Here is a 57,671-nt window from a genome sequence, read left to right on the forward strand (position 1 = left end):
CTCTCAGGGCGCGCCATTATATCTTCATACTTTGCCGGCGTGGCGGAATGGCAGACGCGCTCGACTCAAAATCGAGTGGGAAACCGTGGAGGTTCGAGTCCTCTCGCCGGTATATATAACGGGATGTAGCTCAGCTTGGTAGAGCACCTGGTTTGGGACCAGGGGGTCGCATGTTCAAATCGTGTCATCCCGATCTCAGAAAATACGGATTATCTATTTAATAGATAGTCCGTATTTTTATTTTTCTTTAAAAGTTGATTCTATTCTATGCAATCACAACCTCTTAGTTCATGACAACCTATAATAAGGTATAAATATAGATCTCATTCGGTTTACGTTCAAGCGCAAAGTATTGCTGGTGCCTTAGGTTAATTTTGCATAAACCCCAGTTCTTTCGGTCACAATAGGTTTAAAAAGTGATAGAAGGGGTTCAAGTGAACACGTTTAACTTCAAAAAACAATTCAAGAGACGCTGGCGCCGATGGAAAAGAACAGTGTGGATGTCTTCAGCGTTAGTTGCTGTAGCCATACTGGCATACAGTGGTTTGCCGATTTCTTCTGCAATTGAGCGTTTATTAACAACCAATTTCAGTGAGGCTGTATCCGTAATGGGACCTGCTGCGAGTGAACAAAGGTCTGAGCAAGAAATTCAGACTTTGATGGAACAACTCGGGTCTGATCCGGACCGTTTAACGAGTGTTGTATTGGAGACTCAATATATCTGTGGGGTAGAAACGGAACAATTGGGTAAGATGGCGGTTCCTCAATTGAAGATGCTGCTCGTTCAACACCCGGATTGGGATGCTGAGGTTGAATCGGCGGAAGTGTTACGCATTAAGCAACATGTGGATGATCTTTCTCCATTATGTAAAGAGCAGGCGTATATTAGCATAGATGCTGTGGGTAATCTTAATCTTTACGAAGGACGGCCTACAGAAGAGAAAGTCATCCGTACTTTTTTTCAAATGGACGTAGGTACGTTGGAGACATCATTGCCTGAAGGTGTGTTGGAACAGTTACAACAAGGTATCCGTGTCCAGGACAAAGATGAGTATGACAGCGTAATCTCAACGTTCAGCGATTATGCGGTAGATGAGGCCAATAAAGAAATCCGTAATGGCGGATAAAAGAACAGGCTGATCTGCATTGAATGTATCTGTTTATGTGGCCTAGAGGTGAGGTTACTGGTCGCAGGACATTTGCAGGTTATATAATATACGAAGTGAAACGAAGGACATCGAAAGATGTCCTTTTTGTCGTTCCATGACCGAAACACCTGAATATAGGAGATAAGGATTGTAGGTTACTCACGAACTCAGGCGAGTATATGAAAGGACAAAGTTTTTCCTGCCGTAGGGTCTATCTTTTGTTATAATGAAATGAACGATACATATGTTCGCTTTTGTAAGGGAGAGATGGATTTGCGTTTTTTGGGAATTGACCCGGGGATTGCGATTGTTGGTTTTGGTTTTGTGGATAAAATCGGCAGTAAGGTAACACCTGTACAATATGGCTGTATTCAGACAGAAGCTCATACCCCTGAAGAGGAACGGCTGCTTCATGTATATGAGGGCATGGTACAGCTGATTGATAAATATAAACCAGACGCGGTAGCGTTGGAGAAACTTTTTTTCAATCGTAACGTCACAACAGCGATGTCTGTAAGTCAGGCTAGAGGTGTCATGGTACTGGCTGCTGCCCAGAAGGGACTACCTATAGCTGAATATACCCCGATGCAGATTAAGCAGGCGATTGTGGGATACGGAAAAGCAGAGAAGCGGCAAGTGCAGGAGATGGTCAAAATGTTTTTGCGTTTACAGGTGATCCCGAAGCCGGATGACGTAGCAGATGCTTTGGCTGTGGCAGTGTGTCATGCACACTCATATACATTAAATTCCAAGTTGAATGAGGTATTGCGAAAATGATTGATTTCCTAAGAGGACAGTTCGTACATCTGGAGAATGAATATATTGTGCTTGATGTGCACGGCGTTGGTTATCGTGTATTCTGTCCAAACCCTTTTGCATTTGCGAAGCAAGAAGGCGAAATTATGGTGTATACTCATCACCATGTACGTGAAGATGCGATGTTGCTGTTTGGCTTTGCTACTCGTGAGGAACAGAAGTTATTTCGCAAGCTGATCGAGGTATCAGGTATTGGACCCAAAGTTGCTCTGGGTATACTCGCTGGCGGTACGCCCGACCATGTCGTGACTGCAATTTATCAAGAGAATCTGACGTTCCTGACCAAACTGCCGGGGATTGGTAAGAAAACAGCGCAGCGCATGATACTGGACCTTAAGGACAAATTGGATGGTTTCGGTGCTGCAACGTATGCAACAGGTTTGTTTGCCCCTCCTTCGGAAGAAGTGGGAAGCGGCTCTGCCTGGGATGAGGCTCGTGAAGGGCTTAAGGCGTTGGGTTATACCGACAGTGAACTGGATAAAGTTTGGCTCAAACTGAAGAAAGATGTTACTTCGGCGGATTCTGTTGATGTGTTGATGAAACGGGCACTGCAAATGCTGTTTACGGGATAATTAATTTTGCCTCTATAATAGAGCAGTAAGCCGCATAAAAAAGGTAGGGATGAACATGGATGACCGGATTATTTCCGCGAACCTGATGATGGAGGATCAAGCTGTGGAGCTTAGCCTTCGTCCCCGGTACTTGAATGAATATATCGGGCAGAACCAGGTCAAGGAGAATTTGAAAATATACATTGAGGCGGCCAAGATGCGTAATGAGGCACTCGATCATGTGTTGTTATATGGCCCGCCTGGACTTGGTAAAACAACACTTGCCAATATCATTGCCAATGAATTGGGTGTTAACTTACGCACAACATCGGGACCTGCGATTGAACGCCCAGGTGATCTGGCTGCCTTGCTTACCAACCTGCAAGAAGGGGATGTCCTGTTTATTGACGAGATTCATCGCCTTCATCGGACGGTAGAAGAAGTGATGTATCCCGCCATGGAAGACTTTGCGTTGGATATCATGATCGGAAAAGGCCCAAGTGCCCGCTCCGTACGTCTTGATCTGCCATCCTTTACGCTGATTGGAGCTACAACCCGTGCAGGTTTGCTGTCTGCTCCTCTCAGAGACCGGTTTGGTGTTATCAGTCGGCTGGAGTTCTACACGGTGGATGAGCTGGCCTACATCGTCTCACGCGCCTCAGAGATTCTGGGAGTGGAGATTGTAGGTAATGCCGCCGAAGAGATCGCATTACGCTCCCGTGGGACACCGAGGATTGCCAATCGATTGCTAAAAAGAGTACGTGACTTTGCCCAGGTACGGGGCGATGGTATCATCACACAGGCTCTGGCAGAAGAAGCACTGCAACGTCTTCAGATTGATCCACGTGGTCTGGACGAGATCGATCACAAGATGCTCAAATCAATGATTAACAGTTTCCGGGGAGGCCCGGTGGGTCTGGATACGATTGCCGCTACGATTGGCGAGGAGAGTCAGACCATTGAGGATGTATACGAGCCCTATCTATTGCAGATTGGCATGCTTCAGCGTACACCGAGAGGCAGAATTGTAACGGACCTGGCCTATCATCATCTGGGTTTGCCAGTTCCACCGAGAGACGCCAAATAATTGTGATAATATGTCAATGAGATTTATCTTAATATACAACTTTGGACAAACATGGAGAGGAGACTGATCGTGGGGAAAGCAACACAAACAAAGAAGTGGAGTCGGCGTTTGAAGGTTTTGGCCGCCGCTCTGTTAACGGTAGGGTGCCTGCAAGTGCCTGTATATGCTGCTGAAGGTGATGGGCAGATGATCCGGGTAGCCATGTTTGCGAACCTGGGAAGTACGTATAAATCCACTACACCACTGATTACGCTTGAGTCGAGTGGGAAATGGAATATCGGTTCGGAAAGCGGGGCGAGTATAACTCTTCCAGCTGGGCAAATCCGTTTTAGTGCGGATGGATTCCGCGTCAAAGTGTTGGAAACAGCAGATTTCAAAACGGCGGCAGCAGCTTCAAAGTTGTTGCAGGCTACGAGTGATAAACCATTGTTGTTTACAACCTCTCTGAATGGTAAATCAACCTACCAGCTCTACACCGGAAACTATGCAACAGAAGCGTTGGCTGGACAAGCGGTAGCACGTGTACAAAAAGTGGCTGCAGCCCAACTGGGTGGACAAAAACCAGCGGTTACGGGCAGCAAACGTCTTTCTGCAGGAGTATATAGTTCACTTCAAGAGGCAGAAGCTGCACAAGCATCCCTTTCATCGGCAGGAGTTACTTCCTATACGGTGCTTCAATTGGATGGAGGGAGTCAAGGCTATGCTGTATGGGTGGGTGAAGCCTCATCAGATGCTGATCTGTCTGCATTCAAGAAGAATGTGGAAGCCAGTGTTCCAGGAGTAAGTCTATCTCCCGTAAACAGTAATAGTGCTGCGCTTATCATACGTCAGGACGCGGGGTTAAGCACGGATACACTTAAAACAGCCCCTCATTACACCATTGCTGGAAGTGAAGCCAAAGCTTTTGTGCAAGGAGACGGTAGTGGAATCAAAGTGGTGGAACGTTCCGGGCGAACGTATCGCGGTGACATGGAAATTAGCATTGTAAGCGGCGATTTGGCTTTGGTTAATGTAGTCCCACTGGAGCAATATTTATACTCTGTTGTTGGTGCAGAAGTTTATTCATCCTGGCCAGCAGAAGCGCTGAAAGTACAAGCTGTCGCTGCACGCTCTTATGCGCTTCAACAGGGAGATCGTTTTAAAATTGCCAATGTTGTGGATACCACGCTGAGTCAGGCATACAACGGAATGGGTTCAGAGAATGATAAAGTCTCCAGTGCGGTTGATGCCACCTCTGGAGAAGTTATCAAGAGCGATGGTAAAATCGTAGAAGCTGTATTCTCTTCCAATGCGGGTGGACAGACTGCTCACCCATCCGAGGTATGGAACGGAGGCGTGGGAGTGTTCAGTAATGTGGATAGCCCTGGAGATACATCGGTCCAAGCTGGATTACAGACATGGTATCATGTGCTGTTGAGTACAGGAGTCAGCGGATATATCCGAGAGGATAATGTAAAAGAATTAACGACCAAAACAGATGCGGGTTTAGCCAAAGTGACGGTTACTGCCCAAAATACCAATGTACGCCCCGTTCCGTTAATTCAATCCAATGTTGATCCGGTAGCGAAAATGAATCCAGGCAACGAGGCTGTTGTTCTGGCCAAAGTGCCACAGTCCAACGATTATGCTTGGGTAAGAGGGCCATTCACTTCAGCCCAGTTGGTTAAAACCCTCCAGGGTAAAACGACTTCTGCTGTTCCATCTTCGATCTCAACGCTTGAAGTGACCAAGCGCGGGCCATCAGGAAGAGCACTTGAAGTAACAGCCAACGGCCAGCCCATGACGGTAAAATATGCAGATTCATACCGCTCGGCTTTAGGTGGATTACCGAGTACTTTATTTGATATTGCAGGGACCGGAAGTTATACTGTATTAGGCGCTGACGGCAAAACAGCAAGCAAAACCGGCTCACAGGGTGCTGCTGTACTATCTGCCTCGGGAACAGGAACTTCATCCAGTAATGCTCTTGTGGTTATGAGTGGTGACGGCCAAGCACGAGCTGTAACTCAGGGCCAAAGCTTCATGATCATAGGTCAGGGGAATGGGCACGGATTAGGCTTGTCCCAATGGGGTGCCAAAGGCATGGCAGATGAAGGGTATGATTACCAGGCAATATTGAAACACTATTATCAAAATGTGACTATTGTTAAGGAATGAATCTGATATGAATGTGAACTTATATGATTTTGAATTGCCGGAGAAATTGATTGCACAGACGCCACTGCTTGACCGCACGGCGTCCCGGCTGCTTACCTTAAATAAGGATAGCGGTGAAGTTAACCATCACACGTTCCCTGATATTATCGAATTCCTTCAGCCTGGAGATACACTGGTGCTGAATGATACACGTGTTCTTCCAGCGCGTTTGTTCGGAACCAAAGAGGACACGGGGGCAAAGGCGGAAGTGCTCCTGCTCAAAAACGTGGAGGGCGATCGATGGGAAGCCCTGGTTAAACCAGGCAAGAAGCTGAAAGCCGGCTCCGTTATCGTTTTTAGTGACGAGCTCAAGGCCGTCATTGATGAGGAAGGCGAAATGGGAGCGCGTTTGCTTACATTCTCCTATGATGGAATCTTTCAGGAGATTCTGGATCGTCTGGGTGAAATGCCTTTGCCTCCTTATATTAGAGAGACACTGGATGACCGGGAAAGGTATCAAACGGTATATGCAAAACACGAAGGATCAGCCGCTGCACCGACAGCAGGATTACATTTTACAGAGGAACTGTTGAATCGGATTCGGGATAAAGGAGTTAATGTAGCTTTCATCACGCTTCACGTGGGACTCGGAACATTTCGGCCGATGTCGGTAGACAATGTTGAAGAGCATGTCATGCATGAGGAATACTACTCTTTGTCTCAAGAGACAGCGGATCTGATTAATGAAACGAAAAAACGTGGCAACCGTATATTTGCAGTAGGAACGACAAGTTGTCGAACACTTGAAACGGTAGGCAGCAAGTTTGAAGACGGGCAGTTGCAAGAGAGCAGCGGCTGGACCAAGATCTTTATCTATCCGGGATATACGTTCAAAGTAATCGACGGGATGCTTACAAATTTTCATCTCCCCAAATCCACGTTGGTCATGCTGGTCAGTGCACTTGCGGGAAGAGAACAAATCATGCATGCATATGAGGAAGCAATTAAAGAACAATACCGTTTCTTCAGTTTTGGCGATGCCATGTTGATTTATTAAGATGTGAAGGTAATACGATTAATTTTTAGAGGATGATTAAAACCAATGGCAGCAATTACGTACGAACATATCAAAACCTGTAAACAATCCGGAGCTCGTTTGGGACGTGTACATACACCTCACGGTATTATTGAGACACCAACCTTCATGCCTGTGGGAACACAGGCGACAGTGAAGACAATGAGTCCCGAAGAACTGAAAGAGATGGATGCACAGATTATTCTGAGCAATACCTATCATCTGTTCCTGAGACCCGGACATGAAATTATTCGTCAAGCAGGCGGCCTGCACAAATTTATGAACTGGGATCGTCCGATTTTGACTGATAGCGGCGGGTTTCAAGTGTTTTCTCTTAGTGAGATGCGCAAAATTACGGAGGAAGGCGTTAACTTCCGCTCCCATCTAAACGGAGACAAAAAATTCCTTTCGCCTGAAGTGGCAATGGAAATCCAGAATGCACTGGGTTCTGATATTATGATGGCATTTGATGAGTGCCCGCCGTATCCGGCTGAGTATGAATATGTAAAAAAATCACTTGAAAGAACGAGCCGCTGGGCAGAACGTTGTCTGGAAAGTCATGCTCGTCCTAATGATCAAGGACTGTTTGCCATCGTACAGGGTGGCATGCACGAAGATCTTCGTCGCCAGAGCGCGGCAGATTTGACTTCCATGGATTTCCCGGGTTATGCTATTGGTGGACTGAGTGTTGGAGAACCGAAACATTTGATGTATGGGGTACTGGATTACACTGTTCCTTTGTTGCCATCCAATAAACCACGCTATTTAATGGGTGTAGGTTCACCCGATGCATTGATTGAGGGATCGATTCGTGGAGTGGACATGTTCGATTGTGTTCTGCCTACCCGAATTGCCCGTAACGGAACAACGATGACCAGCCAAGGACGTCTGGTAGTTCGTAATGCCAAGTTTGCAACCGATTTTGGGCCACTAGACCCTGAATGCGATTGCTATACTTGTCGTAACTATTCAAGAGCCTATTTGCGTCATTTAATCAAAGCGGATGAAACGTTTGGCTTACGTTTGACGACCATCCACAATCTTCATTTCTTGCAGAATCTGATGCGCAATGTGCGTAAAGCCATAATGGAAGATCGTTTGCTTGATTTCCGGGATGAATTTTTCGATCAATATGGTCTTCATGACAATGACAAAGGTTTCTGATCAGGTTTTTGCGGAACCGCAGTAACAAGCATTATTTGTAAGTATAGTCGATAAGGGGGAGTTTTACATGTTCCAGGCATTACCAGCTACAACCGCTAATGCTGGCGGTGGAATTGTATCTTTGATTGTACCTTTGGTACTCATGGTTGCAATTTTTTACTTCTTGATGATTCGTCCACAGAACAAAAAACAGAAGCAACGTAATTCCATGTTAAGTCAATTGAAAAAAGGCGATAAAATTGTGACAATCGGTGGTCTTCACGGAACAATTGCTGAGATCACAGATGATGTGGTTGTATTGCGTGTAAACGATGTTACTAAACTGACTTTCGATCGTAATGCGATTAGCAGTGCAGTTGCTCGTGAAACGGCTGAATAAATCATAGATGTTCAAAAAGCCTGTAAGGCTATGAGTACGTTTGCAGCGTATTCTTCATTATCAGAGAACTGGGTCTCCTTGGAGACCCGGTTCTCTTTTTCTTTTTCTCATATAAACGTTACATCTCAATCTACTTTCTATGATCTTCGGGTGTTGACTCCAAATATGCCGCCTAGTGCAGAAATCAGGAATGCACTTGCGAGTTGCAGGCTGTCTTTCCAATTGAATGAGGCATCCAGTGCCAGAAACCCGATCAGCAATACGATTAATCCGTATACGATTCCGGTAATACCTCCGTGGTACCAGCCTCGCTCACCTGACCTCTTGCCAGATACAAATCCACCAACCAGCAAAGACAAGCCATGAACAACGTACGTATACAGGGAAAGATCCTGTTCCCGCATTCCGGTCATCCAGAGAAAGAAGGATAGAATCAGTGCGCCTAACATCATCCACACAAAAGCATGACAGAGGCCCGAAAGAACCGGGTTAGACATTCGAAATGAAACCATTCGGCGAATCAACTGCATGAAGCAACCCCCTTGTACAAGTTTGAAATTAATACAGTGTATGGTCAAGCCTTCTGACTTATGAACTGAATTTTCCATTAAATGAATGGATTATATTTGCATGAGCATGTGAGCTTCAGGCCAAAATAGGGATTACGCTTCAGGTACCTGTATAAAATTCAGATCCGAAGGAGGACCCCTGTTGTGAATTTCTCAGATGTCGGAGCACATATCTTTCGAACCATGCTCATGTACTTTATTGTTTATGGCTCAATTCGGATAATGGGTAAACGTGAAATCGGGAAGCTATCCATGTTTGATCTGGTCGTATCCATCATGCTCGCGGAAATTGCGGCATTTGTTATAGAGGATATCAATAAGCCGTTATTCCATGGTATTGTACCGATGCTGACAGTACTGGTAGTACAGATTGCCATAGCTTTTCTCAGTCTCAAAAGCCGGAAGCTGCGGCTGATGATTGATGGCAAACCGACAGTGTTAATTTCCAAAGGTAAATTGCATCGAGATGAGATGCGCAAACAGCGTTACAATCTGGACGATTTGCTCCAGCAACTTCGCGAACAAAATATAGACAGCATTGGTGAAGTTGACTTCGCCATATTGGAGACAACAGGCAAGTTGACTGTTTTTTCAAAGGGTCAGAGTTCTTCGAGCGGCAACAGCGGCTCATCAGGACATAATTCCAAACAAAAAGCAAAGAAAAATAAAATAGATGGGTTTGAGAATATCAAATATGAAGGGCTGCCATTGCCATTGATCATGGATGGGAAAGTTCAGGATCAGAACCTTGAACTGATTCAGAAAACGAGATTTTGGCTTAAAAATCAGATTCAGCAAAAAGGTATTATGGACTTTAAAGACGTGTTTATCTGTTCCATCGATCATAACGAGAAAGTTTATGTAAGTTCCAAAGATGATAAAGATAACTGATGTCTAGGAACGGCGTTTAAACCAGGAACCAATAATGGGAGCACGGGAAAGATCGTGAAAATCAATCATTTTGGTCCAACCCATAACCATGAAATAAACGATTAGACCAACAAGGGGCGCTAGAAGCATTCTGATCCAAAACGGAAGCAAGGATGCAGTCTGTTCATAAATGACCAGAGTAGCGGCGCCCATGATAACCATACCAGTGCCTGTTTTGACCCAATCCATTACCTTGAAACGGAACTGTAACAGGTTGCGGACACTTCTTGCATGTAAAAGCGTAACGACCGTTGAATTCACACAAATGGCAATCACCGCACCAAATATACCGTATTCCGGACGGGAGGCGAGTACCAAAATCAATGTGATTTTGATGACAGCACCAATAAATGTATTGAGCAGTGCCTTTCCCGGACGATCCAATGCTTGAAGGGCGGCTTGAAGAGGAGCTTGAATGTAAATAAATAAAGCAAAAGGAGCCATCAGCTTAAGCATGCTTCCGATCGATGAATCATTATACAGGACAAGACACATCGGTTCGGCAAGCACATACATAAACACAGAAAATGGAGCACCTGTTACAAGTGCTAGCCGTAGCGCCTGATGCATCCGTTTATGAATGAGCGCACGGTCACCTTGAGCCGAGGCCTCAGACAATGAAGGGACAAGTGACGTGGCTAACGAGGACGTTAATGCTCCCGGTAAGAGAAGTAGCGGGATAATCATGCCCTGTAATGCTCCATACTGGGCCGTGGCGAGCCCTTTGGAGATACCTGCAATAGCTAGACTTTGAGCGGTTACAATTGTCTCAGCGAGATAGGAGAGGGAACCAACTAACCGTCCGGCAGTTACGGGTACGGAAATCGCGAGTAATCGACGCAGAAGTCCAGGCTCTGATCCGGTTGAGTTTTTTGAAATAGCAGATTTGGTTTCGATTGGAGATTCGAGTACAGGATGATGTTGATCGATATATTTCTTCTGTCTAGCATAGTTCCACAGTAATACAAGCATGCCGACGAATTCTCCGACGAGTGCTCCAAGCATGGCTCCTGCAGCAGCTTGAGCAATTCCTCGGGGTAAGAGGAGCCAGGAAAACCAGATCACACAGATAATACGAATGACCGTTTCTACGATTGATGAAACAGCCGTAGGCATCATGTTTTGTTTCCCCTGGAAATATCCTCTGTAGACTGCAGATACGGCGATGATGGCAATCATAGGGCTCATGCTGACAAACGTGTGATAGACCCTCTCATCGGTCAGCACATAACGGGTGACCCATGGAGCGAAGATAATGCACAAAAACATAAACACAACGCCAAGGGTCAGTGTGAAGCTTAGACTGATTTGAAGAATTCGCTGGGGTGAATAACGGTTGGCACCTGTATCCGCTTCGGCTACGAGCTTGGCTACAGCCAATGGAATACCGCCAGTGATTAATGTGACGAGTACGATGAAAAAGGGATAGCTCAGTTGATAGATGCCAACACCTTCTGCACCAATAACCCGTGGCAGCGCAATGCGCGGGATGAACCCGAGAATCCGATTAATAATGCCTGCGGCGAGCAGGATCATGGCTCCCTGGATAAATGTCTGTTTCTTCAAGACTACCCCTCTTTCCCGGTTGGAGTACAGATATTCATAAACGGGACAAAGCCGTCGTTCTTCATCCTATGCCAGTCCAATATCTTCTCATGACAACTTGGACACGATTAACAAAAAGATCCATCACCAGCAAGAAGGAATATGATCGGGTAAAGTCGAATGATGTAATATTGATGCCGCATAAAGGCTTGGATGTATGAAGGGAGGCTCCCCGTTGGAAGAAATGAATGATGTGGAGTTGGAAAAGTCTATAGAGATGCTCTGCCGTAGCAAAGCAGAGGAACTAAGGCTTGTCGGTTACGAATATGTCACCAGCAAAGATGTCTGGAATTGCATCAGTCATAAATATGAAAAGCAGGGCATTCCACCGCTTCACCAACTGGTGAACGACATATTGTCACTGAAAGCAACAAGCTTTATGAACTTTATGACCGTGTCTGCATACCGGGGGTCCTCTTTCTAGCGAAAGGGATCTTTTTTGTTGGAAATTGACTGCTTTTTACGGCATCGCTATAATGGGAATATTGAGAACGAAAGGGGATCTAGGAACGGCATGAAAAGAATCGTCAGTTTCATTTTGGTCGTGCTTGTGACCGCAGGAGTAATGTTGGGCACAAGTCCAGGGCTGCTCAAAAATATACGCTTGGGCCTTGATTTAAAAGGAGGCTACGAGATCTTATATGAAGCAGAGCCGCTGGAACAAGGACAACAAGTCACCAAAGCATCTTTGGTGCAAACAGCAAAAAGTCTGGAGAGCCGTGCCAATGCGCTCGGAACAAGCGAGCCGGAAGTAACAACTGAAGGAACGAACCGGATCCGTTTGAAGCTGGCAGGAGTGACCGACGAGGCTGAAGTCAGAGCCAAAATGAAAGAACCTGCTGTCATGACCTTCCGCAGTAAAGCTGAGAATGACAAAGAAGGCGAATACACCAAAATCGAGCTTCGGGGAAATGAGTTCGTGGAGAATGGTGCCAAAGTGGTATTTAACCAGTTGAACGCCCCAATGATCGATATTCAGGTTAAAGACAAAGCGAAGTTTGCTGAAATTACCAAACGTTTGATTGGACAACCTTTAGCCATTTATCTGGATGATCAACTGTTATCCGCTCCAACCGTGCAGCAGCAGCTGAGTGACGGCTCTGCACAAATCACGGGTAACTACTCACGTGAGGAAGCTAATCAGCTACGCGATACCATTAATTTGGGTGCGTTGCCGTTGAAACTGACAGAGAAGTACTCTCAAAGCGTAGGTGCAACACTTGGTAAGCTATCTCTGGACCAGACGATTAAAGCGGGATTAATTGGTTCCGTAATTATCCTGGTGTTCATGATTGGTCTGTACCGTATTCCGGGGATTATTGCGAGTTTCGCTCTGATTACACATACGTGGCTGGTACTTGCAATCTTCTATATGGGAGAATTCGTACTTACCCTTCCAGGGATCGCGGCATTTATCTTGGGTATAGGTATGGCCGTAGATGCCAACATCATCACGTACGAGCGGATCAAGGAAGAAATGCGCAGTGGCAAGTCGATATTGTCTTCGGTTAAAGCAGGAGGTAAACATTCCTTCCGTACAATTATTGACTCTAACATCACAACCATTATTGCTGCATCCGTTATGTTCTTCATGGGTACAGGTGCGGTTAAAGGTTTCGCCCTCGTACTGATTTTTGACATTGTGACCAGCATTATCACGAATATTTTCTTCTCCCGCTTCCTGTTGACCCTGCTTGTGCGGGCTAACGTATTGAAGAAGCCTAAGTACTTCGGAGTGAAGGAGAGTGAAATTCGTGCGCTTTAATTGGAATTTTGACTATGTGAAAGGCAGTAAATTTGCCTATGCCTTTTCCATCATATTAACAATCGCAGGTATCGTTAGCATCTTGGCACTGGGATTAAATTATGCGGTAGATTTCCGTTCGGGTTCTAATGTCGATATTACGGTCTCCAAAGCAATCACAACGGAGCAAATCAAGCCTATTGTTAGTGACCTTGGTGTTGACACAAAAGATGTTCATATTACACCTGGTGCAGATCGGGTTAACGTTCGTTTCTCAAACGTACTGGATGAAACTCAGGAAAGTAAGTTTAAGCAAGAGTTTACCAAGCTGGATTCGACCGCTTCTTATGAAGTCAACACGGTTGACCCAGAGATGGCTAAAGAGCTTGAACGTAATGCCATATATGCGGTTCTTATCGCAAGTATCGGGATTATGATCTATGTAGCCATCCGATTTGAATGGCGGTTTGGTTTGGCTGCTGTCATTGCGCTCTTCCATGATGCGTTTGTAGTGATTAGTGTGTTCTCGATCTTCCGACTGGAAGTGAATCTGACCTTCATTACGGCTGTACTCACCATTGTCGGATTCTCGATCAATGATACAATCGTTATCTTCGACCGGATTCGTGAGAATATGCGTTTTGCTAAAAAGACTTCGAAAGCCGATTTGCGTGAAGTAGTCAACCGCAGTTTGGCGCAAACGATGACACGTTCCCTGAATACAACATTCACCGTGTTTGTCGCTTCGCTCTGCTTGTTTATTTTTGGTGGAGAATCCATTCGCATGTTCTCACTTGCTATGGTCATCGGAACATTGTTCGGTGCATATTCTTCGATCTACATCGCCGCTCCATTATGGCTGGCGCTCAAAGGTAAACAAACAGAGAAACCTAAAGCAGCTGTTAAAGCGTCCAACTAAACATTGTATTGTCAAGCCGCGTCTGCCAGGCGCGGTTTTGCAACTTTTGGTAGAGTATTAAGGGGGGCATCGCCATGACCAGAGAACGTTTCCCTTCTGTTCACGCTGCCACGTGGAGCGGGATCGCCGGGAATTTGACACTTGCAGTAATCAAGGCTGGGTTCGGTTATATGGCAAACAGCAAATCGTTGCTTGCAGACGGCCTGCACTCTGCTTCAGAAGCTGCTTCTTCATTGTCCGGCCTCTTTCCCTCGAAGTCTGTAGAAACAAAAAGAAAGGCTCGTAGGGAGCGGTCAAAGGAACATTCACGTATCGCAAGACCTGGAATTTCGGTATTATTATCTGTGCTCATCCTTATGGGAGGATTGCAGATCGCTATCTCCGCTTTGGGGAGTCTGTCTGGAGATGTACCAGAATCGCTAGAGAAGTATACCCATGCACTTGTAGTAGCTTTTGCAGCACTGGCTGTGAAAGAAGCAATCTTTCAATATCAATACCGATATTTCCGTAAACGAAATCAATCGCAGGCTTTGGCTTATGCACAGCAACATCGTCGGGCGCTCTATTGTTCACTTATCGTCCTGGTCGGCATTGTAGGTTCCATGACAGGAGAAACGATGGGGTGGAGTATTCTTCGATATATGGATCCCGCTGCTGCATTGATCGCTTCCTGTTTTGTGCTTCACAAAGGCTACAGAATGATTGTGGATACCGTATATGGTTCACTTGTTCAGGAATTGGAACAGGAAGAAGCGCTTGACTTCAAAGAGACGGTGCAGCGTGTATATGGCATTATTACGATTGAACATTTGGTAGCACGTGAACAGGAACATGATGTTACGATTGAACTGGTCATTAGTGTGAACCCTAGAATTTCCGTGCTTGAGGCACAAGAGATTGCGAATCGGGCGAAGACACTTCTCTTAACTCGTTTCAGTCATGTGAAAGAAGTACAGATCCAGGCTGTACCTTATGATCCTGGATATCCTTATAAATCCAATCATGAACTGCCAGATCCTGAAGCGACATTAATTCAGTAATGAAGCTTGGTCCAGTAGATCAGGAAAGGAGCGTTATCATTGCTTTATTCGCAATACCGGTGGAACACACCGAATATCGATTTGGAGGCGGCTGCGGGACTCTCGCAGGCGCTTTCCGTTTCATCACTTGTTGGACGTTTGCTGGTCAGTCGGGGGGTTCATAATGAAACTGAGGCAGAACAATTTCTGCATCCTGATATGAATCAGATGCATGATCCATATCTGCTTCTAGGTATGAAAGAAGCTGTGCCTCGAATCCAGCAGGCCATTGAGCGTGAAGAACATATTTTAATTTATGGGGACTACGACGCGGACGGAGTGTCCAGTACATCGCTGATGATCCATCTGATGCGTTATCTCGGGGCTTCCTACGATATCTATATTCCTCATCGTTCCAATGAAGGGTACGGATTACACAATCATGCCTTGGATTGGGCTCATCAACAAGGAGTCACGCTGGTGATCACGGTAGATACCGGAATTAGTGCGGTAGAGCAGATTGCTTATGCTGCCACACTGGGAATGGAAGTCATTGTGACGGATCACCATGAACCACCTGAAGTTTTGCCTGAGGCGTATACGCTTATTAATCCGAAACTTCCGGACTGTCCTTATCCTTTTAAAGGATTAGCTGGTGCGGGGGTAGCGTTGAAGCTGGCTCAGGCATTGATCGGAGAAGTGCCTGGAGAATGGATGGAAATTGCTGCGATTGGTACGGTTGCCGATCTGATGCCTTTGGAAGGCGAGAACCGGGTTATCGTCAGTTATGGTGTTGAGTCGATGAGAGGTACACGTCTGCCTGGTGTAAGTGCTCTGCTTGAAATAAGTGGCGTGGATCCAAGTCAGGTCACTTCAATCAATATTGCCTTTGCCATGGCTCCGCGTATTAATGCAAGCGGACGTCTGGATCATGCGGGTCGAGCTGTATCGCTGCTTACAACCGAGGATCTGGATGAGGCACACACTCTTGCAGGCCAACTGGACTTGCTGAATCGTGAAAGGCAACAGGTTGTTGAGGGCATACTTTTGGAAGCGACAACCCAGTTGGAGCAGAAAATCCAGCTTAATTCCGGAGCAGTGCCGGATGTCATCGTTTTAGCGGGGGAAGGCTGGAATGTTGGAGTTGTAGGTATCGTAGCTTCCAAGTTACTTGAACGGTATTATCGGCCAACGCTTATCCTGGGCATTGACCCGGAGAGCGGCGCTTGTAAAGGCTCAGCACGCTCCATAGAGGGGCTGGACATCTATGAGGCATTAACTGCTTGCAAACACACGATGGACCATTATGGTGGTCATCCAGCTGCAGCAGGTATGAGCCTTCATCGTGATCAACTTAAAGAGCTGGAAGCCGGACTGAATGAGTTTGCGGCATCCGTACTGACGGAGGAGGACTTTGTGCCGCATCGTCTTGCAGATGACGAATGCAGAATCAGTGATGTGCCACTGCAGGTCATTCAAGAGATCGACAGACTCCAGCCGTTTGGCATGAGCAATCCTTCTCCACGTTTTGTATTTCGCGATGTGACTGTAAAAGAAACACGGACGATGGGACGGGAAAAACGTCATCTGAAACTGGTTTTGGAGCAGGATGGTCAGCAATTGGAAACAGTCGCTTTTGGCAAGGGAGCATTAGCTGAGTTTCTGCCGCCAGGCTCCATCATTGATGTTATGGGCGAGTTGTCCGTTAATGAGTGGAACGGGATGAGGAAACCACAATTGATGCTGCAGGACATTCAGGTCCCACATGCGCAAGTTTTTGATTTAAGAGGTAGTACGGAGCCCCTGAACGCGATGAAGCAGTTCTTGAGTTCGCTTGAAATACATTTACGATACAAGTCAGGCTCTATTGGTGCCATCGTTCGGAAAGAAACGAATGTTTCCGAGGGAAATTCATTGTATGAACCGTGCCTTTGGGTATATGATAGAAAGGTCGGTTTGTTTCCGTGCAATGCTGCCGCGCAGCATTATGGGCAGGAACAGGTCCGGACGTTATTTGTGTTTGATACGCCGGAAACCCCGGAACAACTTGATGCAATGCTGGCTTTATTCAGCGGAGCCGAGAATATCATCCTTCTGCACGGATCAGGCAACCGCCGAGATCGCCTTCAGATGCCCTCCAGAGAACTCTTCAAGCGTATTTATATGCTGGTGTCCAAATGGAGAGCTGAACCCGTGGAGGAACAAGAGATCACTCCTGTGCTCAGTCGTCAGTGTGGCTGCTCGCCGCGCATGATTACCATGATGTTGGATGTTTTTGAGGAGTTATCGTTCATTACTCGAGAAGCTGGAAAGATTGTGTTTGTGGATAACCCACCCAAGCGTGAGCTAACCGCTTCGCGTCATTATCAGGCGCTGGAGAGCATGGCCGAGACAGAGCAGGTGATGCTGGATGCATCGACCCCTCAGCTGACACAATGGATGATATCCCGGATGAAGGGCGTATCTTAGATAGAAGTTGTGCTATTTATTTTAGGAGGAGATTATTTTGGATTTTAAAGATTATATTCGTGTCATTCCTGACTTTCCACAACCGGGAATCAGCTTCAAAGACATTACGACATTGTTGAAGGATGGAGAAATGTACCGCAAGGCGATCAATGAGCTGAAAGTAATGGTTTCGGATCTCAAAATTGACGTTATTGCTGGACCTGAAGCACGTGGATTCGTTGTGGGCGCTCCTCTAGCGTACGCTCTGGGCGTCGGTTTTGCTCCGATCCGTAAAAGCGGAAAATTGCCTGGAGAGACGATCGAAGTCGGTTATGATCTTGAATATGGCAAAGATACGCTTGCTATGCATACAGATGCGATCGAAAAAGGACAAAATGTCCTGATTGCGGATGATCTGCTGGCGACAGGCGGAACTATTGCTACCTCCATTAACCTGATTGAACAATTGGGTGGCAAGATTGTAGGTGCAGCATTCCTTATTGAGCTGTCTGATCTGAATGGACGTGCAAAATTGCCGGGAATTGATGTATTTACATTAATGAACTACTAGAATTCCGGCATTCATTGCTGTTAAATCACGTGAACTGGATCTCCCGTTTCCCGGGAAATAATATACAGCATTAACTATTTGCAAAAAAAAGCCTGTTCCTCAACCCGTAAAGGTGAGAGAGCAGGCTTTTTGCATTGTACGATGTATAAAATGAAGAATGAATAAACATTGTTCGTTCAGACCAGTCAGAAGAAATCAATCCGGAGTTTTTTCCGTTAACGGCTGTTTCTCCGTTTGATCATTCGACCAACCCAGTACTTCAAATAATTTAAACAACAAGCTCAGCAAAATTCCGACGATGGTTGCCAGAGCCATTCCCTTCAGATGAACACCATAAAACGTGATCTCAGTACCACTGAGTCCGATGACCAGTACAAGGGTAGTTAACAAGAGATTGGTCGGTCTGGCAAAATCCACTTTCTGTTCGACCAGAATACGCAAACCGGATGCCGCAATCACTCCGAACAGAAGCAAAGATACACCACCCATAACTGGAACGGGAATGTTGGCTATAAGTGCAGAGAACGTACCCGAGAACGAAAGCACGATCGCGATAACGGCAGCACCACCAATAACATACGTGGAGTAAACCCGGGTCAGAGCCATAACCCCAATATTTTCACCATACGTTGTATTCGGTGTTGACCCAACGAAACCGGAAAGAATGGTTGAAACGCCGTTTCCGAGCAGGGAGCGATGCAGACCCGGGTCCTTGGACAGATCTTTGCCCACAATGCTGCTCGTTACAAGCAGATGCCCGATGTGCTCAACAATGACAACAAGGGCGACAGGCAAAATGGTGAAGATGACAGACCAGTCAAATGTTGGAGTTGTTACTGTAGGCAGCGAGATAAAGTCAGCGTTCGCTATATTCCCGGTTTTTACCTCACCCATAAAGTATCCAAGGACGTAACCGGATACAATCCCGATTAGAATGTGAATGATCTTGGGGAACCCACGGAAGGTTACTGCACCAATAACAGTGATCCCAAGAGTAACTAGGGCTAAAATAATCGGTTTGGCTTGAGGTACCCAGTCGGGATTCTCAGCAGGGTTTGAATTGATCAAACCAGCCATTCCTGCTGCCACAGGGACAAGCTCGAGACCAATTAGGGCAACAATCGCGCCCATAACTGCTGGTGGGAATACCACGTTAATCCAGCCTGTGCCCGCATACTTGATGATAAGAGCTACAATGCAGAAAACAACTCCCGTTACGATGAATGCTCCAAGTGCCATGGAGTATCCGTTATCAGGGTGTGCGATTAACACGGAAGAAACAGGTGCGATAAAAGCAAAGCTTGACCCCAGATAGGCCGGAATCTTTCCTTTACACATGAGTATGTACAACAATGTACCAATTCCGTTCATAAGCAAGATCATACTTGGATCGACACCGAACAGGTTCGGCACAAGTACCGTGCTGCCAAACATGGCGAACAAATGCTGGAGACTCAACAGTGAGCCTGAGCCAAGCGGCATTTTTTGATTAACCTGAATTTCACGTTGCAATGAATGTTCATCTCCTTTTTTCCGAAACACAAATCTTCAATATAGTACAGAGTTTCTCTTCATTTAGCAATAACATTTTTCCACTAAGCGCAGATAAAGTATTTTTATTTTGCGAATGGATCCTTCTATTTCGGTAAATAACGGTAATAATACATAATAAATGAGGATGATTTCCAACCTCTGTTGAATATCGGACAACAACTTTGGCGAATGACACATAACATATAAAAAAATTGGATATGTGCTCTTATTCGTCAGTAGTTGACGGGAAACGGGCGAAGCGTCATAATTATAGGAAATTACTTTTACGGGGAACCTGTGTTGATATCATGTCACGGGTTCCATTTTGTATAGAAAGGACACGGAACAGATCAGAATGGGCATAGAGCAATTACTCGAGAAGGCCGGGGCATATATCAAAGAACCCGATCTGGTGCGCATACGTGAAGCTTACGAATTTGCTGATCAGGCCCACCATGGACAGACGCGAAAATCGGGAGAACCGTATATTCTGCATCCGCTTGCGGTTGCCGATATTGTTGTAAACATGCAGATGGACACCATCTCCATAATTGCAGCGCTTCTTCATGATGTAGTAGAAGATACTACGGTTTCACTTGAAGAAATCCGCAATCATTTCGGCAATACGTGTGCCATGCTTGTTGACGGCTTGACGAAGCTGGAACGTATTCAGTTCCGCTCCAAGGAAGAACAGCAGAACGAGAACTACCGCAAAATGTTCATCGCCATGGCGCAGGACATCCGTGTCATCGTGATCAAATTGGCTGACCGTCTGCATAATATGCGGACACTCAAGTTTCAGTCGGAAGAAAGCCAACGTCGGATTTCATATGAAACGTTGGAGATTTTCTGTCCGATTGCGAACCGTCTGGGTATATCTGCAATTAAATGGGAAATGGAGGACATCGCCCTCCGTTATTTGAATCCGCAGCAATATTACCGAATTGCCAACCTGATGCACAAAAAGCGTGCGGAACGTGAGCAATATATTGATACGGTTATGGACGGTATTACGAGCAAGCTGGATGAGATGGGAATTCAGGCAGATCTGTCTGGTCGACCTAAGCACATCTACAGTGTGTTCAAAAAAATGACAACGAAAAACAAACAGTTTAACGAGATTTATGATCTGCTTGCGATTCGTATTATTGTGGATAACATCAAGGATTGTTATGCTACCCTCGGCATTATACACACGTTATGGAAACCAATGCCTGGACGTTTCAAGGACTATATTGCGATGCCGAAGGCAAACATGTATCAATCGCTGCATACCACAGTCGTAGGTCCGAATGGGGAACCAACTGAAGTCCAGATCCGGACATGGGATATGCACCGCACCGCTGAATTCGGTATTGCTGCCCACTGGGCCTACAAGGAAGGCGCTACGAACGGAAACGGAAATAATTTTGAAGATAAAATTACGTTCTTCCGCGAGATTCTTGAACTTCAAAATGAAGCGCAGGATGCGTCTGAATTTGTAGAATCGCTTAAAATGGATTTCTTCTCTGATCTGGTGTTTGTATTCACGCCAAAAGGTGAAGTTATCGAATTGCCTACTGGATCTGTTCCATTGGATTTTGCATATAGAATCCATACAGAGGTGGGTAATCGGACAATTGGTGCCAAAGTAAATGGTCGTATCGTTCCACTCGATTATCATCTCAAAACAGGCGATATCATTGAAATTTTAACGTCCAAACATTCTTATGGACCGAGTCAGGACTGGCTTAAAATTGCAAAATCCTCTCACGCACGAGCGAAGATCAAGCAATGGTTCAAGAAGGAACGGCGGGAAGAAAACGTTGAAAAAGGACGCGACAGTTGTGAACGTGAACTTAAGCGCATGGGACTTGATCCATCTGCCTGGATGACAGACGATAAGTTGCAGGAAGCAGCCAAAAAGTATGCCTTCAATGATATTGAGGATATGCTCGCAGCTGTTGGCTTCGGTGGCATTACGGCTGCACAGATCGTGACCAAAGCAACGGAGAAACTTCGCAAGGAGCAGGAAGAATCCAGTTTGCTTGAACTGAACTCCGAGATGCGTGAGCTGAAGCCTGCACCTGAACGCAAAAACCGTCCGACCAATGGCATCCGTGTCAAAGGTATAGACAATTTACTTGTTCGCTTTGCGCGCTGCTGTAACCCTGTACCAGGGGATGCTATTATCGGGTATGTTACACGTGGACGTGGGGTTTCGGTGCATCGAACGGACTGTCCAAATATTCCGTCCAGTACGGATGGGGAAGAAGCAGCTCGCGTCATTGAAGTCGAGTGGGAAGAGAATATTGAAGCAAACTACAGCGTGGATATTGAGATTACGGGCCACGATCGTAACGGCTTGCTCAATGAAGTTCTTCAGGCTGTTTCCGAAAGTAAAACCAATATATCTGCCGTCACCGGGCGTACAGATAAAAATAAATTAGCATTGGTGCACGTCACAATTCTGATTCGTAATACGGAGCATCTGCATTCGGTTGTGGAACGGATCAAACGGGTGAAAGATGTTTATTCGGTGCATCGGATTATGCAGTAAGGAGCCTGTAAGATGAGGGTGCTTGTACAACGCTGTAAAGAGGCCCAGGTGACCGTTGGAGACGAGCTGACGGGGAGAATTGAATCCGGATTGATGTTGCTCGTGGGAATTACACATGAGGACACGGAGAAGGATGCCATCTATTTGGCAGACAAAATTGCTGGACTCCGAATCTTTGAGGATGAGCAGGAAAAGATGAATCTCAGTCTAATGGATGTGGGCGGGGCTGTATTATCTGTCTCACAATTTACATTGTACGGAGATTGCCGCAAAGGAAAACGCCCAAGCTTTGCAGCTGCAGCCAGACCTGAAGCGGCGGAATTGTTGTATGAAACGTTTAATCAGCTGCTACGTGATAAAGGAATTCAGGTGGAAACCGGACGTTTCGGAGCGATGATGGATGTGACTTTCACGAATTGGGGACCAGTGACATTAATGCTTGAAAGCCCTATTCGTCAAGAAACGCATGCATAATTGATTGGGGAACAGGCCATAATGAGGGATAATTCGGTTCATTAACATAAGATGATCAAAGGAGTATCCCAACCATTATGCGCCAATCCGTCAAGGAAACACGTTCCCGAATAGAACCTCTGCTTCTGCCTGGAAACCTGTATGAGTCCCTGAAGCTTGCCCGAGCTGCTGCAGAGTGTGCAACAACGATCTGGGCCCTTCAGGATTCGGATAAAGGTGAGCAGAGCCGTCTTCCGCGTGACTGAGTGCTGAACATTTGGAATGAATGAAAAGTCTTGATTCGATCATCGAATCAGGGCTTTTTTTGTTGTGGAGCTTAACTGTTTCTGAATCGGGCCACCTTATCAAAGCCAAAATAATACAGGCTCGTCATGTTATAAACGGCTCTGGTTAGGGTAATAACAGAACGAGGCACAATGGCGTGCCAGGTTAAATATCTATTACGGGCAATGAACAAGAAATATACACCAACAATTTCTGCGAATACCCGATTCAAGAAGTTTCGAACACGGAAAGGAGAACATACGTTATGAGTAAAGTTGCTTTTTTATTGGCGAATGATTTCGAAGATTCGGAAATGCAGGTTCCATATGATGAGGTGAAAAAAGCCGGGCACGACGTGGAAATTATCGGCTTGAAGGCAGGAGAGACGCTGAAAGGTAAAGGTGGTAAAGCCACCTATACTTCGGACAAAGCGATCGCTGAGGTTTCGGCTTCGGATTACGACGCAGTTGTCATTCCAGGTGGGTCTTCTCCTGAAAATTTGCGTACGGACGCACATATCCTGAAATTCGTAACGGAAATCAATAGTGCGAAGAAACCTATCGCTGCGATCTGCCACGGTCCGCAAATTCTGGCAAGTGCAAATCTGTTGAAAGGCCGTACGATTACCTCCTATCCACCGCTCAAGGATGATATGGTGAACGCAGGGGCAGAATTCAAGGATCATGAAGCTGTAGTCGATGGCAATTATATTACATCCCGTACGCCAGCCGATGAACCAGCATTTGTTCGCGAGTTGTTAAAAGTCATTTAACAACTTGGAACGGACCGTACTTTAATGTGATTGCTGATTAAAATGTAGATTAAAGCTCAAAGCTTTTAATTTTCGTTAGTTATTCCAAGCATTTATTCCGATAAAGGAGGGTTTGACATGACAAAACATATTCAGGCGTATTTTCGGACCGAGGACGAGGCAGAGGGGGCTAGAACCTCACTTCAGACGTTCCGTACAGAGCATTTGGAAGTAGGGCAACTGGATAGCGCGGTTGGCAGAGACAAACGGATTATGGTACCTCTGGTGCCTTATAACACAGCGGGTGGCGTAGGGACCAATGGAGCCATGGGTGTGGGTGCAGCACCTGGGGTGCCGGCCAGCGAAAATGTAATCCCGGTCGTCAGCAATGTGGATCGTGATACCGAGCGAGGTACCCGAGAAAATGTGAATGAGGATGGCGATCTGTTGAATGCGGCGGATGTATCCTCGGCTGACTATGACGACCTGCATTATGTTTTGTCTGCCAAAGTAAGGGATGAGGATTATGAGGAAATTGTTCATAAACTTCGTTCCAACCAAGCTTATGTGGAAGAATTGAATTAATAATTACAATGAAGCCCCTGCAGTGCCTGATTTCAATGTCAGGACACTCTGCTGGGGCTTTTTGGATAGAACAACAAATTATAAAGCGCTATCATTTTTGTAATATTACTGTAATATTAGTTACATAAGCCTTTAACATAGCTCGTTTATAATAACACACATGACCCCCTTTTTTTATATATCCTTTGAGCCTGCACACCGTGTGCAGGTTTTTTTTTTGAGATGAGAATTTATATGTTTTGGACGAAGCTTACCCCGTATTCAAATTTTTGCTAGAATAGAGAAATGGGTTTAAGTATTTTAAAGCGAATTATTTTCATAGTTGGGCTTCATTGGACGGTAAATCAAGCTTCCAGCAATTGGGCTCAGACGAATCTAATCCTATGATAGAGAGTGTGAGGAATTCATAGCCAGAGTGATCGTCATATTCTAGATGAACCTATACTCGCTGAAACGGCCCCGCCCTTCTACAAGGGCGGGGCAACCGTTTCTGCTTGATTGCTGGAAATTGTAAGTCATATAGAATGCCTTGTATGAGAAATGACACCTGGAATTCTAAAGCAACAGTGTTCTCATGCAAATGGCTAGTGACAGATTTAAGGGGGAATTAGTTTTGAGTAAGGTTGGAAGAAATGATTTATGCCCATGCGGAAGCGGGAAGAAATATAAGAAATGCTGTCTGGGCAAGGAGCCCTCTTCGGTAGAATCGATATTGGGGCTGATATCAACGGAGCAACCGGTCCAGGAAGCCTCGATTCAGCCTGAGAGCAAGCTGACCCTGACCAAGCTGAAAAAGATGGTGGCGAGCGAACTGAAATGGGAGCATCCGGCTCACGAACAGCTGGCACTGCAGCTTATTGAGGATATGAGAAACCAATACGAGCGGGAGCTGATTTTGGAAGCTCTGATGCTATGGAATGGCTATTCCCGTCAGACCCAGCCTACTGTCAAGAAGACAGGCTCGTTCTGCGCCGCAATCGAGTATTTGCTGTCCGAGGAATACGGATTCAATGTCTCAAAGGCTGAGCTGGCCTCTAAATATGAGGTAGCAACAGCAACGATCTCCCGGAAGGTTAAGGAGATGTTTAATTACATCGAAGAATATGGCATGGGCGGCGAAACTGATGAGCTGATGATGCTGAACAGCCCAGGCACATCGAAGGATAAAGCGCAAGCTCTGCTACATAAGGCGATGGAAGCCAGTTCTGCCAAACGCAGAGTACAGCTGGCGGAAACGGTACTGGAGATGTATCCTGACAGCTCTGATGCGTATCTTATTCTGGCTGAGGAGTCGGACAATGAGCAGGATGCACGAGCTTTCCTCAAGGACGGAATCGCTGCTGGCAAACGCGAACTTGGCGAACTGTTCTTTGAGAAGAACAAAGGGGACTTCTGGAGGCTTCATGAGACCCGTCCATATATCCGGATATGCAAAAGCTACGCCGAATCCTGCTGGTTTGGCGGAGATACCAAAGAAGCGGCACAAATCCTAGAGCATATTTTGGAGCTTAATACGGAAGACAATACCGGGGCGCGTTACCTGCTCGCTGCTGTGTATTTGTACAGCAACCAATTGAAGCAGGCAGAGCAACTGATGGAGAAGTATGGGAAAGGTGACGCCGCAACTGCCTTTGCGTATGACAAGATCATTCTGGAGTACAAGAGGAATGGAATTACCGCCCAGCTCAACATGTTGTACCGTGTGGCCAGGGATGTGAACAAACATGTGCCTGATTATCTGCTGGGTTTGAAGCGGCTGCCGCATAACCTCCCTGATTTTGTCGGAATGGGCAATTCCGACGAAGCGATTGAATATGTCATTATGCATTCCCGTCTATGGGCGAATGTGCCGGATCTGCTGAAGTGGATGCTGAAACAATAGAGATAGAGATATAAGAAGGCAATAGAAGTTGGAATTCATTTGGTGAAACCAGCTTCTATTAGCCTTGATTTCTATGGACTCCGCATCCCGTACGGCGTGTGAAAATCGTTTTCTAATGCTATCTTTTGGTGTTAACCCTTGACTTTAGCACTGCGGTTCATTACAATCAGAAAATAAATTAACTTTAAACGTTATATAATAACATGTAATCATATAACTTGATGATTTGATGACGGGACCAAGTACTCCGTGCCCACATGAACAGAGAGGAATCCCTTGGCTGTAAGGATTCTCTTGATGAGCGGACGAATGACTTCCCCGAGAACAGACAGCGAACACATTGGATTTATATCTGATGGTTATTAGCTGGCCTGCGCAGGACGTGCGTTATACGTAGAGCGGAATGATCTGTTTGATCGGATTGCCTGGAGCAACCTTAGATCATCACATGATCACCTGAACGGCGAAAGTGTCAGGGATTCCGGAATGTGGGTGGTACCACGGGTGAATGTGTAAACACAATCCCTCGTCCCTTTGTCTACTGTTTATACAGCGACAGGGCGAGGGATTTTTTTGTTATACAGAGAAAATAGATGCTGGAGGGATGAAAGATGGCTTTTCAAAAACCGACTGGAACGCAGGACTTGCTACCTGGTGTTGTGGAAAAGTGGCAGTTCGTAGAGGAAAAAGCGCGTGATCTGTGTCGCCGTTTTAATTACCGCGAGATTCGCACACCGATCTTCGAACAGACTTCTTTATTTGTACGAGGCGTTGGGGAAACAACCGATATTGTTGAAAAAGAAATGTACACCTTCAATGATAAAGGGGACCGCAGCATGACCCTTCGTCCGGAGGGTACAGCGGGTGTTGTCCGCGCTTATGTGGAAAATAAAATTTATGGCGAACCGGATGTGAGCAAGCTCTATTACATCGGTCCGATGTTCCGTTATGAACGTCCGCAAGCAGGTCGCCAGCGTCAGTTCCACCAGTTCGGTGTAGAAGCTATCGGAGCCCTTGATCCAGCGATCGATGCTGAAGTCATTGCGCTTGGGTATCAACTGTGTGTAGAACTGGGATTGAAAGATGTCAAAGTCGAGATCAACTCGGTGGGTAACCCAACGAGCCGTGCAGAATATCGCGAAAAACTGCTTGGATTCCTCAGACCGATGAAGGACAGCCTGTGCAAGGACTGCCAATCCCGGATGGAACGTAATCCGCTGCGTGTGCTCGACTGCAAAGTTGATCAGGACAAATTCGTAGGGGCACCTTCCATACTGGATAGTCTGGATGAAGAATCATTGAACCACTTCGCTAAACTGAAAAAGTATCTGGATGATTTTGGCGTAGATTACGTGGTGAACAATCGTCTGGTACGCGGCTTGGATTACTACACATTGACTGCTTTTGAACTGAAAGCCCAAGGCATTGGCGCGATTGATACAGTCGGCGGTGGGGGCAGATACAACGGCCTCGTTGGAGATATCGGTGGACCAGATCAGCCTGGTATTGGTTTCGGTATCGGTCTGGAGCGTATTCAACTGATTCTGGAACACCAGAACATTGATGTTAGTTCCCTTGCTCCACTGGATGTATATTTTGTTGCTCTCGGTGAAGCTGCCGATCGTGAAGTCAACCGTCAACTGTTTAAGCTTCGTCAATCCGGTCTGTCCGGTGAACGCGACTATCTCGGTCGCAAGATGAAGGCCCAGATGAAATCAGCTGACCGGTTCAAAGCCCGTTACACTGCCATTCTTGGTGATGATGAACTGGAACGCGGGGAAATTGCCCTGAAGTCCATGGATACAGGTGAACAACAAACGGTGAAGCTGGATGATCTGGTATCAGCTATACGTGGAAGTAAATAAGCACGAGTGAGTTTGAAACTGTAAAATAACAACAATTGATCCGGCAAAATTACTGAGGTTCACCAATGTTTCCGATTAATCGGAAGTTGGCGGGTCAGAGGTAACATGCCTTTTCGAATAATATCGTCTTCACGCAACCGCACTGTTGAAAAGCGGGCTCTACCCGCACATACAGAACGGAAATTCACATAAGAGGAGTTTGGTTATGAAAAGAAGTCATCATTGCGGCGCATTAACACCCGCACACATCGGTGAGACCGTAACATTGAACGGCTGGGTACAGACCCGCCGTGACCTGGGGGGCGTACTGTTTATCGATCTGCGTGACCGCAGCGGAATTGTACAAGTTGTTTTCAACCCGGCTTACTCTGGCGAAGCATTGCAAATCGCTGACAGAGTGCGGAGCGAGTACGTTATCGCAGTAACAGGTAAAGTGGTTAAACGTGACGAAGAGACCGTAAACAAAAACTTGCCTACAGGCGAAATCGAAGTGCAAATTACCGAGATTGAAGTACTGAACGCGGCAAAAACTCCTCCATTCTTCATCGAAGATGGTGTGGAAGTCGATGAGTCCCTTCGTTTGAAATACCGTTACCTGGACTTGCGTCGTCCGGAAATGTTTGAAACATTGAAATTGCGTTCCAAAGCATCCAAAGTGTTCCGTGATTATCTGGATGGAGAAGAATTCGTTGAAGTAGAAACACCGATTCTGACCAAGAGCTCCCCGGAAGGTGCGCGTGATTATCTCGTACCAAGCCGTGTGCATGAAGGTGAATTCTTCGCCCTGCCGCAATCCCCACAAATCTACAAACAATTGCTGATGGTCGGCGGACTTGAGCGTTACTATCAGATCGCTCGTTGTTTCCGTGATGAAGATTTGCGTGCGGACCGTCAACCGGAATTCACCCAAGTCGACATCGAGACTTCCTTCCTGCAACAGGATGACCTGCTGCCAATGATGGAAGAGCTGATGGCCAAATTGCTGCGTGAAACGAAAGGTATTGAGCTGGAACTGCCTTTCCAACGGATTACGTATGCAGATGCAATGGGTAAATACGGTTCAGACAAACCGGATCTGCGTTTTGGCATGGAACTGGTAGAAATGAACGATATCGTAGCAAACAGTGGTGTGAAAGTATTTGCTTCTGTCATCGAAAAAGGTGGAGAAGTGAAAGTTCTGAACGCCAAAGGCTGTGGTACATGGAGCCGTAAAGAAATCGATGACCTGGGACCATTCGCAGCGCGTTACGGTGCAAAAGGATTGGCATGGATTCAAGTAAAAGATGGCGAGTTCAAAGGACCAATCGTGAAGTTCTTTACGCCAGAAGAGATCGAAGCAGTCAAAGAACGTACTGGTGCTGAAGAAGGCGACTTGTTGCTCTTCTCTGCTGACACCAAAAAAGTGGTTGCAGATGTACTGGGCGCACTTCGTCTGAAAATTGGTCGTCAACTGGGCCTGATCGATGACAGCAAATTCAAATTTGCTTGGGTTGTTGACTTCCCATTACTCGGGTACGATGAAGATGCGAAACGTTATGTAGCGGAACACCATCCATTCACACGTCCTAAAGATGAAGATGTGCATCTTTTTGACACAGATCCAGGTGCTATTCGCGCTCAAGCCTATGACCTCGTTCTGAATGGTTATGAAGTGGGCGGCGGTTCGATGCGTATCTACAAACGTGATGTTCAAGAAAAAATGTTCGCTGCTCTGGGACTTTCTCCGGAAGTAGCCAACGAGAAATTCGGTTATCTGCTCGAAGCATTTGAATATGGAACGCCACCACACGGCGGAATCGCTTTTGGTCTCGACCGTCTGGTGATGCTGCTGGCAGGTCGCACGAATCTGCGTGAAACGATTGCCTTCCCGAAAACGGCAAGTGCAACGGATCTGCTCATGAATGCACCTTCAGAAGTGGATAACTCCCAATTGGAACAACTTCACATCCGCGTAGCCCGTAAACCGGTGGCGGAAAAGAAATAAAGGAGGCATCGATTCTCAATGCTCCATCAATTTTCAAGAACAGAATTGGCAATCGGACCTGAAGGTCTGAACGCTTTGAAAAATAGTACAGTCGCTGTGCTCGGCATCGGCGGCGTAGGCGGTATTGCAGTGGAAGCTCTCGCCCGCAGCGGTGTTGGCCGTATCATTCTGATTGATAAAGACGTGGTGGACATCACCAACATCAATCGTCAGATTCATGCTTTGACCACGACCGTTGGTCAGAAAAAAGCAGATCTGATGGTGGAACGAGTGAAGCTCATCAATCCAGAGTGTGACGCGATTGCACTGAATATGTTTTACACGGAAGAAACGTATGAGGAATTGTTCAAGTATGAGCTGGATTATGTGTTGGATGCTTCGGACACGATTATTTACAAAATCCATCTCATCAAGGAATGCTTGAAACGGAAGATTCCGGTTATTTCCAGCATGGGTGCGGCGAACAAAATGGACCCTACGAAATTCCAGGTTGCGGATATTTCGAAAACGACCATGGACCCGATTGCCCGTGTTGTCCGCACAAAACTGCGGAAAGAAGGTATCAAAAAAGGTGTGAAAGTGGTCTTTTCCACCGAAGAACCATTGAAACCGCGCGCAGATGTAACGCAGAAAATTGTTCCTGAGAATGCGCCGGAAATTCGCAAGGCCAAACAGCCACCAGCGAGTAACGCCTTTGTTCCTCCTGTAGCCGGACTGATCATGGTCAGTGTGGCCGTCAAGGAACTGATCGAAATCGCAGAGAATAAGCAGCAGTAATCTGTTTGTGAATGAAAAGCGTAGGTGCCGACAAGGTACCTACGCTTTTTTTGCATGCGCAAAACCTAAACAATTGTCAGGGTTACGTGATGTACTTCAATCCCAAAAGCGTGTATGATATGTGATGCTGCGCGAAATGATGATAAATACATAGAGAAATCGCAGCTGTATAAGATGAATATAAGATTTACACAAGACCGAAGAGGACAGAAAAACCTGAAAAGCGAAGCGTGCGCTTAATAGCTTTCTGAAAGAAAGCTACATCGGAAGCATACGCTATCACCGGATTTAACTTAAAAACATAAATCTAAAAATCTGGGGATAACAGCGATCGGAAGGTTGTTCTGTCCGCGCAATGGTAGAGTGTAAATACTTTTGTTCGGCTTACATCGAGAGAGGGGAACGGAACGAATGAAACAAGGATGGGTGACCAGACGTCTTGGCATGGAGCCGGGGGACCAGTGGAAGAAGGAAATTGTGGCGGGAGCCATTTCCTATTTTGCCGTGGTGTATATCGTAATGGTCAATGCAACAATTCTGGCTGATGCTGGAATGCCGCTACAGGCGGCTATGGTGGGTACTCTGCTGACGTCCATTGCAGGTTGCTTGCTGATGGCATTTGGTGGTAAGTCGCCGATTATCGTTGTACCTGGCATGGGCATCAATGCATTTTTCACTTATACACTCGTACATTCGATGAAATTGAGCTGGCAGGAAGCCTTGGCGGTTGTATCTGTCACCGGTGTGCTGTTTGCAGTCGTAGCTTTTACATCGTTATATAAAATGATTAGTGAGGCCATTCCGAAAAACCTGCAGCATGGCATTACGGTGGGGATTGGTTTGTTTCTGACGTTCATCGGTCTGCAAAAAAGCGGAATCGTCATCGCACACCAGACCACGTTTGTGGCGATCGGACATTTTAATGATCCTGGAGTTATTACCGCTTGTGTTACTCTTGTGATCGCCTTGATTTTATTTATACGCAATGTACAGGGCGGACTCCTGATCAGCATTCTTGCAGGGACAGGTCTTGCATATGTACTCGGTGCCGTAAATCCCGGTGAGCCGGTGTCAGCTCTAGAAGCATTACGTCAATATGGAGGCTTGTTTGGAGAGCTTTCTTTGGTGAAGCTGGCGGATTTGGCGTTCTGGATTGCAGTATTCCTGTTGCTGCTAATTGTTGTATTTGAAAATATTGGACTGATCACGGCCCAGACTCATCTTATTGGTCGTCCCCAGCGGTTCAAGGGGAGCTTACGTGCATTATCCATCAGTACCGTATTGGCAGGTGTATTCGGAAGTAGTCCTCCAGTAGCTGCGGCGGAGACAACAGCGGGTATAGCGGCTGGTGGGCGTACAGGTTTGACTCCACTGGTTACCGCAGTGCTGTTTGGTGCAACGTTCTTCTTTATTCCATTGTTGGGTTATATTCCGGACAGTGCTATTGCACCGATTTTGATCATTATTGGTGGCTTGATGGTACAAAGTGTGAAGGATATGGATTTCAGTGATTTCACGGAAGCTTTTCCGGCTTTTCTGATCATGGTCATGATTCCATTTACGTATAGTATTGTGGACGGTATGGCATTTGGATTCATTGCCTATCCGGTGGCGAAGCTCGCGGCAGGTCAGGGCAAACAGGTACCTAAAGTCATGTACGGCATTGCCATTCTGTTTTTGGCCAATTTTGTGCTGCATGGGATATTGTAAAAGACAGGAAACGTATTGTAAGTTCATACGTATGATCTCTGGTGAACAAGGGGAGAACGGAGGAACGGTAATGGAAGAGCAACAACATACAGGTCAAGATGAATCAAAAATAGGGAAAAAAGGATTCAAGGATTTTGTGAAGCTGATTGCTGCCACTAATCCACCGAAACTAATTCTAATCATAGCGTTGATCCTGACACTTATTCAGACGACAGCCGGACTAATTGTGCCTTTGATGACCAAAGGCCTGATTGATGGGCTCACGATGTCTGCGCTGAACAAGTCCGTTATTTTCCTGCTTCTGGGGGCATTTGTTATTCAGGCCATCGCTTCAGGCATCAGCATCTATATGTTGAACTATGCAGGTCAACGGGTAGTTGCGACACTGCGAACAAAGCTGTGGAATAAGGTGTTATCCCTACCGATGCCATATTTCGATCGGAATCGTACAGGTGATACGATGAGTCGAATCACGAATGATACAAGTCAGATTATGACGCTAATTGCGGATTATCTTGTTTCTTTTGTATCCAATATCGTTGCGGTTGTGGGCGGGGTAGCGTTGCTTTTTTATCTGGATTGGGTCATGTCACTCATTATTCTGAGTCTGGTGCCGCTAACGCTGCTGATCCTGTTGCCAGTTGGGCGTAAAATGTACAAAATCTCCAAAAAGCAGCAGGACGAAATGGCAGGTCTTACTTCGGTGCTCAGCCAAGTCATTGGCGAGATCCGTTTGGTGAAAGCTTATGGAACGGAGAAACAGGAGGCGGAAGCAGGCGATTCCCGTATCGGGAAGATGTTTGCTTTTGGACTGCAGGAAGCTCGGATTTTGGCGTTGATTGGACCACTCTTTACGTTTGTCATGACGGCCGTGCTGGTTGTTATTCTGGGTGTTGGAGGTATGCGGGTAGCTTCAGGTTTGCTGTCTCCGGGGGAACTGGTCGCCTTCATTCTGTTGTTGTTCCAGGTGATTATGCCGATGGGACAATTTACGACATTGTATTCACGTCTGCAAAAGGTTGTCGGTGCGACAGAACGCATTCAGGCTATTCTGGCACATGAAGAGGAACCGCGTCATAGCACAACAATTGCGCCCAAGGGCAATGAGACGATTACATTCAACAATCTGCATTTCTCTTATGTAGCAGGGGAAGAGGTACTGCATGGGATCAACCTGACCGTTCCGGCCCGTAAAGTAACGGCCATTGTGGGGCCAAGCGGTAGCGGGAAATCAACGCTGTTCTCCCTGTTGGAGCAGTTCTATCTTCCAGAGTCGGGTAGTATATCCTATGGTGGACAAGCCATAACTGATTATTCATTAGCCTCTTGGCGAAGCAAGATTGGATATGTATCACAGGAGAGCCCTTTGATGGCAGGCACAATTAAGGAAAACATGACATACGGGCTGGGCCGTGAAGCGAGTATGGATGAAATTAGACAGGCGGCAGAAATGGCGTATTCGTCAGCTTTTATCGACAAATTGCCACAGGGCTATGACACGGAAGTGGGAGAACGCGGGATTAAACTCTCCGGTGGTCAACGCCAACGGATCGCTATTGCTCGTGCACTGCTGCGCAGTCCGGATATTCTGATGCTTGATGAAGCCACGTCCAGTCTGGACAGCACCTCCGAACATGAAGTGCAGCAAGCATTGTCCAATCTGATGGAAGGACGAACGACGGTAGTCATTGCACACCGATTGTCCACTGTCGTCGACTCTGATCAGATTGTTGTGCTGGAACAGGGACATGTAACGGGAACTGGAACACATGCGGAGTTAATTAGCAATCATCCGGTATACCGTGAACTGGCACAGAAACAGTTTGTGGCACAGGATGGCAAGCCGGATTCTGAACCGGATTGATGAAAAAGGGTGACCGTTGTTCATCTGTTCTTTGCGAACAGGAACAGCGGTTTCTTTCATTTTGTTATCCGGGTTACTGTAGCTTTTTGTACATCAATATGATATAGTGGGTATCCTTTTGTGTCGTCAGTGATTGACTATGCAGAAAAACATATTCTTAGGAGGTAACTGAAACATGTCAGACAGCTTTCAAAGTGCCTATCAAGAAGAAGAGTACAGGTTAGAGCGAACGATGAAGGAAGTGGACAGTCAGCTGGAACGGCTGCAGAACATTCCGGTATACACCGGCCACGACTTCACAGAGCAAGTGTTGGAGGCCGGACGCGAAGAGCGCCGCACCGCCTTGTCCAAGAGCGCGCAGCAACCCTATTTCGGACGCTTGGATTTCGAAGAACAGGGCAGTGGTGCACGGAAACCGCTGTATATTGGCAAAATCGGCGTAGACCGCGAAGAGGTGGGAGAGCATCCGCTCGTCATCGATTGGCGTGCTCCTGTCGCAAGCCTGTTTTACTCATTTACCGGAGGGGAAGCCTCCGCAACGTATGAAGCCCCGGAGGGACTCATTGAGGGGCTGGTTTATCTGAAACGAAACGTTGTCATTCGTCAGCGTATATTGGAACGTGTGGCGGATACGTACAATCGGGACAGTGACCAGCCAGCCGTATCGGATGAATTCCTTGTGTATCGATTGGGTGAGAACAAAGACAACAAGCTTCGTGATATCGTATCCACCATTCAGGCGGAGCAGGATCAGATCATTCGTGCGGCGAGAAACACCGCATTGATCATTCAGGGTGTGGCTGGTTCGGGTAAAACAACCGTCGCACTGCATCGCCTTGCCTTCTTGCTGTATCAGTACAAGGAGCAGGTATCTGCGGAGAAAATGGTTATTTTCGCACCCAACCATATGTTCCTGGATTACATATCGGATGTACTCCCGGAGCTTGGTGTAGGGGACATTCAGCAGCGTACATTCCCGGATTGGGCGATGAACCTGCTGGGGCTGGACCTGCCTTTGGCAGACACGTCGGAGACTTTGAACACCTGGTTTGAAACGCCGGATGCACGTCCTGAGCTCAATGATGATGTGCCAGGGCGTTACAAAGGCTCGATTCGCTTCATGGAATTGATCCGGGAGTGGCTGTCCGGGATGGAAGAGGAATCCGTACCTGATATGGACTTCAGCCCATGGGATGGCGCAGTGCTCAGCAAAGCCGAGATTGAGAACTGGTTTGGGGAAGAGTACAAACATTATCCGCTGGCAAAACGAAAAGAGCGGGTTATGGCGCGTATTCACCGCTGGATTGAGATGGAACTCAAGAAACCTTGTCCGGAAGCCGTTCGCAAAGAGCGTAAAAAGAAAGCGGCAACCCGTGAGAAGGCTTACGCCAAAAAATGGCCTCAATATGAACCACTTACGCTGTACAAACAGCTGTTCAAGGTTGTTAAAGGCGGTTCGGTACCTGCCTCGCTCAGTGGGCTTATTCCCAATTTGGTGATGAAGCAAACGGCAGCAGATCTGAAGCAGGATATCATCCGTGAAGAGGATTTGCCTGCATTGGTGTACATTCATACCTTGGTTCATGATATTGACGGCTCCGAGCGCTTCGATCACGTCGTCATTGATGAAGCGCAGGACTTTTCTCCTTTTCATGTGGCGTTATTGGATCAGTTCGTCAAGGGGCATTCCTTCACCATACTGGGGGATCTGTCCCAAGGTATTCATGAGTATCGTGGTGTTCATGCGTGGGAAGAGATGAGTTCCCTGTTTCCTGAGGAGCAGAATGCATACTTTGCATTGACACGGAGTTATCGCTCAACGATGGAAATTATCGATTACGCGAATACGATTCTGGAGCGGGGCGTCAAGAGCGGCATTACAGCGATTCCTGTATTCCGGAGTGGTGATCCCGTACGGACATTGTCCTATGGGGTAGAAGGGCGCACAGCGAGCCTTGAACAGGCTCTGAAGCTCTTAACGGTCAAAGACTATCGCACAGTTTCCATTCTGACCCGTACCCTGCATGAGGCAAAGGAGCTTCATCAGGAGCTCCAGGCGGCAGGCTGGGATCTGAACTTGATTGACGGCGGCAAAAAACAGTACACTGGCGGTCACTCCGTTTTACCTGTCTATTTGTCGAAAGGGTTGGAGTTTGATGCAGTTATCGTAGCGGATAGTGATGAGAAGCACTATTTGCCCAATGCGGGTGATGCAAAGCTGTTATACGTTGGCTGTACAAGGGCCTTGCACGAATTATGGTTATTCCACGACGGCCCATTGCCTGACTATGCTGCTGCAACCCACAATCCGGAAGGTGAGTCTGTTGCCATTCAGGGTTGGCCTGACAGCGAGGCAGAGTAAACCTTTGTTGTTGAACATAGCATTAACATATAGAAAGAGCATGGCGCTATTAAAGCACCATGCTCTTTCTATGTTCTCAGATGAGTATTATTAACGAGTGGATCACCTAAAGTTTCCTTGTTATTCTTCTACTGGTCAACTTGCAGATGGGCGTTGGGGCAAACCCGGATTATCCAAGGCTGACTTATGACTGGCGGGATGACGATTAACCAGGAAAATGCCCAGACAGATCATTACCCCACCTGCACCGACAATCCAGCCGACACGCTCTTCCAACAAGATGAAGCTCGACAGTAGTCCAAACAGCGGCGCCAGAAAAAGAAAGGAACTGGTTTTGGCCGGATCTGTGTTCTGCAGCAAATAAAACCAGAGGGTGAACTGAATGATGGAACAGAAAATGGTCAGCCAAACCAGGACAACGATGGACGTTGTATTTACGATAAAATGAGGCTGCTCTGTAAACACACTCAGTAGAAGCAGTACTGCGCCTCCAGCGAGCATTTGGTAAGCGGTAAGCACAAATGTATCATGAGCAACTCCCCAGCGTTTAATGAGCAACGTAGATACAGCAAAAGAGACAGCGCCGCCAAAGCCAATCCACGTCCCAGGACTCATACTCAGATGGAATCCAAAGGTTAACGCCACTCCGACAAATCCGAGAACCACACCGGTCCACTGGCTAAAACGATAGGACACACCATATAGAGCAGCACTCAGGATGATGACAAGCAACGGATTCGTAAATGTGATTATGGCGGATTCTCCCGAACTAATCCAGTTCATGCTGTAGTAGGCACAGCCCATCACTCCCGCCGACTGGAACAGACCGATTACGGCGATTTGCATCCACTGTTTCCACCCCACAGGCATGGGACGTTTTCTGATGATCCACGCTAGTAATGCTCCTGCCAATATATAGCGAAGTGCCATTAACAAAAAGGGAGGAGCATACATCATACCGATTTTGCCTACGGGAAACGAGGTTCCCATGATGAGCGTGGTCACGAGGATCAGGAACGTATATTTTAAAGGCTTCATCAGGCTTCCTCCCTTTTACTTCCCGTGCTCATAACGTCTGACCGCTATCTACTGTAATCAGTTGTCCGGTCATGGATGGTTGCTCCAACGCGGCGCACACCATATGTGCAATGTCTTCGCTTGCCGCTATTCGCTGCAATAATAACTCACCGCCCAGACGATGCATCTGTTCTTCTTTTCCTGTCCACCAACGGGTCGCGACTGCACCCGGAATGATGGCGTTAACTCTAATATCGGGGGATAGCGCATGTGCCAAAGACTTCGTCAAACCGTGTACTGCTGCTTTGGAAACCGCGTAAGGAAGAGAGGACCCGGATCCTGTGCTGCCAGCTATGCTGCCAAGGTTAACGATTGCGCCTTGGCCTGTCTGCTGCATTCCTTTTGCTACAGCTCGTGCGCAGTAAAACATGCCTTTAACATTGACGTCATATAGTTCATTCCATACGTCATCCGTTACGGATTCCAGATCCTTCATTGGGATATGATGCGTAATGCTGGCGTTATTTACGAGTGCGGTCACAGGACCAACTTTTTCAGTGATCAAGGCTACCATTTGGCGAACCTCTACATCGGAAGCCACATTGGCTCGAATTGCAAAAGCATGACCTCCCGCATTCAGAATATGTTGAACAGTCTCTTCGGCCTCATCCTGGGAACGAGAGTAATTAACGGCAACGGTGGCTCCACGACTAGCGAGCAGTACACTGGTAGCTCGGCCAATACCTGTGCCACCTCCGGTTACCAAGGCTACGGTGTTCGTCCAGTCCATCATCATTAACACTCCTTAAGTGAACTCAGCGAATAGAAGTGCTGTGTTCTGATCTATCCCGATTGTAGCTCGAAGCAGCTATACTGTATAATGATTGTTAATGGATTGGATATCATTTTAAATGATGTCTGAATAGATAGAGTCATAGTTGGGAGGTTTACAATGGAGAGTGGGGATTTGAGGATATTTCAATGTGTCGCAAAAGAAGGAAATCTGACTCGAGCTGCGGAGCGACTCGGTTACGTGCAGTCCAATGTGACAGCAAGAATACGACATCTGGAATCGGAAGTAGGGACACTGCTATTTATCCGTCATAATCGGGGGATGACGTTATCTCCAGCCGGTGAGATGCTGCTGACCTATGCAGATAAAATTGTAGGCCTGCTCGATGAGGCGGGTAAAGCGTTGAGATCTACAATTGAACCTTCTGGACCACTACGCATAGGCTCCACGCAGACCGCCGCAGCAGTACGTTTACCTGAGCTTTTTGCAAAATATTATAAGCAGCATCCGGCTGTCTCCTTATCATTGACTACAGGTAACTCCCAAGTGCTTATGGATCAGGTTATGGGGTATGAATTGGAAGGGGCATTTATAGGTTGCTCGTGTGACCACCCTGATATTGCTTCTACTCCCGTATACGATGAGGAACTATTCGTTGTCTCCTCCGGTATGGGGCCGGAAGGCGAAGAACTCACCAGCAAACCGATTCTGGTCTACAGCATGGGGTGCTCATATCGTCAGGTTTTGGAGGAATGGTTAGCGGTTAGCGGTGTAACCCGTCCGGTTATTATGGAATTTGGGACCCTCGAAGCGATTATTAGCGGGGTCACATCCGGCATGGGAATTTCGCTGTTACCAGAGATCGTCATTCGGCATCAGATTGAAAATGGATTACTGCGCAAGCACACACTTCCGGTAGGCATGAATCGGATGATGACTCATTTTATCACACGCAAGGATGCCTTTGTCAGCAGTGCGCTGGGCGCATTTATGGGGATGCTGCCACGGGAGTATGATATGATAGAGAATAGCGATTAATCAGAATTTTAAGGAACAAGTAAAGGCAATCCGTTAAGGAAGTGATGAGCAATGGATTTATTTTCATTTCAGCAAGATTCAGAACCTCAAGCAAGACTGCTCGCTGACCGAATGCGGCCTGAGCGGCTTGATGAATATATTGGGCAAGAGCACATTATAGGACCGGGGAAATTGCTCCGGCGCGCCATTGAAGCGGATCAGATCTCGTCCATCTTGCTATACGGTCCTCCGGGGTGTGGCAAGACGACACTGGCACATATCATTTCCCAGCATACCCAAGGGCAGTTTGTCCGTCTGAATGCGGTGGATGCTTCCGTCAAGGATGTACGTGAGGTCATTGAGCAGGCGCAAACGAACAAGCAGTTGTACGGAACAAAAACCATTTTGTTCCTCGATGAAGTACACCGCTTTAATAGTTCACGGCAGGATGCGCTGCTGCCCGCGGTAGAGAAGGGCACGATTATATTTATCGGCGCTACGACAGAGAATCCCTTTCATTATGTGAACGGGGCCTTGATGAGCCGTTCCACGCTGTTTCAGCTGGAGTCTTTGAACAAAGAGCATTCCCTGATTGCGATGCGCCGTGCACTGGCGGATGCGGATAAAGGTTTGGGATTCATGGACCTGCAGGCCGACGACGAGGCATTGGAGCATATTGCGACGATGGCCAATGGCGATATTCGGCGTGCGCTAAACGCCTTGGAACTTGCTGCTCTGACTACACCGCCAGAGAAGGATGGATCGATTCACATTACGCTTGATGTAGCTGAAGAATCCATACGTCGTCCGATTGTGAAGGCAGATGAATCGACACAATATGATGTACTGTCGGCATTTCATAAAAGCATCCGGGGTTCCAGTGATGCAGCACTGTTCTGGTTTCTATATGCGGTAGAGAAGCTGGGCATGGACCCGATGACGTTTATACGTCGTCTGATTGCAGCGAGCAGTGAAGATATTGGACTTGCAAATCCGCAGGCGATGACCCAGGCCATCGGGGCGCTGGATGCTTATCGCAATAATGGCTGGCCTGAAGCCAAGCTGAACATTGCCCAAGCGATTCTGTTTGCTGTTGAAAGTCCAAAATCCAATGCGGTGTACACGGCAATCTCCAAAGCGATGAATGCCATTGATGAGGTGAAATCGGCTGAGGTGCCTCTTCATCTCAGGGATACTCATTATTCCGGTGCAGTGAAGCTGGGTCATGAAGGCTACCAATACCCGCATAATTATCCGGGTCATTACGTGAAGCAGGAATATTTACCGAAACAGCTCTCACGTCGTGTTTTCTATGAAGCAACGGAACAAGGCAACGAATCCAAGATTCGTCTAAATCAACAGCGACGCAGAGATCTGTAAGAACGATAACCCGGGAGATGCTTGAACAATGAAAGAAATTTTTTATATTGGAATCGGTGGGATTTTGGGTACGTTATGCCGATATGGGATACAGTTATGGATGCCAGCAGCCAATGAAGGCTTCCCTTGGGCAGTGTTGCTGATCAATGCCATTGGGAGCCTGTTTTTGGGTTGGTTCTTCACCATAGCTGTTCCAGGTAAAATAACGCCTCAACTGCGTCTTGCGATTGGAACGGGGTTTACCGGGGCATTCACCACATTCTCCACCTTTACTCTCGATATGGTCCGTTTATCTGAAGGAGGAATGTGGGGTAAGGCTGTTATATACCTCGTTGTGAGTTTACTCGCAGGGTTATTACTGTGTGCATTGGGGATTAAGGTTGGTCAGCGAATGTTGGGTAAACCGACGCAGGACGGTGTTGCACCTTGATCATCTGGATTGGTCTTGCAGGAATGCTGGGTGCGGTGCTTCGCTACAGTTTGGGTCGATGGATATCCGGTTCGCTCGGAACGGCCTTCCCATGGGGGACATGGGTCATTAATATCAGTGGTTCTCTGTTACTTGGATTGCTCTATGGCTGGCATCAGTCAGATTCAATCCCAGACGCAGTCTGGGTGATAGGGGGTACCGGATTTTGCGGCGCGTATACCACATTCTCTACGTTTGGATATGAGACCCTTGGTCTGATGGGGCAGGAACGTTACTTCAGAGCTGTTATATACATCACAAGTTCGGTACTGATAGGGGTTGCGGCCTCTTTTGCAGGAGTGTGGCTGGCTGCATAAGTGAAAATAATTATTTTTTTTGCAGGAAAAAGAAGGAAAAAAGCCATCCGTCATGGTATACATGAAAGATGGCTTTTGTTATAGGAATACAGGGTATTGCGCAAAATCCATACGGGGATGGATTCATTTTTGTTATTGAATCTATTACAGCGCCGGTACAGGCACTTTTTGAACCTGATCGATCGTTCCGCCGCCGAGACATACATCTCCATCATAAAACACAACGGCTTGACCAGGCGTGATCGCTTTTTGCTGTTGGTCAAACTGAACATCCACGCTGCCATCTTCCTGCCATGTCAGGGTTACACCCTGATCCGGCTGACGATAGCGGAATTTGGCGGTACAACGGAATGGTACGTTAGGCATATGTGCTGCACCTGCGATCCAGTTTACACCTGTTGCAGTCAGACCAGTTGAATACAGGCTTGCATGTGCATCGCCCTGAACGACAAGCAGTTGATTTTTCTCCAGATCCTTGTCTGCCACGAACCAGGGTTCACCATTACCGGAACCGCCAATGCCGAGACCTTGACGCTGTCCAAGTGTATAGTACATCAGACCATCATGACGGCCCTTCACTTCTCCGGTTGCAATATCAACCATGTCTCCGCCTTTGGCAGGTAGATAGTTGCTCAGGAACTCTTTGAAGTTGCGCTCACCGATGAAGCACACACCTGTGCTATCTTTTTTCTTCGCGGTGTAGAGGCCAGCCGCTTCTGCAATTTTGCGCACTTCCGGTTTTGGAAGATGACCAATCGGGAACATGGCTTTGGACAGTTGGTTCTGATTCAGTGCATTGAGGAAGTACGTTTGGTCTTTGTTACTGTCCACACCGCGCAGCAGTTTGAACGTTCCATCTTCTTCAATGAGGCGAGCATAGTGGCCTGTAGCCACATAGTCAGCGCCGAGATCCAGCGCTTTGTTCAGGAATTCGCCGAATTTGATCTCACGATTACACATGACATCAGGATTCGGAGTACGACCCGACTTATATTCATCAAGGAAATAGGAAAATACTTTATCAAAGTACTCTTTCTCGAAGTTGACAGTGTAGTAAGGAATGCCGATCTGTTCGCAAACCCGGCGTACGTCCTCTGAATCTTCTTCAGCGGTACAGTGGCCGAACTCGTCCGTGTCATCCCAGTTTTTCATGAAAATGCCGATGACATCGTAACCCTGCTCTTTCAGCAGCAGTGCGGTGACGGAAGAATCGACACCTCCGGACATGCCAACGACGACCCGTGTATTTTCAATTGTTTTGGACATCGTTATCACCATTTCTCTATATAAATGTGTTTCGTTTCTTATTCTAGCATAACCGGACTCAAGTTACGATACACCCGGCCAACTTTGGATAGTGTCCACCACAGGCGCACATTTTGCAATTTCGTCAATCTTTCTTTTCCATAAAGCATGCAGATATGTTAACATTAGCTGAGGGTTATGATCGGAATACGGAGGATTAGAGGGATTAGGTCTGTATTTTTCATATCCCGCTGTGGCGGATCCTGGAAAGACGGTCTTGGACCACATCCTGTTATTTTATGTTTCACAACTTGTTTTTTCGAAAATTGAAAGAGGTGACTCCTTTGAAAATATCGACAAAAGGCCGTTACGGCCTCACAATCATGATGGAGCTGGCAGCCAGAACAGGCGAAGGCCCGACATCTTTGAAAAGTATTGCCGAGCGCAACCAGCTCTCGGAGCATTATCTGGAGCAATTGATCGCTCCTCTGCGTAATGCAGGACTGGTCAAAAGTATCCGTGGCGCCTACGGCGGTTACATTCTGGCAGGTGATCCTGCTACTATAACGGCAGGGGATGTTATTCGTGTACTGGAAGGTCCGATCTCTCCAGTGGATTTCACAGAGGAAGATGATCCGGCGAAGCGCGACTTGTGGTTGCGCATCCGTGACAGCATTGCAGAAGTATTGGATTCAACAACGCTGAAAGATCTGATTACATTCCAGGATCAGGAACAAAAAGACTCCTACATGTTCTATATCTAACATAGTTGATGATGAGCATCACAGACGACACACTAAAGCCCCCATATTGGGGGCTTTAGCCATGCAACAAGCTACTTTATGGTTTGAAAATATGGAAGTCCAACATATAACGGGGTGAAATCAATGAAAAGAATATATTTGGATCACGCCGCATCGACACCTATGCACCCACAAGTCGCGGAAGCGATGATGAAAGTGATGACAGGGCAATATGGCAATGCATCAAGTATCCACGCCTTTGGGCGTGAAGCCAAACGGACCGTCAGTGGAGCAAGGGATGTCATTGCGGCGTCTTTGGGTTGTTTCCCAGATGAACTCGTATTTACCGGAGGCGGCACGGAAAGTGACAATCTGGCGATATTTGGCGCTGTTTCAGCGAGAAACGAACGGGGACGGCACATCATTACAACGGCCATTGAACATCATGCGGTACTGCATACTTGTCAGGAGCTGGAGCGACAAGGCTATGACGTGACTTATTTGCCTGTAGATGAGTACGGAAGAATACGTCTGGAAGAGCTGAAAGAGGCCATTCGGCCCGATACAGTGTTGATCACCATGATGTATGCCAACAATGAAGTGGGCACAATTCAGCCTATCCGCGAAATTGGTGAACTGGCTCGTCAACATGATATTTTGTTCCATACTGATGCAGTTCAGGCTCTTGGCAGCCAGGAAATTTCCTGCAAGGAACTGCCTGTGGATCTGATCAGCTTCTCTGCTCATAAAATTAATGGCCCTCAAGGCGTGGGTGCACTCTATATACGGCGTGGAATTGTGCTGGAAGCGAGATCTCACGGTGGCCTTCAGGAACGGCAGCGACGTGCAGGTACCGAGAATATTGCGGGTATCGCTGGCTTTGCGGAGGCGTTGAAAATATCAGGAGAACAAGCCGAGGCACGACGTGAACATGATCTGGCATTGCGATCATTGCTGCTGGAACAATTGGAGCAGTATGTAGGATTGGAGCATTTCCACGTTAACGGACATCCGGAATATACGCTGCCCAATATCCTGAACATCAGCTTTCCGGAAGTATCCACAGAGACGATGCTCATGAATCTGGATATGGAAGGCATCGCAGTTGCGAGCGGTTCGGCATGTACTTCTGGTTCACTCGAAGTATCCCATGTACTGAAAGCGATGAAGCTGCCGGAGACATTTTTGCATTCCGCGATTCGTTTTAGCTGGGGGTTGGGTAATACTACGGAAGAAATCATGATAACCGCCGAAAAAATTGGAACCATTCTTGGGCGACTGCGTAATAGAGCCTAAGGGGCTCTTTGCACATGGAACAGAAGGAGGGAAGAAGTTCCATTTCATCGGTTGGATAGAAGCGGTTTTGATGATCGGCGTCTGATTGCCACTCATCAACTTTGGGCATACCTAGCAATAGCGCCGCGACTATTTAATGATAAGAAGATGAGGAGGACCCTGCGATGAAGCTTCAGGAAATGATCGGACTTGCCGTTTTTGACGTTGAGGATGGAAAGCAGGTCGGTAAAATCCAGGATTTCATTGTGAATGACGATTGGAAAATTGAAGGCATTGAACTTGAAAACAAAGGCCTGTTTACCAGTCATGTCAAAATCGTGCAGTGGCAAGATATCGTTGCCTACGGCGAAGATGCCGTCATGATCCGTAATCAACAGGCTGTCCGCAAAACGGGAGCCGACGACATAAAACACACGTACCTCCTCGGCCAGTCTAAATTGAAGGAGATGTCCGTGCTCACTGAAGAAGGTTTGCTGCTTGGACGTGTCTCTGATGTTTATTTTGACCAGGAGTTGGGAAATACAATAATAGGGATTGAAATTACGGACGGTTTTGTGTCCGATTTGATTGAGGGCCGCAAATGGCTGCCATGTACAAGCGATATGTCTATTGGGGAAAGTGCCATTATGGTGCCGCCGCTGAGTGAACAGCGCTTGGAAAATGCCATTCATTCTGTTAATGGATAGGTGAATGAATATGAAATGTCCAAACTGTAGTTCCAAAGATATTGGGAAAATCGGTTCCCACCAGTTTTATTGCTGGGGATGCTTTATCGAATTAACAGTGAACGGTGAGAAAATGTCTGTATACCAAGTGGAAGAAGACGGCACGCTCAGTTCCCTCGATGATCTGTTCTTCGGGGAAGAGCTGCCGCAAGACTTCCCTCATCTTCATGCTTCTTCTTAATAAGAAGTTTAACTTCTTCTATATGCGGTTTCATGACAAAGACTGTCATTGAATGCTGTCATGAAATGATGACAGATGTATATAGCTGCGGTTACATAGTGGTTCAAGGGAACTTGTATAAATATATGCTAACCCGGATCACAAGATGCGTCTCCTTCATTATGAAGGGGGCGCTTTTTTTGTGTGTTAATAAATATTCCCTTCCTTACATATACTGACTTTCAGAGCCAGTCCAAAAGGGAGAGATGCAAGTGGAGCAATTAACCAAAAACAAGCTGTTCCGTTATGCCATCTGGCTGCTACTCGGATTGATTATTCTGTATTTTATCTGGCTGCTGCGGCCATTACTGCTTCATATATATGGATTCCTGAAAACAGTGCTGGCACCATTTATCGTGGCTCTCATCATATCCTATGTTCTCAATCCGATTGTAAGCATGCTGGGAGGGCGAAAAGTCCCTCGGACCATTGCCGTGCTGTTAATCTATGCTTTTTTCCTCACCTGTATCGGGGTCATCCTGATGAATGTCATTCCGGTTTTGATTGAACAGTTGGAGGAACTGAACGAGCATATGCCTGAGCTGTCGATGCGTGCCCAGAGTCTGATGAACAATATGGATCACAAATTAATGCCACCAAGTGTGCGTACAGGTATGAACAGCTGGTTTTTCCAGATGGAGGATCGTCTGACCCAGGGGATTACAAAGCTGATGGATAATATCGGGACAACCATCAATGTGTTATTCAACGTGTTTATCGTGCCATTTCTCATTTTCTATATGTTAAAAGATTTTGAGGTGTTCGAACGTACAATTGTGGCGTACCTGCCTCGCTCACGGCGCAAGGCCATTGTTTCGGTTATGAAAGAGATTGACACGGCCTTGGGAAACTATATTCGTGGACAGTTTATCGTCTGTGTGATTGTAGGCATCTTTGCCTATATCGGTTACATCGTCATTGATATGCCTTATGCACTTCTGCTCGCCAGCATTGTCGCTGTATTTAACATCGTGCCTTATTTGGGGCCGTTTCTTGGAGCTGCTCCTGCAGTGGTGATGGCTTCTACGGTATCGTTCAAAATGGTGCTCTTCGTTGTCATTGTGAACACACTATGCCAGGTGCTGGAGAGCAACGTCATCTCCCCTCAAGTGGTAGGGCGGACTCTGCATCTGCATCCGTTGTCGATTATCTTCGCACTCCTTGTGGGAGGTGAACTGGCGGGCATAGTGGGTCTCATTCTGGCGGTGCCAGTCTTTGCTGTTCTGAAAGTCATTGTGCAGCACTTTTTTGCCTATTACATTAAACGAAGAACGGACTGATCGTAACAACAGTTTGGTCCAAAAGGGTGCGTTGACACCATATAGGCATATCGATATAATGGAGGGGTATGTTTAGAACAAGAAATCGATGATGAAATGAAGTACGCCGAGGGTTCCTTTCCTCAGAGAATAGACTTCTTCGGATCAGATGTAATCTGAGCCCGATGGCTGGAAGAGTCTTGAAAGTTGAAGCGGCGGAAAGCTGATTTCGGAGTGCAGGACAACCCTGCCGGGAGCGACCGTTATTTCGCATCAACGAGGAGATTGTTTGTTTCATCTGTGGATGAACAGCAATAACCAGGGTGGTACCGCGATTATAATCGTCCCTGACTATCAGGGGCGTTTTTTGTGTTTGTTTTTACTTGTTAACAACCCGGAGCAAACATGCACCGGACTATTATAATAATTGGGGGCACACCGTATGAAAGCCAGTGAAATCCGGTCCAAATGGATAGAATTTTTTGCAAGTAAAGGTCACAAAATCGAGCCAAGCGCATCGCTTGTACCTCATAATGATCCATCCCTTCTGTGGATCAATGCGGGTATGGCACCGTTGAAACCGTATTTTGACGGTCGGGAGAAACCGGAGAACCCGCGTCTCGCCAACTCCCAAAAATGTATTCGTACAAACGATATTGAAAATGTCGGTAAAACTCGCCGTCACCATACGTTCTTCGAAATGCTCGGTAACTTCTCCATCGGAGACTATTTCAAGGAAGAGACGATTACTTGGGCATGGGAATTTCTCACAAGCAAAGAATGGATCGGTTTCGATCCGGAACGTCTCTCCGTAACGGTATACCCTGAAGACGAAGAGGCCTTCAAACTGTGGAACGAAAAAGTAGGCTTGCCTGCTGAGCGTATCATCAAACTGGATGAAAACTTCTGGGATATCGGTGAAGGCCCTTGTGGACCATGTACCGAAATTTTCTATGATCGCGGCGAAGCTTATGGCAACGATATGAATGATCCCGAGATGTATCCAGGTGGGGAAAATGAACGTTACCTGGAAGTATGGAATCTGGTATTCTCCCAGTTCAATCACAACAAGGACGGCAGCTACACACCGCTTCCGAACAAAAATATTGATACAGGTGCAGGTCTGGAGCGTTTTGCATCCATTCTGCAAAATGTGGATTCCAACTTTGACACAGATCTGTTCCAACCGATGATTCAAAGAACAGCGGCTCTTGCCGGTGTGAAATATAATGACAGCGTAGAAATTGACGTTGCACTGAAAGTTATTGCCGACCACATTCGGACCGTTGCCTTTGCTGTAGGTGATGGCGTACTGCCAAGCAATGAAGGTCGCGGATATGTCATTCGCCGTTTGCTCCGTCGTGCTGTACGTTACGGAAAAGTATTGGGACTCGACCGTCCATTCCTGTATGAACTGACAACGACTGTTGGTGAAGTGATGGGGATGTACTATCCGGAAGTCGTGGACAAACAGGAGTTTATCGCTAAAGTGATCAAAACCGAGGAAGAGCGTTTCCACGAAACACTCACAGATGGTCTGGCTATTCTGGCTGATATCAGCGGCACAGCCAAGTCCGAAGGACGTACGGTTATTAGCGGGCCTGAAGCGTTCAAACTGTATGATACGTACGGTTTCCCGTTTGACCTGACAGAAGATTATGCAGCAGAGCATGGTCTGACAGTAGATCGTGAAGGTTTTGATGCTTCCATGCAGAAGCAGCGTGAGCTTGGTCGTGCAGGACGTCAGGAAAACGAGAGCATGAAGGTTCAAGGCGGACCACTTGCTGATCTTGCGGTTAAAAGCGAGTTTGTTGGTTATAATGACCTGTTGACGGAAGCAAAAGTGGTAGCCATCGTTGCTGGTGACGCACTGGTAGACTCCGTAAGCGAAGGACAGACATGTCAGGTCATCCTTGACAAGACTCCGTTCTATGCGGAAAGTGGCGGACAAGTGAGTGACCAGGGCTTGCTGCGCGGAGCAAGTGTAACAGCAAAAGTGCAAGGCCTGTTCAAAGCTCCGCTGGGACAACACGTACATCTGGTGAGTGTAGAGTCCGGTGAACTGCGTGTAGGTGATGTGATTAAAGCTGAAGTGGATGCGTCCAAACGCGGCGATATTATCAAAAACCATACCGCAACCCATTTGCTGCACAAAGCGCTCAAAGATGTGCTCGGAACACATGTAAATCAGGCAGGATCACTTGTAGAGCCTCAGCGTCTGCGCTTTGACTTCTCGCACTTCGGCAGCATTACACCGGAAGAATTAACAGAGATCGAGCGTCAGGTGAACGAGCAGATCTGGAATCGCCTGAACGTAAACATAGAACTGAAAGCTATTGATGAAGCCAAAGAAATGGGCGCAATGGCATTGTTCGGTGAAAAATACGGCGATATCGTACGTGTGGTACAAGTCGGAGATTATAGTTTGGAACTTTGTGGCGGCTGTCACGTAAATAATACATCAGAGATCGGTATCTTCAAGCTGGTGAGCGAGAGCGGTATCGGCTCCGGCGTACGTCGGATCGAAGCTGTGACTGGCCGTGGCGCGTATCTGTATGTAGAAAGTCAGCTTGAATTGCTCAAACAATCCGCAACCCTGCTCAAAGCAAATGTGACGGATGTGCCTAAACGCATTGAAGGACTGAATCAGCAATTGAAAGAAGCTGCCAGAGAGACTGAATCACTTCAAAGCAAACTGAGTGCCATGGAAGCAGGCGCATTAACAGATCAAGTGGTACAAGCAGGAAACACACAATTGCTTGCAGCTCGTGTCGATGCTCCGAATATGGATGCACTGCGTACAGTGGCTGATGAATTAAAAGTAAAACTGCCTGATGCAGTACTCGTACTGGGTGCTCCCTCTGATGGCAAAGTGAATTTCGTTGTAGCTGTCCCTGCTGAACAGGTAAAACAAGGGCTGCATGCAGGTAAAATCGTCAAAGAAGTTGCGGCAGTATGCGGCGGCGGAGGTGGCGGACGTCCTGATATGGCGCAAGCCGGAGGCAAGGATGCAAGCAAGCTGGATGAAGCGTTGAAACTGGCTGTTTCGCTAGTTAGCGGGCATATTGCATAAAGCGAACAAGTGGCTTTCAAACGCCAAAACTATAGTTCGAACGGTTCTGTTCGTTTATACGGTGGTTGGATCGGGATGCTTCTTCCCGTCCAACTTTTGTACCCGAGAGCGAGTGGAATCGAATGATGCAATATGCTGAAGCCAGTAAAGGACAAGCAAAAAACACAATTGGCTTATCCTTTGTTTACTTGTGGCAGTCAGAATATGTTATTATATAAGCAGAAATCAATTCGGCAGGACATGGTCCCCATGTTCATGCAGGAGCGAGGTGTCATCAATGGACTCCATGGATAAGACGGTTAAATTTAATGTGAAAGCCGACGAGCAGGAAGCATCCTCCAAAGAGATTCTTCTCACGGTATATGATGCACTGGTGGATAAGGAGTATAATCCTATTAACCAGATTGTCGGGTATCTGATTTCTGGAGACCCCGCATACATCCCTCGTCACAACAATGCACGCAGTCTGGTCCGTAAAAAAGAGCGTGATGAGCTGATTGAAGAGCTTGTTCGTTCTTATCTGGCCAATCACCGGTAATGTACACCGCTTCCGCTGTGATGCAGCTATGCAGGCAGCGGGAAATGAACCGACAGAAGACAGCCTGAAGCTTGAGAAGGCGAATATTGTTCGACCTGAGCAGGCTTGAGGATGGGAGAGCATGGATGAAAATATTAGGTTTGGACTATGGGGACCGGAGAATCGGAGTTGCCGCTAGTGACGCCTTCGGTTGGACTGCCCAGGGATTGGAAGTACTTGAACGCCGCCGGGATGAAGGTGAGTTCGCTCGGATTGCGGAGCTTGTGCGTGAGCATGAGATCGGCGAGATTGTTGTCGGACTTCCCAAAAACATGAACGGCACCGTAGGGCCGCGTGGTGAAATATGCATTGCTTTTGCCGAACGCCTGCGGGGCGAACTGAATTTACCTGTTCACCTTTGGGATGAACGACTGACAACCATGGCAGCAGAACGAACGTTGCTTGAAGCGGATGTCAGTCGCAAAAAACGCAAGCAGGTTGTGGACAAAATGGCCGCAAGCTTGATTTTGCAAAATTATTTGGATGCCAATAGTAAAAGGTGAGGGGGATCAACAATGGCTGAAGATCAACTGGGTATGGAAGAAGAATCGGAGATTATTTACATTGCGGATGACGAGGGTAATGAAGAGGAATTCGAAGTCATCATGAAATTCGAAGTGGACGGTTCGGAGGCCAAGTACATGATGGTTGCTCCGGTTGAACCCGAAGATGGAGAGACGGATGTTTATGCATTCCGTTATGAAGAAGAGGGCGACGATATTAAACTTTTCGTCATCCAAGATGATGCCGAATGGGATATCGTCGAGGAGACGTTTAATACATTTCTTGCAGAAGATGAAGAGGAAGCGAACTAAATGACAGAATACAGCCGCGAAGACTTGAAATGGACAGATTCGCTGCGTCTGGCTTTTGGTGCTCACGTTGAGCTGGAAGAAGAGAACGGTAAATCGCATCCGTATGACCTGCTGGCCGAGTTTGAAGTGAAGGGCCAACAGTATGCGGTGCTCCGCAGTTCATTACGTCCCTATGACGAAGTTGAACTTCTGCGGGTTTTACCGGGAAGTGAAGGCCAGATCATGCCGGAATTAGTTACGATTGACGATGATGATGAGTGGGAGAACATCTCTGAACTGTATGATGAGTGTACACTCCCCATTGACGAAGATTGATTGATCAGCTTCAAATTGAAGAAACCGGAAGGGCGGAGAAGTCCGCTCTTTTTGGTTGTGTAAAGGAGTTGTGTCTTTTTTGAAAGGAAAAGCGATTTTAGTCTTTCTGCTTATCATCGTGGTTGTTGTCGGAGGCGCAGGTGTATATGTCTGGAGCATGATGCGTCCCGTACAAGCATCCACAGAACCGATCGTTTTCGAGATCAAGAGCGGGTCAGGAACTTCCAAAATTGCCGACCAGTTGGAGCAGGAAGGTCTAATTCGAAGTGGTTTAGCCTTTAAGGGATACCTGAAATGGAAGAAACAAGGATCGAATTTTATGGCAGGTACATATTCCTTAAATCCAGGTGTGTCATACGATGAGATTATTAGTAAACTGAGTAACGGTGAGGTTGTGCCTGAATCCATGGTCAAGTTTACTATTCCTGAGGGATATACAGTATTGCAAATGGCGGACAAACTATCTGCTGAGGGAATTGTGGATCGTGAAGAATTTCTCAAGCTTGCGAATGATCCATCTGCTTTTGATATCGACATCATCAAGGACATTCCAGTGGATGAAGAACTGCGATATGTGCTGGAGGGATATCTGTTCCCGGAGACGTATGAGCTCAAAGAGGGAAGTTCTACTCAAGAGGTCATGCAGCGAATGCTTGAGGAATTCCAGACCAAAATTGATTCTATCCCTGATTTGGCATCCAAACTCAAGGAGAGAAATCTGTCTTTGCATGAAGTGTTAACGATCGCATCGCTCGTCGAGAGAGAAGTCGTGGTGGATCAGGAGCGCGCGCTTGTGGCAGGTGTGATCTATAATCGGATCAAGCAGGATATGAAACTGGAGATCGACGCGACAGTACAGTATTTACTGGATAAGCCGAAGGCCAGACTGCTTTTCAAGGATCTGAAGGTACAGAGTCCCTATAATACGTATCTGAACAAAGGGCTGCCACCAGGACCGATTGCAAGTCCAAGTCTGGCATCCATTGAGGCAGCGTTGGAACCGGAAGCTTCGGATTACCTGTTCTATGTGACCAAGAAGGATGGTACATTCGGACATTTGTTTGCCAAAACGTATAAGGAACATCAGCAAAATATAGCCAAAAGTAAGGCTGCGCAATAAGCGGAGGGGATGTATATGAGTACGAAACATGAACTGCTCGTTACGGCGGCAAATGTGAAAGAGGCAGAGGTGCTGCTCCAAGCAGGAGCAGATGCTTTGTTAATTGGGGATGATCGCTTCGGCATGCGTCTTCCTGGCAGCTTCAGTGTGGAAGAAACAGCAGAAGTCGTTGCCGTTGCAGCGAAACATCAGGCTCGTGTATACGTGTCTATGAACAATCTGATGTCCAATGAGTTGCTAAAGGAATTACCTGAATATGTTCAAGCACTGGGTAAAATCGGTATTCAGGGGGTGGAGTTCAACGACCCATCTGTGCTCGCCGCTATTAAGGAGCATGCTCCTCATATCCAGCTGCACTGGAACGCTGAGATGACATCGACCAACTATGCAACAGCCAACTACTGGGGAACCAAAGGGGCGAGTCGTGTTGTGCTTGCTCGGGAATTGAATATGGACGAGCTGACAGAAATGGTTCCATTTTTGAAGGTGGAAGCTCAGGTACAGGTTCATGGCATGACGAACATTTATCATTCCAAACGGAGTCTGGTGCAAAGTTATATGTCCCATCAAGGGCGTCCTGTAGAAGGGCATTTGGGTAAAGAACGTGGTTTATTTCTGATTGAGGCTGAACGCCGGGATGAGAAGTTTCCGATCTATGAAGATGTGAACGGAACTCATATCATGAGTTCGGAGGATATCTGTATTCTCGAAGATCTTCATCTGTTGATGGAGGCCGGGGTACACAGCTTTAAAATTGAGGGTATGTTAAAACCACTTGCGTATAACGAAGCTGTTGTACGTGCATACCGTATAGCTCTGGACAGTTATGCGGCTGATGCCGATGCTTATGCATTTTGTGAGGAATGGCTGGACGAGGTTCGTCAATTGCAGGACCCTGAACGGGAATTGTCGTTTGGATTTTTCTATAAAGAACAGGTGTATTAATAGACGAGGTGAACAACATGGAAACAGTGGCGGTACAGCGGAAGTTCTCGGGTAAACGTAACCGTCTGGACAAACCGGAGTTGCTTGCTCCGGCGGGCAATCTGGAAAAACTGAAATTTGCAATCCATTATGGTGCAGATGCTGTGTATATCGGTGGACAGGCATACGGATTGCGCTCCAACGCGGATAACTTTACCTTTGAAGAAATGCGTGAAGGTGTGGAATTTGCCAAAAAATATGGAGCCAAAGTTTTCGTGGCAACCAATATTTATGCGCATAATGAAGATATCGAAGGTATTCAAGCGTATTTGCAAAACTTGTATGATGCAGGAATTGCAGCTATTATCGTAGCAGATCCAGCAATTATTGAAGTGGCTCAGCGTGCAGTACCGGGTCTGGAAGTGCATTTGAGTACACAACAATCCACTCTGAACTGGCAAGCTGTGAAGTTTTGGAAGGATGAAGGCCTTCCGCGCGTCGTTCTTGGACGTGAGACAAGCTTTGAAGAAATTGAAGAAATCAAGGCCAATGTGGATATCGAGATTGAAGCCTTTATTCATGGAGCGATGTGCTCGTCCTATTCCGGACGTTGTGTGTTGTCCAACCATTTTACGGATCGTGACTCCAACCGGGGTGGCTGCTGCCAATCCTGCCGCTGGAAGTATGATCTGTTTGAAGATGCCCGGGAAGATACCGTGTGGGTCAGCGAAGAAGAAATGCAAATGCAGGCACCTGCACCATTCAAATTGGGAGAGAACCAGCTGCCCCTATTCCAGGAGCAGGACAATTCTTTTTCCATGGGTTCGAAGGATCTGTGCATGATTGGGCATATTCCTGAGCTGATTGATGTTGGTGTGGATAGCTTCAAAATCGAAGGCCGCATGAAGTCGATTCACTATGTGGCTACTGTGGTTAACGTATATCGTCAGGCTATCGATTCTTATATGGCTGACCCGGAGAACTATGTATTGAAGCCTGAGTGGGTAGAGGAAATGAACAAGGCAGCGAATCGTCCACTGAATACCGGATTTTTCTATGATACACCGGATCATGAGGATCACATCTATGAACCGGAAGAAAAAGCGGTACCTTTCGACTTTGCCGGATTGGTTATGGACTATGATGCGGCTACAGGAATGGCGACCATTCAACAGCGCAATCATTTCAAACCTGGACAGGAGATCGAATTTTTCGGTCCAGGAGGCCACTTTTTCAAACAGGTGGTTGGGGAATTACAGGATGAAGAAGGCAACGTAATCGATGCAGCCCGTCACCCGTTACAGCGTGTAAAAATGAAGGTGGATCAACCTGTTTCCTACTTTGATATGATGAGAAAAAAGAAGTAGGTTCAAATGCCTAGTTTTTAACAAAATAATGTTATGTTTTAACAATATAGTGTTATAAAATTTACAAATTCGACCTCCGTATATCGGTATATGGGGGTCTTTTTTTTATAGAAAAATAGGAAAAAAGTTGTAATAAATTTCGAGAAAACGAAAGGGGAAAGGAGAAAGCTGTCGAATACTACATATTTATAGGGGAGAGAAAGAAAAATCCAACAAGTAAATTACTGGCAGGTGAATGGGATTGGTTCAAAAGAAGCAGAAGGACAGTGGGGAAGAGTTGACAATACCCGAGAAGGTTAAGCCCGAGAAGGTTCAGAAAGTGAAGAAAGAAAAAGGTGTTAAAAGTAAGACAGGGGATACCTCAGGCAAAAAGTCTTTTACATTGGGCTCAGGTAAGCTGAAGTCGGGGTGGAACAAGACCAAAAACCAGTTGAAGAATCAAAACTGGAAAGATGTTGGGGGAACAACGTTTACGCAGATTAAGAAGGCTAATCCCGTTAAATCGGTAGGCGTTAAGCTGTTTTTGGTCTTTTTCGTAGGAATCATGTTTTTTGTCATTGGTCTAGGTCTATTATCCTATGCAAAAGCCAAAGATACGATTGAGAAGAATGCATCCCGATCAAATCAGGAAACCATTGAACAAACCAAACAAAAAATGGACATTATCCTGGAACGGTTCGTAGATACATCCACACAAATTTTCTTCGATCCGGAAATGCAGTCCTTGCTTCAGAAGATGTCTGATAAGAATTTGTCGGCATATGATACGTTTGTGAATTCAAGCTCCATCAACAAACAATTATCGAATATTGCTTTTACGAATAAATCTATGGAAGCGATTTATCTTGTGCCTACAGACGAAACAAGGTCTACCATGGGCACAGGTAACAGCAGTTCTTCCATGGGCGACATCCGGAATGAGAGCTGGTACGACGAGTTGGTACAAGCAGGTGGATATCGCTGGCTTCCAACGGAAGTCAAAGAGGATGGCAGCACACCAACGTTCCGAATTGCCCGTTCAATGAAGAATCTGCAAGGGACAACCCAGTCCTATGTGTTAATCATTGAATTGAAATTGGAGGTTCTGGAGCAGCAATTGAAATCACTTGACTTGGGTGAAGGCGCAGTCCTCCAGCTCATTGCTCCGGACAACAAGGTAGTAGCTTCAACGATTGCTGATCGTACAGGGAAAGATACGGATTTGGCTTTTATAAAAGATTTGAAAGAAAAATCCGGCAGCACGAATACGGAGTATACAATGGATGGAAATTCAACCAACATGCTGGCATCATACAGCACCATGGATACATCCGATTGGAAACTGATCGGGATGGTTCCAACTTCGATCCTGGTTAAAGATGCCAAGGGTATTCTTACACTGACTTTGTGGATGGCATTGATTGATGCCGTTATTGCGATACTGATCGGTATTTGGATGGTTCGCATGATTGCCCGCCCAATGGGCAAATTGAAAGATCTGATGCAAGAAGGTGCAAAAGGGAATCTCAAGGTGCGTACACCTTATAGCTCCCAGGATGAAATTGGTCAATTATCGGCTGCATTCAACCTGATGATGGAGCAAATTACGAAACTTGTGGAGCAAACCAACCGTTCCGCACAGGAAGTATTGGATACCGCTTCTGAGCTGAGCAGCGCATCCAAGAAAACAGCAGTCTCCGCTTCAGAGATTGCCGTAGCCACTGAAGAAATTGCAGGTGGAGCAAGCAGTCTGGCAACAGAAGCGGAGCGTGGAAACGAATTGACCGACAATATCTCCCGTCAGATGGAGAGTGTGGTCGCCGCGAATGAACAAATGGGTGATTCAGCCCGTCATGTAGAGAAATCCAGTCAAACAGGTACACAGCATTTGAACCAGTTGATGACCAAAACGCAGAAGACAGAAGAAATGATTGGTGCGTTGGTAAATAAGGTAGATTCCTTGAAAGAGAGCACGTCCTCTGTTCTGAAGGTGCTTGACGTCATGCAGAATATTACCAAACAAACAAATATTCTCTCCTTGAATGCAACAATTGAAGCCGCTCGTGCCGGTACAGCTGGACGCGGATTCATGGTGGTAGCAAATGAGGTTCGTCAGTTGGCTGAACAATCCAGACAGTCCATTGATATGGTGGGCGACATTACTGACAAGATTATGACCGAAATGAATGAGACGGTGGATCAATTGTCTGCAGCTTATCCATTATTTAAGGAACAGATGGATGCCGTAAAAGATACCAATGTAATATTT

51 protein-coding genes and 2 tRNA genes (1 of these 53 running past the window's edge) are annotated in these 57,671 nt (G+C 46.7%); 47 read left to right on the forward strand and 6 right to left on the reverse strand.

All coding sequences use genetic code 11. The features are described from left to right. Positions 1-33: 33 nt before the first annotated feature. The 10 genes from DC345_RS12670 to yajC all read left to right on the forward strand — a co-directional run bounded on the left by DC345_RS12670 (position 34) and on the right by yajC (position 8,356). A tRNA-Leu gene (locus DC345_RS12670) sits at positions 34-112 on the forward strand. A 7-nt stretch (positions 113-119) separates the two neighbouring features. Then, a tRNA-Pro gene (locus tag DC345_RS12675) sits at positions 120-193 on the forward strand. A 241-nt stretch (positions 194-434) separates the two neighbouring features. Beyond that, positions 435-1,127: a BofC C-terminal domain-containing protein gene (locus DC345_RS12680; RefSeq protein ID WP_113053415.1), complete on the forward strand. Its 693-nt coding sequence runs from the start codon at positions 435-437 to the stop codon at positions 1,125-1,127. Positions 1,128-1,421: 294 nt separating this feature from the next. Next, the gene (gene ruvC, locus DC345_RS12685; RefSeq protein WP_053779097.1) at positions 1,422-1,925 is read left to right on the forward strand and encodes a crossover junction endodeoxyribonuclease RuvC; all 504 of its coding nucleotides are present in this window, start codon (positions 1,422-1,424) and stop codon (positions 1,923-1,925) included. Continuing rightward, the gene (gene ruvA, locus DC345_RS12690; protein ID WP_110002011.1) at positions 1,922-2,536 is read left to right on the forward strand and encodes a Holliday junction branch migration protein RuvA; all 615 of its coding nucleotides are present in this window, start codon (positions 1,922-1,924) and stop codon (positions 2,534-2,536) included. Before ruvC ends, ruvA begins: the two co-directional genes overlap by 4 nt. Before the next feature lie 55 nt (positions 2,537-2,591). Next, entirely contained in the window at positions 2,592-3,602 is a 1,011-nt protein-coding gene (ruvB, locus tag DC345_RS12695) for a Holliday junction branch migration DNA helicase RuvB (RefSeq protein WP_053779099.1), read from the forward strand. 51 nt (positions 3,603-3,653) lie between these two features. Continuing rightward, positions 3,654-5,759 carry a SpoIID/LytB domain-containing protein gene (locus DC345_RS12700; protein WP_113053416.1) on the forward strand — a complete coding sequence of 702 codons (2,106 nt, stop codon included), beginning with the start codon at positions 3,654-3,656 and terminating at the stop codon, positions 5,757-5,759. Positions 5,760-5,766: 7 nt separating this feature from the next. Further along, complete coding sequence (gene queA, locus DC345_RS12705; RefSeq protein WP_113053417.1) at positions 5,767-6,795, forward strand: tRNA preQ1(34) S-adenosylmethionine ribosyltransferase-isomerase QueA; 1,029 nt, start codon at positions 5,767-5,769, stop codon at positions 6,793-6,795. Positions 6,796-6,840: 45 nt separating this feature from the next. After that, positions 6,841-7,977 (forward strand): tRNA guanosine(34) transglycosylase Tgt, encoded by a 1,137-nt coding sequence (tgt, locus tag DC345_RS12710; protein WP_062325081.1) that lies wholly within the window; start codon positions 6,841-6,843, stop codon positions 7,975-7,977. Between the two features lie 67 nt (positions 7,978-8,044). Further along, positions 8,045-8,356 (forward strand): preprotein translocase subunit YajC, encoded by a 312-nt coding sequence (gene yajC / locus DC345_RS12715; protein WP_110002009.1) that lies wholly within the window; start codon positions 8,045-8,047, stop codon positions 8,354-8,356. 137 nt (positions 8,357-8,493) lie between these two features. Here yajC and DC345_RS12720 read toward each other — a convergent pair whose 3' ends face one another. Continuing rightward, positions 8,494-8,886 (reverse strand): TIGR04086 family membrane protein, encoded by a 393-nt coding sequence (locus DC345_RS12720; RefSeq protein ID WP_076287744.1) that lies wholly within the window; start codon positions 8,884-8,886, stop codon positions 8,494-8,496. Between the two features lie 222 nt (positions 8,887-9,108). Between DC345_RS12720 and DC345_RS12725 the strand changes: the two genes are divergently transcribed. Continuing rightward, positions 9,109-9,816 (forward strand): YetF domain-containing protein, encoded by a 708-nt coding sequence (locus tag DC345_RS12725; protein ID WP_113053734.1) that lies wholly within the window; start codon positions 9,109-9,111, stop codon positions 9,814-9,816. 3 nt (positions 9,817-9,819) lie between these two features. On the opposite strand, the gene spoVB is transcribed toward DC345_RS12725, so the two are convergent. Next, positions 9,820-11,421: a stage V sporulation protein B gene (gene spoVB / locus DC345_RS12730; RefSeq protein ID WP_113053418.1), complete on the reverse strand. Its 1,602-nt coding sequence runs from the start codon at positions 11,419-11,421 to the stop codon at positions 9,820-9,822. A 223-nt stretch (positions 11,422-11,644) separates the two neighbouring features. On the opposite strand from spoVB, the gene DC345_RS12735 reads away from it, so the two are divergent. The 6 genes from DC345_RS12735 (at position 11,645) to DC345_RS12760 (ending at position 18,161) form a co-directional block, all read left to right on the forward strand. Then, positions 11,645-11,884: a post-transcriptional regulator gene (locus tag DC345_RS12735; RefSeq protein WP_258530673.1), complete on the forward strand. Its 240-nt coding sequence runs from the start codon at positions 11,645-11,647 to the stop codon at positions 11,882-11,884. A gap of 90 nt (positions 11,885-11,974) precedes the next feature. After that, complete coding sequence (secD, locus tag DC345_RS12740) at positions 11,975-13,225, forward strand: protein translocase subunit SecD (protein WP_113053420.1); 1,251 nt, start codon at positions 11,975-11,977, stop codon at positions 13,223-13,225. After that, the gene (secF, locus tag DC345_RS12745; protein ID WP_113053421.1) at positions 13,215-14,123 is read left to right on the forward strand and encodes a protein translocase subunit SecF; all 909 of its coding nucleotides are present in this window, start codon (positions 13,215-13,217) and stop codon (positions 14,121-14,123) included. Before secD ends, secF begins: the two co-directional genes overlap by 11 nt. Positions 14,124-14,197: 74 nt before the next feature. Next, positions 14,198-15,163: a cation diffusion facilitator family transporter gene (locus tag DC345_RS12750; RefSeq protein WP_113053422.1), complete on the forward strand. Its 966-nt coding sequence runs from the start codon at positions 14,198-14,200 to the stop codon at positions 15,161-15,163. A gap of 39 nt (positions 15,164-15,202) precedes the next feature. Continuing rightward, entirely contained in the window at positions 15,203-17,611 is a 2,409-nt protein-coding gene (recJ, locus tag DC345_RS12755; RefSeq protein WP_113053423.1) for a single-stranded-DNA-specific exonuclease RecJ, read from the forward strand. Positions 17,612-17,648: 37 nt separating this feature from the next. Continuing rightward, positions 17,649-18,161, forward strand: coding sequence for an adenine phosphoribosyltransferase (locus DC345_RS12760; RefSeq protein WP_024633046.1), 513 nt, complete (start codon positions 17,649-17,651; stop codon positions 18,159-18,161). A gap of 195 nt (positions 18,162-18,356) precedes the next feature. Here the strand turns inward: DC345_RS12760 and uraA are convergent, their stop codons facing one another. Then, positions 18,357-19,673, reverse strand: a complete 1,317-nt coding sequence (gene uraA / locus DC345_RS12765) for a uracil permease (protein WP_113053424.1) — start codon at positions 19,671-19,673, stop codon at positions 18,357-18,359. Between the two features lie 376 nt (positions 19,674-20,049). Between uraA and DC345_RS12770 the strand changes: the two genes are divergently transcribed. The 12 genes from DC345_RS12770 to DC345_RS12820 all read left to right on the forward strand — a co-directional run bounded on the left by DC345_RS12770 (position 20,050) and on the right by DC345_RS12820 (position 36,751). Next, positions 20,050-22,233: a RelA/SpoT family protein gene (locus DC345_RS12770; protein ID WP_110002001.1), complete on the forward strand. Its 2,184-nt coding sequence runs from the start codon at positions 20,050-20,052 to the stop codon at positions 22,231-22,233. A gap of 12 nt (positions 22,234-22,245) precedes the next feature. After that, positions 22,246-22,707 (forward strand): D-aminoacyl-tRNA deacylase, encoded by a 462-nt coding sequence (dtd, locus tag DC345_RS12775; protein ID WP_113053425.1) that lies wholly within the window; start codon positions 22,246-22,248, stop codon positions 22,705-22,707. A 77-nt stretch (positions 22,708-22,784) separates the two neighbouring features. After that, positions 22,785-22,952: a hypothetical protein gene (locus DC345_RS31715; protein WP_160319650.1), complete on the forward strand. Its 168-nt coding sequence runs from the start codon at positions 22,785-22,787 to the stop codon at positions 22,950-22,952. Between the two features lie 284 nt (positions 22,953-23,236). Beyond that, positions 23,237-23,743: a type 1 glutamine amidotransferase domain-containing protein gene (locus DC345_RS12780; protein ID WP_113053426.1), complete on the forward strand. Its 507-nt coding sequence runs from the start codon at positions 23,237-23,239 to the stop codon at positions 23,741-23,743. Between the two features lie 117 nt (positions 23,744-23,860). Continuing rightward, positions 23,861-24,307 (forward strand): hypothetical protein, encoded by a 447-nt coding sequence (locus DC345_RS12785; protein WP_113053427.1) that lies wholly within the window; start codon positions 23,861-23,863, stop codon positions 24,305-24,307. A gap of 613 nt (positions 24,308-24,920) precedes the next feature. Next, entirely contained in the window at positions 24,921-26,189 is a 1,269-nt protein-coding gene (locus DC345_RS12790) for an SEC-C metal-binding domain-containing protein (RefSeq protein ID WP_113053428.1), read from the forward strand. Positions 26,190-26,800: 611 nt separating this feature from the next. Then, positions 26,801-28,054: a histidine--tRNA ligase gene (gene hisS / locus DC345_RS12795; RefSeq protein ID WP_113053429.1), complete on the forward strand. Its 1,254-nt coding sequence runs from the start codon at positions 26,801-26,803 to the stop codon at positions 28,052-28,054. A gap of 205 nt (positions 28,055-28,259) precedes the next feature. Beyond that, a complete protein-coding gene (gene aspS, locus DC345_RS12800) occupies positions 28,260-30,038 on the forward strand; it encodes an aspartate--tRNA ligase (RefSeq protein ID WP_063567716.1) in 1,779 nt (592 codons plus the stop codon). Between the two features lie 18 nt (positions 30,039-30,056). Next, complete coding sequence (locus DC345_RS12805) at positions 30,057-30,815, forward strand: tRNA threonylcarbamoyladenosine dehydratase (RefSeq protein WP_076287755.1); 759 nt, start codon at positions 30,057-30,059, stop codon at positions 30,813-30,815. Between the two features lie 411 nt (positions 30,816-31,226). Continuing rightward, on the forward strand, positions 31,227-32,525 hold the full coding sequence (locus DC345_RS12810) for an NCS2 family permease (RefSeq protein WP_113053430.1): 1,299 nt from the start codon (positions 31,227-31,229) through the stop codon (positions 32,523-32,525). Between the two features lie 70 nt (positions 32,526-32,595). Next, entirely contained in the window at positions 32,596-34,389 is a 1,794-nt protein-coding gene (locus tag DC345_RS12815) for an ABC transporter ATP-binding protein (protein ID WP_113053431.1), read from the forward strand. Between the two features lie 175 nt (positions 34,390-34,564). After that, positions 34,565-36,751, forward strand: coding sequence for a HelD family protein (locus DC345_RS12820; RefSeq protein ID WP_113053432.1), 2,187 nt, complete (start codon positions 34,565-34,567; stop codon positions 36,749-36,751). A gap of 135 nt (positions 36,752-36,886) precedes the next feature. On the opposite strand, the gene DC345_RS12825 is transcribed toward DC345_RS12820, so the two are convergent. After that, on the reverse strand, positions 36,887-37,789 hold the full coding sequence (locus tag DC345_RS12825) for a DMT family transporter (RefSeq protein WP_113053433.1): 903 nt from the start codon (positions 37,787-37,789) through the stop codon (positions 36,887-36,889). 28 nt (positions 37,790-37,817) lie between these two features. Continuing rightward, positions 37,818-38,558 (reverse strand): SDR family NAD(P)-dependent oxidoreductase, encoded by a 741-nt coding sequence (locus DC345_RS12830; RefSeq protein ID WP_113053735.1) that lies wholly within the window; start codon positions 38,556-38,558, stop codon positions 37,818-37,820. 162 nt (positions 38,559-38,720) lie between these two features. On the opposite strand from DC345_RS12830, the gene DC345_RS12835 reads away from it, so the two are divergent. From DC345_RS12835 to crcB (DC345_RS12850), 4 genes are read left to right on the forward strand one after another with little or no spacing between them, the layout of a single operon-like run. Beyond that, positions 38,721-39,599 (forward strand): LysR family transcriptional regulator, encoded by an 879-nt coding sequence (locus DC345_RS12835; protein ID WP_113053434.1) that lies wholly within the window; start codon positions 38,721-38,723, stop codon positions 39,597-39,599. Between the two features lie 51 nt (positions 39,600-39,650). Further along, positions 39,651-40,958, forward strand: coding sequence for a replication-associated recombination protein A (locus DC345_RS12840; RefSeq protein ID WP_113053435.1), 1,308 nt, complete (start codon positions 39,651-39,653; stop codon positions 40,956-40,958). Positions 40,959-40,986: 28 nt separating this feature from the next. Beyond that, positions 40,987-41,388: a fluoride efflux transporter CrcB gene (gene crcB / locus DC345_RS12845; protein ID WP_113053436.1), complete on the forward strand. Its 402-nt coding sequence runs from the start codon at positions 40,987-40,989 to the stop codon at positions 41,386-41,388. Then, on the forward strand, positions 41,385-41,744 hold the full coding sequence (gene crcB / locus DC345_RS12850; protein WP_113053437.1) for a fluoride efflux transporter CrcB: 360 nt from the start codon (positions 41,385-41,387) through the stop codon (positions 41,742-41,744). The genes crcB (DC345_RS12845) and crcB (DC345_RS12850) overlap by 4 nt, the downstream gene beginning before the upstream one ends. Positions 41,745-41,888: 144 nt before the next feature. Here the strand turns inward: crcB (DC345_RS12850) and mnmA are convergent, their stop codons facing one another. Further along, positions 41,889-43,010 (reverse strand): tRNA 2-thiouridine(34) synthase MnmA, encoded by a 1,122-nt coding sequence (gene mnmA, locus DC345_RS12855; RefSeq protein WP_076287764.1) that lies wholly within the window; start codon positions 43,008-43,010, stop codon positions 41,889-41,891. Between the two features lie 323 nt (positions 43,011-43,333). On the opposite strand from mnmA, the gene cymR reads away from it, so the two are divergent. From cymR to DC345_RS12925, 14 genes are all read left to right on the forward strand, one after another. Beyond that, positions 43,334-43,753: a cysteine metabolism transcriptional regulator CymR gene (gene cymR / locus DC345_RS12860; protein WP_113053438.1), complete on the forward strand. Its 420-nt coding sequence runs from the start codon at positions 43,334-43,336 to the stop codon at positions 43,751-43,753. 123 nt (positions 43,754-43,876) lie between these two features. Next, positions 43,877-45,028 (forward strand): cysteine desulfurase family protein, encoded by a 1,152-nt coding sequence (locus tag DC345_RS12865; protein ID WP_113053439.1) that lies wholly within the window; start codon positions 43,877-43,879, stop codon positions 45,026-45,028. Positions 45,029-45,192: 164 nt separating this feature from the next. Beyond that, positions 45,193-45,714 carry a PRC-barrel domain-containing protein gene (locus DC345_RS12870; protein ID WP_024633069.1) on the forward strand — a complete coding sequence of 174 codons (522 nt, stop codon included), beginning with the start codon at positions 45,193-45,195 and terminating at the stop codon, positions 45,712-45,714. Positions 45,715-45,724: 10 nt separating this feature from the next. Then, on the forward strand, positions 45,725-45,934 hold the full coding sequence (locus tag DC345_RS12875) for a hypothetical protein (protein WP_024633070.1): 210 nt from the start codon (positions 45,725-45,727) through the stop codon (positions 45,932-45,934). A 251-nt stretch (positions 45,935-46,185) separates the two neighbouring features. Then, on the forward strand, positions 46,186-47,253 hold the full coding sequence (locus DC345_RS12880; protein ID WP_076287766.1) for an AI-2E family transporter: 1,068 nt from the start codon (positions 46,186-46,188) through the stop codon (positions 47,251-47,253). A gap of 421 nt (positions 47,254-47,674) precedes the next feature. Further along, complete coding sequence (alaS, locus tag DC345_RS12885; RefSeq protein WP_113053440.1) at positions 47,675-50,305, forward strand: alanine--tRNA ligase; 2,631 nt, start codon at positions 47,675-47,677, stop codon at positions 50,303-50,305. Between the two features lie 277 nt (positions 50,306-50,582). Next, positions 50,583-50,843 carry an IreB family regulatory phosphoprotein gene (locus DC345_RS12890; RefSeq protein ID WP_024633073.1) on the forward strand — a complete coding sequence of 87 codons (261 nt, stop codon included), beginning with the start codon at positions 50,583-50,585 and terminating at the stop codon, positions 50,841-50,843. Between the two features lie 125 nt (positions 50,844-50,968). Beyond that, complete coding sequence (ruvX, locus tag DC345_RS12895; protein WP_076287768.1) at positions 50,969-51,385, forward strand: Holliday junction resolvase RuvX; 417 nt, start codon at positions 50,969-50,971, stop codon at positions 51,383-51,385. Between the two features lie 12 nt (positions 51,386-51,397). Then, positions 51,398-51,697 carry a DUF1292 domain-containing protein gene (locus DC345_RS12900; protein ID WP_024633075.1) on the forward strand — a complete coding sequence of 100 codons (300 nt, stop codon included), beginning with the start codon at positions 51,398-51,400 and terminating at the stop codon, positions 51,695-51,697. After that, the gene (locus DC345_RS12905) at positions 51,698-52,012 is read left to right on the forward strand and encodes a DUF1292 domain-containing protein (protein WP_024633076.1); all 315 of its coding nucleotides are present in this window, start codon (positions 51,698-51,700) and stop codon (positions 52,010-52,012) included. Positions 52,013-52,091: 79 nt separating this feature from the next. After that, entirely contained in the window at positions 52,092-53,132 is a 1,041-nt protein-coding gene (gene mltG / locus DC345_RS12910; protein ID WP_258530644.1) for an endolytic transglycosylase MltG, read from the forward strand. A gap of 15 nt (positions 53,133-53,147) precedes the next feature. Continuing rightward, positions 53,148-54,077 (forward strand): peptidase U32 family protein, encoded by a 930-nt coding sequence (locus tag DC345_RS12915; protein ID WP_113053441.1) that lies wholly within the window; start codon positions 53,148-53,150, stop codon positions 54,075-54,077. A gap of 17 nt (positions 54,078-54,094) precedes the next feature. Further along, the gene (locus tag DC345_RS12920; protein ID WP_113053442.1) at positions 54,095-55,423 is read left to right on the forward strand and encodes a peptidase U32 family protein; all 1,329 of its coding nucleotides are present in this window, start codon (positions 54,095-54,097) and stop codon (positions 55,421-55,423) included. Between the two features lie 235 nt (positions 55,424-55,658). Beyond that, positions 55,659-57,671, forward strand: the 5' portion of a protein-coding gene (locus DC345_RS12925) for a methyl-accepting chemotaxis protein (protein ID WP_258530645.1). It continues 270 nt past the right edge of the window; only the first 2,013 of its 2,283 coding nucleotides appear in the window; the start codon lies at positions 55,659-55,661; its stop codon lies off the right edge, out of view.

Source organism: Paenibacillus taichungensis (genome assembly GCF_003287275.1).
Lineage (GTDB): Bacteria > Bacillota > Bacilli > Paenibacillales > Paenibacillaceae > Paenibacillus > Paenibacillus taichungensis_A.

Coding starts and splice junctions, on each gene's coding strand:
- ruvA (WP_110002011.1), top strand. CDS start 1,922: ATGATTGATTTCCTAAGAGGACAGTTCGTACATCTGGAGAATGAATAT.
- ruvB (WP_053779099.1), top strand. CDS start 2,592: ATGGATGACCGGATTATTTCCGCGAACCTGATGATGGAGGATCAAGCT.
- DC345_RS12700 (WP_113053416.1), top strand. CDS start 3,654: ATGGAGAGGAGACTGATCGTGGGGAAAGCAACACAAACAAAGAAGTGG.
- queA (WP_113053417.1), top strand. CDS start 5,767: ATGAATGTGAACTTATATGATTTTGAATTGCCGGAGAAATTGATTGCA.
- tgt (WP_062325081.1), top strand. CDS start 6,841: ATGGCAGCAATTACGTACGAACATATCAAAACCTGTAAACAATCCGGA.
- yajC (WP_110002009.1), top strand. CDS start 8,045: ATGTTCCAGGCATTACCAGCTACAACCGCTAATGCTGGCGGTGGAATT.
- DC345_RS12720 (WP_076287744.1), bottom strand. CDS start 8,886: ATGCAGTTGATTCGCCGAATGGTTTCATTTCGAATGTCTAACCCGGTT.
- DC345_RS12725 (WP_113053734.1), top strand. CDS start 9,109: ATGCTCATGTACTTTATTGTTTATGGCTCAATTCGGATAATGGGTAAA.
- DC345_RS12735 (WP_258530673.1), top strand. CDS start 11,645: ATGAATGATGTGGAGTTGGAAAAGTCTATAGAGATGCTCTGCCGTAGC.
- secD (WP_113053420.1), top strand. CDS start 11,975: ATGAAAAGAATCGTCAGTTTCATTTTGGTCGTGCTTGTGACCGCAGGA.
- DC345_RS12750 (WP_113053422.1), top strand. CDS start 14,198: ATGACCAGAGAACGTTTCCCTTCTGTTCACGCTGCCACGTGGAGCGGG.
- DC345_RS12770 (WP_110002001.1), top strand. CDS start 20,050: ATGGGCATAGAGCAATTACTCGAGAAGGCCGGGGCATATATCAAAGAA.
- dtd (WP_113053425.1), top strand. CDS start 22,246: ATGAGGGTGCTTGTACAACGCTGTAAAGAGGCCCAGGTGACCGTTGGA.
- DC345_RS31715 (WP_160319650.1), top strand. CDS start 22,785: ATGCGCCAATCCGTCAAGGAAACACGTTCCCGAATAGAACCTCTGCTT.
- DC345_RS12780 (WP_113053426.1), top strand. CDS start 23,237: ATGAGTAAAGTTGCTTTTTTATTGGCGAATGATTTCGAAGATTCGGAA.
- DC345_RS12785 (WP_113053427.1), top strand. CDS start 23,861: ATGACAAAACATATTCAGGCGTATTTTCGGACCGAGGACGAGGCAGAG.
- hisS (WP_113053429.1), top strand. CDS start 26,801: ATGGCTTTTCAAAAACCGACTGGAACGCAGGACTTGCTACCTGGTGTT.
- aspS (WP_063567716.1), top strand. CDS start 28,260: ATGAAAAGAAGTCATCATTGCGGCGCATTAACACCCGCACACATCGGT.
- DC345_RS12805 (WP_076287755.1), top strand. CDS start 30,057: ATGCTCCATCAATTTTCAAGAACAGAATTGGCAATCGGACCTGAAGGT.
- DC345_RS12810 (WP_113053430.1), top strand. CDS start 31,227: ATGAAACAAGGATGGGTGACCAGACGTCTTGGCATGGAGCCGGGGGAC.
- DC345_RS12815 (WP_113053431.1), top strand. CDS start 32,596: ATGGAAGAGCAACAACATACAGGTCAAGATGAATCAAAAATAGGGAAA.
- DC345_RS12820 (WP_113053432.1), top strand. CDS start 34,565: ATGTCAGACAGCTTTCAAAGTGCCTATCAAGAAGAAGAGTACAGGTTA.
- DC345_RS12825 (WP_113053433.1), bottom strand. CDS start 37,789: ATGAAGCCTTTAAAATATACGTTCCTGATCCTCGTGACCACGCTCATC.
- DC345_RS12830 (WP_113053735.1), bottom strand. CDS start 38,558: ATGGACTGGACGAACACCGTAGCCTTGGTAACCGGAGGTGGCACAGGT.
- DC345_RS12835 (WP_113053434.1), top strand. CDS start 38,721: ATGGAGAGTGGGGATTTGAGGATATTTCAATGTGTCGCAAAAGAAGGA.
- DC345_RS12840 (WP_113053435.1), top strand. CDS start 39,651: ATGGATTTATTTTCATTTCAGCAAGATTCAGAACCTCAAGCAAGACTG.
- crcB (WP_113053436.1), top strand. CDS start 40,987: ATGAAAGAAATTTTTTATATTGGAATCGGTGGGATTTTGGGTACGTTA.
- mnmA (WP_076287764.1), bottom strand. CDS start 43,010: ATGTCCAAAACAATTGAAAATACACGGGTCGTCGTTGGCATGTCCGGA.
- DC345_RS12865 (WP_113053439.1), top strand. CDS start 43,877: ATGAAAAGAATATATTTGGATCACGCCGCATCGACACCTATGCACCCA.
- DC345_RS12870 (WP_024633069.1), top strand. CDS start 45,193: ATGAAGCTTCAGGAAATGATCGGACTTGCCGTTTTTGACGTTGAGGAT.
- DC345_RS12875 (WP_024633070.1), top strand. CDS start 45,725: ATGAAATGTCCAAACTGTAGTTCCAAAGATATTGGGAAAATCGGTTCC.
- alaS (WP_113053440.1), top strand. CDS start 47,675: ATGAAAGCCAGTGAAATCCGGTCCAAATGGATAGAATTTTTTGCAAGT.
- DC345_RS12890 (WP_024633073.1), top strand. CDS start 50,583: ATGGACTCCATGGATAAGACGGTTAAATTTAATGTGAAAGCCGACGAG.
- ruvX (WP_076287768.1), top strand. CDS start 50,969: ATGAAAATATTAGGTTTGGACTATGGGGACCGGAGAATCGGAGTTGCC.
- DC345_RS12900 (WP_024633075.1), top strand. CDS start 51,398: ATGGCTGAAGATCAACTGGGTATGGAAGAAGAATCGGAGATTATTTAC.
- DC345_RS12905 (WP_024633076.1), top strand. CDS start 51,698: ATGACAGAATACAGCCGCGAAGACTTGAAATGGACAGATTCGCTGCGT.
- DC345_RS12915 (WP_113053441.1), top strand. CDS start 53,148: ATGAGTACGAAACATGAACTGCTCGTTACGGCGGCAAATGTGAAAGAG.
- DC345_RS12920 (WP_113053442.1), top strand. CDS start 54,095: ATGGAAACAGTGGCGGTACAGCGGAAGTTCTCGGGTAAACGTAACCGT.